Annotated in this window: 28 protein-coding genes (1 of these 28 running past the window's edge); 16 read left to right on the plus strand and 12 right to left on the minus strand. The window is 73.6% G+C overall.

The genetic code is table 11. The annotated features are described in order from the left end of the window. The 4 genes from ACFY9E_RS39595 to ACFY9E_RS39610 all read left to right on the plus strand — a co-directional run. On the plus strand, positions 1-975 hold a 975-nt coding region (locus ACFY9E_RS39595; RefSeq protein ID WP_390993412.1), incomplete at its 5' end, for a vitamin B12 dependent-methionine synthase activation domain-containing protein. Beyond that, on the plus strand, positions 972-1895 hold the full coding sequence (gene metF / locus ACFY9E_RS39600; RefSeq protein WP_390993414.1) for a methylenetetrahydrofolate reductase [NAD(P)H]: 924 nt from the start codon (positions 972-974) through the stop codon (positions 1893-1895). The genes ACFY9E_RS39595 and metF, both read left to right, overlap by 4 nt. Continuing rightward, complete coding sequence (ahcY, locus tag ACFY9E_RS39605) at positions 1873-3288, plus strand: adenosylhomocysteinase (RefSeq protein WP_390993416.1); 1416 nt, start codon at positions 1873-1875, stop codon at positions 3286-3288. Before metF ends, ahcY begins: the two co-directional genes overlap by 23 nt. Positions 3289-3702: 414 nt before the next feature. Continuing rightward, entirely contained in the window at positions 3703-5358 is a 1656-nt protein-coding gene (locus ACFY9E_RS39610; protein ID WP_390993418.1) for an ATP-binding cassette domain-containing protein, read from the plus strand. 409 nt (positions 5359-5767) lie between these two features. On the opposite strand, the gene abc-f is transcribed toward ACFY9E_RS39610, so the two are convergent. Then, on the minus strand, positions 5768-7387 hold the full coding sequence (abc-f, locus tag ACFY9E_RS39615; protein ID WP_390993419.1) for a ribosomal protection-like ABC-F family protein: 1620 nt from the start codon (positions 7385-7387) through the stop codon (positions 5768-5770). Positions 7388-7588: 201 nt separating this feature from the next. On the opposite strand from abc-f, the gene ACFY9E_RS39620 reads away from it, so the two are divergent. Further along, complete coding sequence (locus ACFY9E_RS39620; protein ID WP_390993421.1) at positions 7589-8185, plus strand: TetR/AcrR family transcriptional regulator C-terminal ligand-binding domain-containing protein; 597 nt, start codon at positions 7589-7591, stop codon at positions 8183-8185. Here ACFY9E_RS39620 and mca read toward each other — a convergent pair. Next, positions 8169-9083: a mycothiol conjugate amidase Mca gene (mca, locus tag ACFY9E_RS39625; RefSeq protein ID WP_390993479.1), complete on the minus strand. Its 915-nt coding sequence runs from the start codon at positions 9081-9083 to the stop codon at positions 8169-8171. The genes ACFY9E_RS39620 and mca overlap by 17 nt on opposite strands. A 257-nt stretch (positions 9084-9340) precedes the next feature. Between mca and ACFY9E_RS39630 the strand changes: the two genes are divergently transcribed. Next, positions 9341-10090, plus strand: coding sequence for an alpha/beta fold hydrolase (locus tag ACFY9E_RS39630; protein WP_390993423.1), 750 nt, complete (start codon positions 9341-9343; stop codon positions 10088-10090). Positions 10091-10120: 30 nt separating this feature from the next. After that, the gene (locus ACFY9E_RS39635) at positions 10121-10726 is read left to right on the plus strand and encodes a DUF1697 domain-containing protein (RefSeq protein WP_390993425.1); all 606 of its coding nucleotides are present in this window, start codon (positions 10121-10123) and stop codon (positions 10724-10726) included. A gap of 11 nt (positions 10727-10737) precedes the next feature. On the opposite strand, the gene ACFY9E_RS39640 is transcribed toward ACFY9E_RS39635, so the two are convergent. Beyond that, positions 10738-11142: a DUF3224 domain-containing protein gene (locus ACFY9E_RS39640; protein WP_362050566.1), complete on the minus strand. Its 405-nt coding sequence runs from the start codon at positions 11140-11142 to the stop codon at positions 10738-10740. Between the two features lie 117 nt (positions 11143-11259). Here ACFY9E_RS39640 and ACFY9E_RS39645 point away from each other — a divergent pair, with 117 nt between their 5' ends. From ACFY9E_RS39645 to ACFY9E_RS39685, 9 genes are all read left to right on the plus strand, one after another. Beyond that, the gene (locus ACFY9E_RS39645; RefSeq protein WP_390993427.1) at positions 11260-12462 is read left to right on the plus strand and encodes a cytochrome P450; all 1203 of its coding nucleotides are present in this window, start codon (positions 11260-11262) and stop codon (positions 12460-12462) included. A gap of 196 nt (positions 12463-12658) precedes the next feature. Then, a complete protein-coding gene (locus ACFY9E_RS39650; RefSeq protein ID WP_390993429.1) occupies positions 12659-14092 on the plus strand; it encodes an MFS transporter in 1434 nt (477 codons plus the stop codon). A gap of 39 nt (positions 14093-14131) precedes the next feature. Continuing rightward, positions 14132-14863, plus strand: a complete 732-nt coding sequence (locus tag ACFY9E_RS39655) for a PIG-L family deacetylase (protein ID WP_390993431.1) — start codon at positions 14132-14134, stop codon at positions 14861-14863. 7 nt (positions 14864-14870) lie between these two features. Next, complete coding sequence (locus ACFY9E_RS39660; RefSeq protein WP_390993433.1) at positions 14871-16415, plus strand: AMP-binding protein; 1545 nt, start codon at positions 14871-14873, stop codon at positions 16413-16415. Continuing rightward, positions 16412-16774, plus strand: coding sequence for a nuclear transport factor 2 family protein (locus ACFY9E_RS39665; RefSeq protein WP_390993435.1), 363 nt, complete (start codon positions 16412-16414; stop codon positions 16772-16774). Before ACFY9E_RS39660 ends, ACFY9E_RS39665 begins: the two co-directional genes overlap by 4 nt. Before the next feature lie 141 nt (positions 16775-16915). After that, positions 16916-18448 (plus strand): ABC transporter substrate-binding protein, encoded by a 1533-nt coding sequence (locus tag ACFY9E_RS39670; protein ID WP_390993437.1) that lies wholly within the window; start codon positions 16916-16918, stop codon positions 18446-18448. Continuing rightward, positions 18445-19410, plus strand: a complete 966-nt coding sequence (locus tag ACFY9E_RS39675; RefSeq protein ID WP_390993439.1) for an ABC transporter permease subunit — start codon at positions 18445-18447, stop codon at positions 19408-19410. The genes ACFY9E_RS39670 and ACFY9E_RS39675 overlap by 4 nt, the downstream gene beginning before the upstream one ends. Continuing rightward, on the plus strand, positions 19407-20279 hold the full coding sequence (locus ACFY9E_RS39680; RefSeq protein ID WP_390993441.1) for an ABC transporter permease subunit: 873 nt from the start codon (positions 19407-19409) through the stop codon (positions 20277-20279). Before ACFY9E_RS39675 ends, ACFY9E_RS39680 begins: the two co-directional genes overlap by 4 nt. After that, the gene (locus ACFY9E_RS39685; RefSeq protein ID WP_390993443.1) at positions 20276-22006 is read left to right on the plus strand and encodes an ATP-binding cassette domain-containing protein; all 1731 of its coding nucleotides are present in this window, start codon (positions 20276-20278) and stop codon (positions 22004-22006) included. The genes ACFY9E_RS39680 and ACFY9E_RS39685 overlap by 4 nt, the downstream gene beginning before the upstream one ends. A 52-nt stretch (positions 22007-22058) precedes the next feature. Here ACFY9E_RS39685 and ACFY9E_RS39690 read toward each other — a convergent pair whose 3' ends face one another. From ACFY9E_RS39690 to ACFY9E_RS39730, 9 genes are all read right to left on the minus strand, one after another. Further along, a complete protein-coding gene (locus tag ACFY9E_RS39690) occupies positions 22059-23609 on the minus strand; it encodes an amino acid adenylation domain-containing protein (RefSeq protein WP_390993445.1) in 1551 nt (516 codons plus the stop codon). Then, the gene (locus ACFY9E_RS39695; protein ID WP_390993447.1) at positions 23606-23866 is read right to left on the minus strand and encodes a phosphopantetheine-binding protein; all 261 of its coding nucleotides are present in this window, start codon (positions 23864-23866) and stop codon (positions 23606-23608) included. Before ACFY9E_RS39695 ends, ACFY9E_RS39690 begins: the two co-directional genes overlap by 4 nt. 41 nt (positions 23867-23907) lie before the next feature. After that, a complete protein-coding gene (locus ACFY9E_RS39700; RefSeq protein ID WP_390993449.1) occupies positions 23908-24627 on the minus strand; it encodes a cyclic nucleotide-binding domain-containing protein in 720 nt (239 codons plus the stop codon). After that, on the minus strand, positions 24624-25433 hold the full coding sequence (locus ACFY9E_RS39705; protein WP_390993451.1) for an alpha/beta fold hydrolase: 810 nt from the start codon (positions 25431-25433) through the stop codon (positions 24624-24626). Before ACFY9E_RS39705 ends, ACFY9E_RS39700 begins: the two co-directional genes overlap by 4 nt. Before the next feature lie 147 nt (positions 25434-25580). Then, the gene (locus ACFY9E_RS39710) at positions 25581-26831 is read right to left on the minus strand and encodes a hydroxymethylglutaryl-CoA synthase (protein WP_390993453.1); all 1251 of its coding nucleotides are present in this window, start codon (positions 26829-26831) and stop codon (positions 25581-25583) included. Further along, positions 26828-27088, minus strand: coding sequence for a phosphopantetheine-binding protein (locus ACFY9E_RS39715; protein ID WP_390993455.1), 261 nt, complete (start codon positions 27086-27088; stop codon positions 26828-26830). The genes ACFY9E_RS39710 and ACFY9E_RS39715 overlap by 4 nt, the downstream gene beginning before the upstream one ends. Continuing rightward, positions 27085-28044, minus strand: a complete 960-nt coding sequence (locus ACFY9E_RS39720; RefSeq protein WP_390993457.1) for an LnmK family bifunctional acyltransferase/decarboxylase — start codon at positions 28042-28044, stop codon at positions 27085-27087. Before ACFY9E_RS39720 ends, ACFY9E_RS39715 begins: the two co-directional genes overlap by 4 nt. Further along, positions 28041-50318 (minus strand): SDR family NAD(P)-dependent oxidoreductase, encoded by a 22278-nt coding sequence (locus ACFY9E_RS39725; protein ID WP_390993459.1) that lies wholly within the window; start codon positions 50316-50318, stop codon positions 28041-28043. The genes ACFY9E_RS39720 and ACFY9E_RS39725 overlap by 4 nt, the downstream gene beginning before the upstream one ends. Continuing rightward, a protein-coding gene (locus ACFY9E_RS39730) for an amino acid adenylation domain-containing protein (RefSeq protein WP_390993461.1) crosses the window boundary here: on the minus strand, positions 50315-57671 show its 3' portion. 5951 nt of this gene lie beyond the right edge of the window; the window shows 7357 of its 13308 coding nt (coding positions 5952-13308); its start codon lies beyond the right edge, outside the window — the gene reads right to left on this strand; the stop codon is at positions 50315-50317. Before ACFY9E_RS39730 ends, ACFY9E_RS39725 begins: the two co-directional genes overlap by 4 nt.

The following is a 57671-nucleotide window of genomic DNA, read 5'->3' on the forward strand; positions in this document are numbered from 1 at the left end:
TACGAGGGCGAGGTCCGCTACGCCCGTGACGCCTTCGAGGGCCTGCGCCTGATGGACGCCCTCATCGGCGTCAAGCGGGGCGTGCCCGGCGCGAAACTGCCCGAGCTGAAGCAGCGCCGGGTACGTGCGAGGGCCGCCGCCGCGGTGGAGGAACACCCGGAGGAAGGCCACGTCCGCTCCGACGTCGCCACCGACAACCCCGTCCCCACGCCGCCGTTCTGGGGGACCCGCGTCGTCAAGGGCATCCAGCTCAACGAGTACGCCTCCTGGCTCGACGAGAACGCCCTGTTCAAGGGCCAGTGGGGGCTCAAGGGCGACACCATCACGAGCGAGGGGCGGCCGCGGCTGCGGATGTGGCTGGACCGGCTGCGCACGGAGAACCTGCTGGAGGCCGCCGTCGTCCACGGGTACTTCCGGTGCGTGTCCAAGGGCGACGACCTGATCATCCTGGACGAGCTGGGCGGCGAGCGCACCCGCTTCACCTTCCCGCGTCAGCGCCGGGGCCGGCGGCTGTGCCTGGCCGACTTCTTCCGGTCCGAGGAGTCCGGCGAGACGGACGTGGTCGGGCTCCAGGTCGTCACCGTCGGCTCGAGGATCGGCGAGGAGACCGCGCGGCTCTTCGAGGCCAACGCCTATCGGGACTACCTCGAACTGCACGGGCTGTCCGTGCAGCTGGCCGAGGCGCTCGCCGAGTACTGGCACGCCCGGGTCCGGGCCGAGCTGGGCATCTCGGGCGCCGACCCGGCCTCGCTCGACGGCATGCTGCGCACCGAGTACCGAGGCTGCCGCTACTCGCTCGGCTACCCCGCCTGCCCGGACCTCGCCGACCGGGCCAAGATCGCCGGATTGCTGGAGCCGGAGCGTATCGGCGTCGTGCTGTCCGAGGAGTTCCAGCTCCACCCCGAGCAGTCCACCGACGCGATCGTCGTCCACCATCCCGAAGCGAGCTACTTCAACGCCGGAGGCCGTACGTGAGCACGCTGCGCGAGGTCCTGGCGAGCGGCAGCCCCAGCTTCTCCTTCGAGTTCTTCCCGCCCCGGACGGAAGCGGGCAGCCGCACGCTGTGGCAGGCGATCCGCCGGATCGAGGCGCTCTCGCCGACGTTCGTCTCCGTCACCTACGGGGCCGGCGGCTCCTCCCGCGACCGTACCGTGGAGGTCACCAGGCGCATCGCCACCGAGACGACCCTGCGTCCGGTCGCCCACCTGACCGCAGTGGGGCACTCGGTGGCCGAGCTGCGCCACATCATCGGCCAGTACGCGGACGCGGGCGTGCGCGATGTGCTCGTCCTGCGGGGTGACCCTCCGGGCAATCCCGGTGCGGTCTGGACACCGCACCCCCAAGGCTTCACGTACGCGCACGAACTGGTCGGGCTCGTACGGGAGTCGGGGGACTTCAGCGTCGGTGTCGCGGCCTTCCCCGAACGGCACCCGCGCTCGCCCGACTGGAGTAGCGACATCCGCCACTTCGTCGCCAAGTGCCGGGCCGGCGCGGACTACGCCGTCACGCAGATGTTCTTCGACGTGGAGGACTATCTGCGGCTGCGCGACCGGGTCGTGGCCGCGGGCTGCGACACCCCGATCATTCCCGAGATCATGCCGGCCACCGACGCGCGGCAGATCCGCCGGTTCGCCGAGTTGTCCGACGCCCGCTTCCCCGCTGCGCTGGCCGCCCGTCTCGAAGCCGCCGACGGCGATCCCGCCGAGGGCCACCGGATCGGCGTCGAGTACGCCACCGTCATGGCCGAGCGGCTGCTCGCCGAGGGGGCGCCCGGGCTGCACTACATCACCCTCAACCGGTCCACCGCGACGCTCGAGATCCACCGGAACATCCAGAGCACCCGTCGCGGCATCCGCATCCCAAGGAGCACCCATGCCCTCGCAGCCGCCGGCTGACTTCACGGACTTCAAGGTCGCCGACCTCTCCCTGGCCGAGTTCGGCCGCAAGGAGATCACCCTCGCCGAGCACGAGATGCCCGGCCTGATGGCGATCCGCGAGGAGTACGCGCGGGCACAGCCGCTGAAGGGCGCACGGATCACCGGTTCCCTGCACATGACGGTGCAGACGGCCGTGCTCATCGAGACGCTGACCGCACTGGGCGCCGAGGTCCGCTGGGTCTCGTGCAACATCTTCTCCACTCAGGACCACGCGGCCGCCGCGATCGCCGCCGCCGGCATCCCCGTCTTCGCGTGGAAGGGCGAGACGCTTCAGGAGTACTGGTGGTGCACGGAGCAGGCCCTGACGTGGCCCGGCTCGCCGACCGGCGGCCCGAACATGATCCTGGACGACGGCGGTGACGCCACCCTCCTCGTCCACAAGGGCGTCGAGTACCAGAAGACGGGCGCCCTGCCCGACGCCGACAACGAGGAACTCGCCGTCGTCCGCGGTCTGCTGGAGAACAGCGCACTCGACTGGACGGCCATCGCCTCCGGGATCCGTGGTGTCACGGAGGAGACCACGACAGGTGTGCACCGCCTGTACGAGATGCAGCGTGAGGGCTCCCTTCTGTTCCCCGCGATCAATGTGAACGACGCGGTGACGAAGTCGAAGTTCGACAACAAGTACGGCTGCCGGCACTCGCTGGTGGACGGCATCAACCGGGCCACGGATGTGCTGATCGGTGGCAAGACGGCGGTCGTGTGCGGTTACGGCGATGTGGGCAAGGGCTGCGCGGAGTCGCTCCGGGGTCAGGGTGCGCGCGTGATCATCACGGAGATCGACCCGATCTGCGCGTTGCAGGCGGCGATGGACGGGTTCCAGGTCACGACGCTGGACGAAGTGGTCGACACCGCGGACATCTTCGTCACGACGACCGGGAACAAGGACGTCATCATGGCGGGCGACATGGCCAGGATGAAGCACCAGGCGATCGTCGGGAACATCGGCCACTTCGACAACGAGATCGACATGGCGGGCCTGGCGAGGATCGACGGGATAGTGAAGGACGAGGTGAAGCCGCAGGTCCACACCTGGACGTTCCCGGACGGCAAGGTCGTCATCGTGCTGTCCGAGGGGCGTCTGCTGAACCTGGGCAACGCGACGGGGCATCCGTCGTTCGTGATGTCGAACTCGTTCGCGGACCAGACGCTGGCACAGATCGAGCTGTTCACGAAGCAGTCCGAGTACCCCACGGGTGTGCACGTGCTCCCCAAGCACCTGGACGAGAAGGTGGCGCGGCTGCACCTGGACTCGCTGGGTGTGAAGCTGACGCAGCTGCGTCCGGAGCAGGCGGCGTACATCGGTGTCGAGATCGAGGGCCCGTACAAGCCGGACCACTACCGCTACTGAGCACCCGGCACGAAGCCCCCGCGGACCCGCTCGCCCGGGCGGGCCACGGGGGCTTTCGCCCGAGCACTGCAAAGGCGCCGCAGAGGCTGTTCAGGGCAGAAACAGCAAGGAGGGCCCGTGGGCCACACCATCCGGCACGAGTCGTTGACAGTCCGTACGCATCGCTATACGCTGTATAGCGGTTCTGCTGCCGTCGATTGGAGAAGGACGTTGCTCGTCTGAGGTCCTGAGACACCGCGCATGTCACGCAGTGCACACGTCATCCGTGCACGTCGCCGCGTACATGTCGTCGTGTGAGACCTCGGTATCCCGAGCCGTCCTCCCCGCCGGTACAGGTTTTTGTCGCCCGTGGCCCGCGGTGTCTCGAACGCGTTGCACCCCCCACCGTTCGCACCGAGCAACCGCGAGGCCTGTATGTCAACCCACCCGAATTTCGCCGCCCCGGCCTCCATCACCTGCGCCGGCCTCACCTACACCTGGCCCGACGGCACACCCGTCTTCGACGGTCTCCAGGTCGCCTTCGGCCCGGGCCGCACCGGTCTGATCGGCCTCAACGGATCAGGGAAGTCAACCCTGTTGAAGTTGATGGCCGGCGAGCTGACACCGACCGCGGGCACCGTACGGGTTGCCGGAGAGGTCGGCTATCTGCCGCAGAACGTCACACTCGACACGGCCCTGCGGGTCGACCAGGCGCTGGGCATCGCCGACACCCGCGTCGCGCTGCACGCCATCGAGGCGGGAGACGTGCGCGAGGAGCACTTCACCGCCGTCGGCGACGACTGGGACGTGGAGGAACGCGCGATCGCCCTGCTCGGCGGTCTGGGCCTCGGCCACATCGGCCTGGACCGCACCATCGGCGAGGTCTCCGGCGGCGAGTCGGTACTGCTGCGGCTCGCCGCGCTGCTGCTGCGCCGGCCCGACGTGCTGCTCCTGGACGAGCCCACGAACAACCTCGACCTGCACGCTCGGCGCCGCCTGTACGCCACGGTCGAGGCCTGGTCCAAGGTCATGGTCGTGGTCAGCCACGACCGTGAACTGCTGGAGCGTGTCGAGCAGATCGCGGACCTGCGGGGCGGTGAGGTCGCCTGGTACGGCGGGAACCTGTCCGCCTACGAGGAGGCCCTCGCCGCCGAACAGGAGGCCGCCGAACGCATGGTGCGCGTCGCCGAGTCCGACCTGAAGAAACAGAAGCGCGAACTGGCGGACGCCCAGATCAAGCTGGCCCGGCGCAAGCGCTACGGGCAGAAGATGTGGGACACCAAACGCGAACCCAAGGTCGTCATGGGGGAGCGTAAACGGCAGGCACAGGTCGCCGCGGGCAAGCACCGCATCATGCACGAGGAGAAACTCGCCGAGGCGAAGGAACGCCTGGACGAGGCCGTGGAGGCGGTCCGCGACGACGACGAGATCCATGTCGACCTCCCCTGCACCGCCGTCCCGCCGGGCCGCACCGTGCTCACCCTGCGCGAACTCGAGCTGGCCTACGGGGCCCGGGTCCAAGGCCTGTTCGAACTGCGCGGACCTGAACGGATCGCGCTGGTGGGACGCAACGGCGCGGGCAAGACCACGCTGCTGCGCACCATCACCGGCGAGCTGGCCCCCGTGGCCGGTGAGGCACGCGCACACGTCCCGCTGCGTTTCCTGCCCCAGCGGCTCGACGTGCTGGACGAGGAGCTGAGCGTCGCGCAGAACGTGGCCCGGTTCGCCCCGCACGCGACCAACAACCGGATCCGCTCCCGCCTGGCCCGCTTCCTGTTCAAGGGGGCACGTGCCGACCAGCCGGCGGCGACCCTGTCGGGCGGTGAACGTTTCCGTGCGGCCCTGGCCGCGCTGATGCTCGCCGAACCGGCTCCCCAGCTCCTCATGCTGGACGAGCCGACCAACAACCTCGACATGGCCAGCGTCCGCCAGCTCACCACGGCCCTCGCCTCCTACCAGGGCGCCCTGATCGTGGCCAGCCACGACATCCCGTTCCTGGAGTCCATCGGCATCACGCGCTGGATCATGCTCGACGGGGAACTGCGCGACACCACACCGCAGGAGGTGCGCGGTGACGATGTGATCTCGTGAACCTGCCGCACGCGCACGACCGGCCGCGCATGAACCCGGCTCCCACTCATCAGCCCCCTGGAACCGATCACCCAGGCCGACGCCACGACGGACGAGCGGGAGCGGGTGCGGCCGTCGGGGCGGTCCCGAAAGATGTCCGGCGACCCGGTGGGCCGGCCGGGCACGGCTGGGAGGCCGACAGCCACACCCTGCGCGAGTGCGCTGCCGCCTACGGCCGCCCGGTCGGCATCCCGCCGCGGCAGGAGGAGCGGGGCCCGGTGGACCGATGCCGGCGGCCCCCCCGGTGAAGTGCCTCCCGGCTCCCTGGAGCTGCGCCGTCGCCGAACCGGCGGTCGCGCAGCCCGCCCACGACCCGGCCGGACGCCGCGACGAGCGCGTGGCCCGCCAACCGGACCTGGGAAGCAGTCACTCAGACCCGGACCGCCTGGGAGGCGGTCGTCGACAAGGACAGGTGCGCCCCCTGCCAGCGCTGCCGGAGCCTGCGATCGTGACTGACGACGACCAGCGCGCCGTCGTAACCGCCCAGGGCCGCCTCGAGTTCCTCCACGAGCGCGGGGGAGAGGTGGTTGGTCGGCTCGTCGAGGAGCAGCACGTCCGCCGGCCGCGTCACCAGCCGGGCCAGGGCGAGCCGCTGGCGCTGCCCCGTGGACAGGTCCCGCACCGGTACCGACAGGTGCTCGGCGCCGAACAGGCCCAGGGACAGCAGAAGTTCGCGGTGCTCGTCGGCGTGGCCCGCCCGGTCCCGTGCGAACGCGGCGAGCAGCGTCTCCCCGGGCCGGCCGGGCGGCGGCTCCTGCGGCAGCCAGCCGACCCGGCCCCGGCGTGTCACCGAGCCGGTGTCCGGCGTCAGCTCCCCGGCCAGGACCTGCAGCAGGGTGCTCTTGCCCGCGCCGTTCGGTCCCGTGACCAGCAGCCGTTCACCGGCCGCCATCGTCAGATCCGTGCGGCCGAGCCGGCCGGTGACACCGATGCCGACCGCGTCGAGCACGCAGCCCCGCACCCGTGCCGACCGCAGCGCCGGAGCGAAGTGCAAGGGCTCCGGCGGGGGCGGCACCGGATCCTCCAGGAGCCGGCGCAGCCGCTCCTCCGCTTGGCGCACCCGGCCGGCCAGGGACTGCTGCACCCGTCCCGCCGCCCGGTCGTACGCCATCTTGTTGCCGTCCTTCATCGCCCGCCCCGGGGCCACCCGCCGGGCGGTCGTCGCGGCGGCCTCGCGCAGGCCCTCCACCTCGGCCTGCCAGCGGGTGTGCGCCTGGGCCCAGTGCTCGCGCGCCGCCGCCTTCTGGGCGAGGTATCCGGCGTAGCCGTTGCCGTACCGCACGACGGTGCGGCGGTCGGCGTCCACCTCCAGCAGGCTCGTCGTGACGCGTTCGAGGAACATCCGGTCGTGGGAGACGGCCACCGTGGTGCCGCGCCGCGTGCGCAGGTGCTCCTCCAGCCAGTGCAGGGCGTCCGCGTCGAGGTGGTTGGTCGGCTCGTCTAGCAGCAGTACCTCGGGGCCGGCCGCGAGGACCGCCGCCAGCCGCAGGCGTACCTGCTCCCCGCCGGACAGGCCGGCCACGCTTCGGCCGCGGTCCAGCAGACCTAGGCCCAGGCCGTGCAGGGCGCGCTCCACCCGGGCATCGGCCTCATAGCCGCCGCGCAGTTCGAAGACCGTCATCAGGTCCCCGTACTCGTCCAGGGCGCCCTGGCCGCCGTCGGCCATCGACGCCTCCAGGTGGCGCAGGCGCTCCTCGATGGCGCGCAGATCACCCAGCGCCCGGTCGATCACATCCTGCACGGTGGCGTGCGGCGGGAGCTGTTCGTCCTGGGCGAGCCGGCCGACGCCGCCGTCGGCGTGGACGACGACCTCGCCCTGGTCGGGGCGTTCGTCCCCGGCGAGCAGGCGCAGCAGGGTGCTCTTTCCCGAGCCGTTCTCCCCGACGATCCCGGCGCGCTCACCCGCGCGGATCGAGCAGGTGACGGAGTCGAGAACGGTCCGCCCGTCGAAGGACTTGGTGACGGACCGGAGGGTGATCTGCGTGGGCATTCGAGGGCTCCGAAGCATGCGGGGAAGGGGCGGCCGACAGGGGCCGCAGGGCCGGTCGAACACTTCGGAGGAGCATCGACGACCTCACTAGTGCGACATCAGTTGCATTAGGATGCTGTCATGTCGCCACCGCCACGAGCAAGCGGACCACCGGATACCGGCCATCCCGGTCCCCGTGCCGCCGCCCAGCCCCCTTCCACCGTGCCGGCCCCGGTTCAGCGGCCCGGAGGCCGCACCGCCCGCAACCGCGCCCAGGTTCTGGACGCGGTCCGCGCCGAACTCGTCGAGCACGGTTACGACGCACTCACCGTCCACACCGTCGCGGACCGCGCGGGCGTCCACCGCACCACGGTGTACCGGCGCTGGCGCGATGTCGGCGGGCTGCTCGCCGATGTCCTCGACGCCGGGACGGGCGACGCCTGGCAGCCCCCCGACACCGGCACCCTGTACGGCGATCTGGCGGCGCTGAACCACGAGATCCAGGCGGCGCTCACCGAACGGCCGTCGGTCACCGCGGCACTGATCGCCGCCTCCTTCCGCTCCGAACAGGCGGCGAACGCCCTGCGGCAGTTCTGGGAGGACCGCTACGCGCGCTGCGAGGTCACCGTGGAGCGGGCCGAGGAGCGCGGGGACGTCCCGCCGCACACCGCCGCGCGAGCGGTGCTCGTCGCCGCCACCGGGCCGCTCTATCACCAACTGGTCCTGCTGCGGGCCGCGCCCGACCCGCTCCTGCCCGACCGGGCGGCCCGCGCCGCCGCGTCCGCAGCGGCGGACGGCGTCTTCACCCCGGGCCCCTAGCCGCCGGCTCCCCGGACGCCACGGACCCCACGGACACGCGGGGCCGGACGTCCGGACGGACGCTCCCGGCCCCCCTGACGATCCCGGCGAACAGATCGTTCTCCGGCAGCTCCGTCTCCACCAGCGACCGCGCGAGCGTGTAGTCCTCGGTGGGCCACACCTCCTGCTGCACCGGAGTGGGCACGGCGAACCAGATGCCCTGCGGGTCCACTTGTGAGGCATGGGCGAGCAGAGCCCGGTCGCGCAGCGGGAAGTACTCGGCGCAGGGCACCCGTGTGGTGATGTGCGGCTGCCGGACCGGCTCGTTGGGCAACGGCGCGTACGGCGCGGTGCTGCCGCGTTCGCGCAGCGTCCGGTGCAGCGCCGCGCTGCGCGCCGGATGCGAGCCGTGGTTGTAGTACAGCTTCAGCGGCTGCCACGGCCGCCCAGCCCGCGGGTGCGCCGCGCCGTCGCCGGCCGCGTCGAACGCCGCCACCGTGATGCGGTGTGTCATCACATGGTCCGGGTGGGGATAACCGCCGTCCTCGTCGTACGTCGTGATGACGTCCGGCCGGAACCGGCGGATCAGCCGCACCAGCCGGGCCGTGGCCGCCCGCGGGTCGGTCCGTGCGAAGCAGGATCCAGGGAGCGGCTCGCCGCCCTGTGGCAGCCCTGAGTCCCGGTATCCGAGCCAGCACTGCCGGACCCCGAGGATCTGCCGCGCCCTGGCCATCTCGCGGGCGCGCAACGCGGACATGTCCACCGGCCCGGGCGGTCGCGGGTAGCGCGGATTGAGCAGCGAGCCCCGTTCACCTCCGGTGCAGGTGACGACCAGGACCTCGGCGCCCTCGGCGGCGTACTTCGCCATGGTCGCCGCGCCCTTGCTGGACTCGTCGTCGGGGTGGGCGTGGACCGCCATCAAACGGGGCCGCGTCCGGACTGCGCCGTGCACGAGAGCGCCGGTCATGCGTTCTCCTCTCCCGGGTCCTGGTCGTCCCCGACAGGACGCTATGGACCGCGCCTGGAGAGCCGCTCGAGAGCGCCACGAGCTCGTGGTGCACGACCGCTCGGGCCCCACCGCAGAGCCCCTGAAGAAAACGGGCGCCGCCGCGATCCGTCCGTAGGGTCCGGTGGCAGGAACGGCCCCCGAGCGGGCCCGTGGACCAGGGGGGAAACATGAGTGGTACGCCCGTCCGTCTGTTCTGTCTTCCGTACCTCGGCGCTTCGGCGGGCGTCTACCGGCCGTGGGGCCACCTTCTCCAGCCGCACATCACCGTCACACCGCTGGAACTCCCGGGGCACGGCAGCCGCAGGGGCGAGGAACCGAGCCGCCACGTGGAGCCGCTGCTGCGCGACCTCATGCCGACCGTGGCCCGCCTGTGCGACCGGCCCTTCGCGCTGTACGGGCACGGCTTCGGCGCCCTGCTGGCCTACGAGATCGCGGCCCGCCTGGAGTGGGACCACGAGCTGGTCGCCGAACGGCTCTACGTCTCCGGCTGCCCGGCCCCGCATCTGCCGGCGCGCGGGGAGCCCCTGGGGCACCTGCCGGACGAGGAGTTCCTGCTCCGGGCCCGCCGCCACCCCGCCGTACACCCCGACGTCCTCGGCGAGGCGAACCTCGCCCGACTCCAACTCCCCTTGCTGCGAGCCGGCTTCACTCTGGCGGAGACGTACGAGGAAGGACTCGACACCACCGTGCACGCGCCCGTCACGGCGATGGCCGGACGTGAGGACCCGACGGTGCGCGGTGCGGACCTCAACGGCTGGCGCGGCTACACGCGCGGTTCCTTCCGGGTCCGCCGCTTCCCCGGCGGGCACTTCCACTGGCAGCGCGACGACCGGCTCCTGCTCGGCGGGTTCGTCGACGACCTGGCCCGCAGGAACGCGGCGAGCCACCGCTTCCCGGTGGCGGAGCGGACCTTCTGAGGCGCGGCGCGAACGGCCCCCCATGAGACCATGGCGCCCCTGGTCCGCCGGGAGCGGCGCGGCGGCAACGACGAGGACGAGGACCCGATGACGAGCGGTCAGACCCACATCGCCTTCCTGCGCGCCGTCAACGTCGGGCAGCGCAAGGTCGAGATGGCCCGCCTGCGCGAGGTCCTCACCCAGCTGGGCTTCGGTGCGGCGCGCACCTACATCGCCAGCGGTAACGCCTTCTTCACCAGCGCGGACAGCGACCGGGAGGCCATCGTCGAGCGTATCGAGGGTGGCCTCGCCGAGGCCTTCGGATTCGAGATCCCGACGATCGTGCGCACGATCGCGGAACTGCGCGCGGAGCTGGCGGCCTCCCCCTTCGCCGGGCAGCAGCCCGCCGCGGACGAGCGTCACTCGATGATCTACACATCGGGCGCGCTGACGGGCCGCGCGTTCCCGCTGCGTTCCCCCAAGGGGGAGTGGGAGGTGCTGGGCGCCTGCCAGGGCACGGCGTTCGTGCGCTGGCGTCTGCGCAACGGCCGCCCGGTCAACCCGGCCCCCGTGGTGGAGAAGGCGTTCGGGGTACGGGCCACGGGGCGCTTCTTCCACACCTCCGTGAAGATCCTGGCGGCCGCCGAGAAGGGCTGAAAGGGCCCGGCCTACGCGGCGCCGTCCTCGGGGAACGCGATCCGCAGGTCGAGGGTGCCGTGGCCCAGCGTGCCCTCGCCGCTGACACCGGCCAGTTCGCCGGTGCCGGAACCGGGCACGATGCCCGCCCAGGTCACCGGGTCGCTGCCCGGTACCTGCGTCGCCCGGTGCTCAAGGACGAACGTGCCGGTGCGGCCGCCCATGGTGCCCGTGACGCGCTCCTGCGCCGCGTAGGCGGCACCACCGGGGCCCTGGGTCGTCACCATGTGCCCGGTGGCCGTGCCCTTCACGTCGCCTTCCGTGTAGGTCTTGGTCAGTTCGACGCGACCGGTGACCGGCCCGCCGTCGACCTGCTCGTCGTCGGTGCCGTCCCAGACGTCGACGACGAAGGTGGCCTGAATCCGTATCTGAGTCATGGGCGGAGTATCCCGCCCGCCACTTCCTCCGGATGCTCCCGATTGAGCAGGCGGCCGCGGCTTCAGCCGTTAGCGTGACGCCGCGTCACGGCGGCATTTCCGAGGAGGCAGTCGACAGTGAGCACCGAAGTGGAAACCGAGAAGCCGGCACCGGTCGCGTACCCCTTCACCGGGAGCGAGGGACTCGAACTCTCAAAGTCGTACGCGAAGCTGTTCGAGGACGGCGACCCGATCCGCGTCCAGCTGCCGTTCGGTGAGCCCGCCTGGCTGGTCACCCGGTACGACGACGCGCGGCTCGTCCTGACCGACCGGCGGTTCTCCCGCAACATGGCCACCCAGCGGGACGAGCCGCGCATGACGCCGCGACCCGTGCCCGAGAGCATCCTGACGATGGACCCCCCGGACCACACCCGGCTGCGCACGCTCGTCTCCAAGGCCTTCACCCCGCGCCGCATCGAGGCCAAGCGGGCCTGGATCGGCGAGCTGGCCGCCGGGCTCGTCGCCGACATGAAGGCCGGAGGCGCGCCCGCCGAGCTGGTCGGCTCCTACGCGCTGGCCATCCCGGTCACCGTGATCTGCGAGCTGCTCGGCGTGCCGGAGGAGGACCGGGCGCAGCTGCGCGGCTGGTGCGACGCGGCGCTGTCCACGGGTGAACTGACCGACGAGGAGTGCGTGCAGAGCTTCATGGATCTGCAGAAGTACTTCGAGGACCTGGTGCAGCAGCGCCGTGCCGAGCCCCGGGACGACCTCACCAGCGCACTCATCGAGGCACGCGACGCCCACGACCGGCTGGCCGAGCCGGAACTCATCGGCCTGTGCATCTCGATCCTCATCGGCGGGTTCGAGACGACGGCCAGCGAGATCTCCAGCTTCGTCCACGTCCTCCAGCAGCGGCGCGAACTGTGGACGCGGCTGTGCGCCGACCCCGAGGCGATCCCCGCCGCCGTCGAGGAACTGCTGCGCTTCGTCCCGTTCGCCGCCAACGGCATCTCCCCGCGCTACGCGCTGGAGGACCTGACCGTCGGCGGCGTCCTGGTGCGCGCGGGCGAGCCGGTCATCGTCGACACGAGCGCGGTCAACCGCGACGGACGCGTCTTCGAGAACGCCGACGAGGTCGTCATCGACCGCGCCGACAACCGCCACATGGTCTTCGGCCACGGAGCCCACCACTGCCTCGGCGCGCACCTCGCCCGGGTCGAGCTGCAGGAAGCCCTCAAGGCCCTCGTCGTGGGCATGCCGGGTCTGCGCCTGAGCGGCGAGGTCGAATGGAAGGCGGACATGATCATTCGCGCCCCGCGCACGATGCACGTCGAGTGGTGAACCCGCCGGGCCGGCCGCTGAGGCCGGGGCGTGCGCGTGGGCCGGCCCCCGCGCCGTGTCCGGCCCGCGGGACACCGCTTCGGCCCGTCACCGGCGATGCGCTGTATTGAGCAGTCCGCCCGCCACCCCGCCCCTAACGTGGCCTCGACCAAGCCTGCCCGAGCGGCGGGTGTGGCACGGAGATTTCAGGAGAGCCATGACCGTCAGGACCGCCGACGGCCGGTCAGCCGCCGAGAAGAGCCCCGACACAGGCCCCCGCGCCCTGGTCGTCCGGCTGATCCTCGTCACGCTGCTGATGGCCGAACTGCTCATCCAGGTCGACCAGACCATCGTCAACGTCGCGCTGCCCTTCATCCAGCGCGATCTCGGCTTCACCGAGTCCGGCCTGCCGTGGGTCGTCAACGCCTACGGCTTGCTGTACGGAGGACTGCTGCCGCTCGGCGGCCGCATCGGTGACCTCTTCGGCAGGCGCCGGGTGCTGATCACCGGCGTCACCGTGTTCACGCTGGCATCCGTCGTCTGCGGATTCAGTACCGACCCGACGGTCATGGTGATCGCGCGGGCCGCGCAGGGCATGGGCGGCGCACTGACCGCCCCGGTCGTCCTGTCGCTGATCATCACCTCCTTCGACGAGGGACCGGCGCGGCAGCGGGCGTTCGCCCTGTGGGGCAGCACGCAGGCCGCTGGTGCGCTGTTCGGCCTGATCATCGGCGGACTGCTGACGTCGGGCCCCGGCTGGGAGTTCAGCTTCTTCGTCGCCGTCCCGATCGGCGCCGCGATCGTGGCGCTCGCCGCCACCACCATCAAGGAGAGCCGCGCCGACGAGCGGCCCTCGATCGACGTGGCGGGCGCCGCGACGTTCACCGCCGCCCTGCTGATGACCGTCTTCGCGTTCCTCGACACCCAGCGCTCGTGGGCCTCTCCGCTGCGCGGCGGCCTTCTGGTGGTCGCCGCCGTGCTGTTCGCCGTGTTCCTCGCCGTCGAACGCCGCCAGGCCCACCCGTTCCTCCCGCTCCAGGTCTTCCGGCTGCGCAACACCAGCGGTGCACTCGCCATCATGATGATCTTCGGCGCGACGCAGATGAGCTACTTCTTCTTCGTGACCCTCTACCTGCAGGAGATCCTCGGGTTCTCCGCACTGCAGACCGGTCTCGCGTATCTGCCGCTGATCGCCACCCTGCTGGTGTTCGCCCAGATCTGCATGAAGACGGTGGCCCGCGTCGGACTGACCCGGATGCTGATCGCGGGCCTCGCGTGTCTGGGAGCCGGCATGGGCTGGCTCGGCCTCGCCGCGTCGTCGGGCAGCTTCGTCGGCACCGTCCTCGGCCCGACGATCATCTCCGGCATCGGCCTCGGCCTGACGATGATGCCGGCGGGCACGCTCGCCACCACGGGCGTCGACCCCGCCGACGCCGGTGCGGTGTCCGGGCTGTTCAACACCGCGATCCTGGTCGGCGGTTCCCTCGGCCTCGCGGTGCTGACCACGGTCACACAGGCCGTCGGCGGCCTCGACGGCACGCACGGCTACACGGTCGCGTTCCTGTCCAGCGCGGGCCTGGCCGCGGCCGCGATCCTGATCGCCGCCCTGGTCATCAAGGTCCCCGCGCCAACCGACGCCGACGCCGCCTGACCGCCCCCGCCTCCTTCGTCCACCGGGAAGGAAACCCCCATGGCCGACACCCTGCTCGAACTGCCCGACGACTTCAGCCGCGTGCTCGCGATCGTCGCCCACCCCGACGACATCGAGTTCGGCGCCGGGCCCGCCGTGGCCCAGTGGACCGCCCAGGGCCGTGAGGTGGCCTACCTCCTCGTCACGCGCGGCGAAGCCGGCATCGGTGACCTCGACCCGGCCCGCTGCGGGCCGGTGCGCGAGGCCGAACAGCGCAAGGCCGCCGCCGAACTCGGTGTGCACGAGGTCGACTTCCTCGACGGCCACTGCGACGGGACGATCGAGTACGGCCCCGGCCTGCGCCGCGACCTGGCCCGCGCCATCCGCCGGCACCGCCCGCAGCTCATCGTCACCTTCAACCACCACGACCGGTGGGCGTCCGGCGCGTGGAACACCCCCGACCACCGCGCCGTGGGCCTCGCGGCCCTGGATGCCGTCGCCGACGCGGCCAACCGCTGGATCTTCCCCGAACTGCTCGACGAAGGGCTGGAGCCCTGGCGGGCGGCCCGGGTGGCGATCGCCGGCTCCCCGCAGGCCACGCACGCCGTGGCCGTCGATGACGACGCCCGCGAGCGCGCGGTGCGTTCACTCGCCGCGCACGACCGCTATCTCGGTTCCCTCAGCGACGACCCGCCCGCCGAGCGCGCCCGGTTCATCCTCGACCACCTGCTCGCGGCCACCGCTCCCCGCTTCGGGGGCCGCAGCGGTGTCGCGTTCCAGATAGTGGGGTGAACACGCCATGACGGAGGGGACGTTCTCCTACCTCACCCACCAGCTCCGCTCCCACGCCGCGCTCCACCCCGACCGCACGGCGCTCGTCATCGACGGCCACCCCGACCTGGTCTACGGCGAGTGGGACCGGCGGTCGGAGGCACTGGCCCGCGGGCTGCTCGCGGCCGGCACCCCGCGGGGCACCCGGATCGGGATCTTCTTCGGTGACATGGACTGGGCCGACTACGCGGTCGCCTACCTCGGCGTGCTCAAGGCCGGTGCCACCGTCCTCCATCTGCCGGTCGGGCTGCCGGCCGGGGAACTCGGGCGGCGCGCCCTGCAGTGCGGGATGGCCGGCATCGTGCACGGCCGGACAGCCCCGCCCAAGACTTCCGCTGTCACCTGGACCGGGACGCTCGACGAACTGTCCCAGCCGGGCGAGGCACCCGTGGACCTCGCCCACCGGCCCGACGACGCCGCCGAGATCGTGTACTCCTCGGGCACCACGGGACCGGCCCGCGGCGTGATCGTCTCCCACCAGAACCTGGCGACGGCGGGCGGCCCGCCCTCCGTGATGGCGCACGACGAACCCACCCCCATGGTGGCGTCCGTGCACCTCGGCATCACCGCGAGCGCCACGACCGTCTCCATGGTCCTCAACGCCACCCCGACGACCCTCGTCCTCGCGCCGCCCGGCGACGCCGACCGGCTGTGCGCGCTCATCGAACGCCACGCGGCGAGCACGGTCATGATGACCCCCCACCTCGCCGTCCAGATGACCCGCGACGGCGCGCTCGGCCGGTACGACCTGACGTCCGTCACCACCGTGGCGACCGCGTCGGCGTTCCTGCACCCCCCGCTCGCCCGCGCCCTGCTGACGGCGATGCCCCGGGCCTCGGTGATCGGCGCCTACTCGGCCAGCCAGGCCAAACCCGCGGTGACCATCGGTACCTTCGACCCGGCGCGCCCCATGTCGGTCGGCCGTCCCGCCCGCGGCACCCACGTCCTCATCACCGACGAGCACGGTGCGGCGCTGCCCACGGGGCAGACCGGCCGGATCTGGCTGCGGGCCGACGGCGCGCCGCCGCGCGACCGGCTGGACGCCGGTCCCGAAGCGGACGGCGCTCCGGACGGGGGCTGGTGCGACACCGGGGACCTCGGGCACGTCGACACCGAGGGCGAGCTGTATCTCTTCGACCGCGAGACCGACGCCGTGCACACCCCGGCCGGACTGGTGTCGTCCCTCCGGGTCGAGGCGGTCCTGCTGGAGCACGAGGCGGTCGCCGACGTGGCCGTCGTCGGCACCGGGACGGCCGGCGTGGCCGCCGCGGTCGTGCCCGCGGCAGGCGCCACCCGCGACCCGGAACTGCTGAGGGCCACCCTCGCCGCCCACGCGAAGGACAGCGGCCTCGCCGCCCACGAGATCCCCGAACGGATCCTCACGGTCGACGAACTGCCGCGCAACGACCTGGGCAAGGTCGTCAAACGACTCATCCGGGACCGCTTCACGGAGCCGGCCGCACCCGTGAGCCCCGCCCCGGCACCCCTCGACGTGACAGGAGCCCCGTCATGAGCACGGACACCGACATCGCCCTCCACCCGCTGTTCGCCGAGATGATCCGCTGCACCGCCGAGCGGGACCTCGACGGGCTTGTCGACCTCTACCACCCCGAGGCCGAGTGGGTCCGCTTCACCGGCACCGTGCGCGGGCGCGCCGACATCCGCGCACTGCTGGAGCGGTACTGGGAACTCGACCTCGAGCACGTGGAGATGAACGAGTTCATCCAGACCGACGACACCGTCATGATGCGCGGCACCATGAAATGCCGCGGCGAGACGGTCGTCACCTTCGGTGTCTACGTGCTGCGCGACGGCAAGATCTGGCGCCAGTGCGGCGCCGACGAGGGCGGCACCCGGGACTGGTGGGCCTGACGGCCCGCCGCGCACAAGCCGAGCGGACGGACCTGGCCCGGGGGCGCAGTCCCGCACGTCCCGCCGCTCCCCCCAGCGGTCACGCGCGTGCGCACGGCAGGTGCCGCCGTACGCCTCCATGAGTCTGAGGAGCCTTCTGCCATGAAACAGGCCAACGGCGTCGAGCGGCGCCGCTTCCTGCAGTGGAGCGCCGCCGCCACGGCCGCCGCGGGCGCCACCGCCCTGTCCGCCTGCGCCACCGAGAGCAGCGGGACCACGTCGGCCGCAGCCGGGGACCTGTTGCGGGTCGGGGCGTCGGACGCCACCGGCAGCATCGGCCTCGACCCCCGGCACGCCGGGTTCGGCGCCAGCTACATCGCCATGTACCACCTGTACGACCAGCTGATGTACCTCAGGGGCAGCCGCTACGAACCGGGACTGGCCGAGTCCGTCGAGCCCAACCGGGACGCCACCGAGTGGACCGTCCGCATCCGCCGGCGCGCGGTGTTCCACGACGGCTCACCGGTGCGGGCCGCGGACGTCGCCTACTCGCTGCGCACCTTGGCCAGCCCGCCGTCCACCCGCGCCAACAACTTCGCCGACCTGGACCTGGACCGGCTCAAGGCCGTCGACTCGCACACCCTGAAGGTGGGACTCAAACGCCCCCGCGGCGACTTCAGGGAAGGCATCCTCGCGGTGTTCTCCCCGGTGTTCCCCGAGGGCACCGGGGAGAAGGACTTCGCCAAGGGCGTCGGCTCCGGCCCCTACCGGCTCGAGGAGCACGACGGGAAAAATCTGCGACTGGCCGTCAACGACAGGTACTGGGACGGCGCCTCGCACTTCCATCGGATCGAACTCGCCCTCATCGCCGACCCCGCCGCCCGCCTCGCCGCCCTCAGAAGCGGCCAGATCGACTACGCCTCAGGGATCTCCGCCACGGGCGCCAAGGCCGAGCGGGCCAACCGGGCGATTCGGCTGCGGCGCGGCGACACGGCCAACTCCAACGCCCTGTCCTTCGCCATGAACCAGCACCTCGCCCCCTTCGACAACCCCGACGTGCGGCGCGCGGTGCGGCTGGCCGCGGACCGTACCGCGCTGGTGCGGAAGGTGCTGCTCGGTCTCGGCAGCACCGGCGAGGACCTGATCGGCAAGGGCCTGCCCGGCTACGCGGGCGGAACCCGAGAGCGCGATGTCGCCGAGGCGAAGCGGCTGTTCGCCCGCGCCAAGGTCGACTCCCTGACGCTGCGTGCCGCGGACACCGTGCCCGGCTTCGTCGCCGCGGCCAAGCTGCTCGGCCAGCAGCTCAAGGAGGCCGGTGTGGACCTGGACGTGCAGCAGGTGCCCGCCGACACGTACTACGCCGACCTCAAGGGCCTGTCCCGCATCCCGTTCCAGACCTTCTACTACGCCAACCGGCCCGCCGCCGTGCACCTGTCCGCCACCACCACCGAAGGCGCGTTCTTCAACGTCACCGGCCTCGGCAAGCGGCACTGGAAGCGGCTGGGCGCCGCCCAGGCCACGGTCGACGACAGCAGGCGCGAGGCCGCGTTCGCCGCCATCCAGCGCGACCTGTTCGCCTCCGGCGGCGACCTGCTGTGGGGATTCCAGGAGCAGTTGGACGCCTCCGTACCCGGACTGTCGGGGGTGTGGTCCAGCCAGTCCACCCCGGTCTTCACCCGGGCCAGGATCGCGTGACGTCCCTCGCGCGGCTCGCGGTCCCCGTCACCCGGCGGCTCTGCGGCGCCCTGGCCACCTTGCTGGCCGGCTCGTTCGTGCTGTTCGCCGCCGCCGAGGTGCTGCCCGGCGACGCCGCCGCGGCCGCCCTCGGCGGCTCCGCCTCAGCGGCCGACATCGCCCGTCTGCACGGCGAACTCGGCCTGGACCGGCCTTTGCTGGTGCGCTACGGCGACTGGATCGGGGCGGCGGTCTCCGGCGACCTGGGACACAGCCTGGTGGACCGCCGTCCGGTCGCCGAGATCATCGCGGGGCCGCTGGCCGACACGCTGCTGCTCGCCGGGGTGTGCGCCCTGCTCACGGTCGTCCTGGCGCTCGCGATCGGGCTCGCGGCGGGGCTGCGGCCGGGCGGACTGCTGGACCGGCTGCTCTCCGGCTGTGCAGTGGCCCTGGTCTCGGTGCCCCAGTTCGTCACGGCGGGCATCCTGACGCTGGTCTTCTCCTCCTGGCTCGGTGTGCTCCCCGCCGTCTCCCTGGTGCCGTTCGGCGAACCGCTGATCGCCCACCCGGAGGCGCTGGCGCTCCCGGTGGCCGCGCTGACGCTGTTCTCCGCGGCTTGGGCCAGCCGCATGGTCCGCGCCGCCGTCGTGGACGCGGCGGCCGCCCCGCACGTCGAAGCGGCCCGCCTCGCCGGACTGCCCCCGGCGCGCGTGGTGCTGCGGCATCTGCTGCCGACCGCGGCGGGTCCGTGCGCACAGGTCTTCGGCTGGCTTGCCGGAACCCTCGTCGGCGGTACGGCCGTGGTCGAACAGGTCTACAACTACCCGGGCCTGTCACGGGAACTGGTGGGCGCCGTGCAGCACCACGACGCGGCCGTCCTGGAAGGCATCGGACTGCTCATGGCCGCCGCGGTGGTCGGCGGCCTGCTCCTGGCCGACCTGCTGGCGATGGCGGCCGACCCACGCCGAAGGACGGTGACATGACCGCCCGGACCCCGGCGACGACATCGCCGTCGACACCACCGGCGGACGGCGCCCGGGCCCGGGACCACGACGCCGCGACCCCCCGGCCAAGCCCTCGCACGGCGCTGCCGTGGCTGCTGCCCGTCGCCGTCGTCGTCCTGTTCGCCCTGGTCGGGCCGTGGCTCGCCCCGCACGACCCGGCCCGCATCACCGCCACGCCCTACGACCCCGGCGCCGGCCTGCCGCTCGGCTCGGACGGCGACGGCCGTGACGTGTGGTCCCGCTTCCTCGCCGGAGGCCGCCCGCTGGTTCTCGTCCCCCTCCTCGCCACGGCCGTCACCACCCTCCTGGGCACCGCGACCGGAGTGCTCGCCGGCTATCTCGGCGGGCGCGTCGACGCACTGCTCTCCCGCCTCGACACCCTGCTGCTCGCGCTGCCGCCGGTCCTCGTCCTGCTGGTACTGATGCACGGCTGGGGCTACCGCACGCTCACGCTGGTCACCGCGGTCGCCGTCACCGGCGTGCCCTTCGTCTCCCGCGTCGCCCGGGCCGCGACGGCGCAGGTCGTGCACGCCGGATACGTCGACCAGGCCGTCGCGCTCGGCGACGGGCCGGTGGCCGTGATGGCCCGCGAGATCCTGCCCAACATCGTGCGGCCCGTCCTCGCCGACGCCGGCACCCGCCTCGCCATCGCCATCTCGCTCACCGCCGCCGCGGGCTTCCTCGGCTTCGGCCCGGACAGCCCCAACTGGGGCGCCATGATCAGCGAGAACATGGAAGGCGTGACGCTGGCGCCCTGGGGCGTGGCGGCACCGGCCCTGGGGCTCGCCGTGCTCACCGTCTCCGTCAACCTCGCCCTGGACCGGGCGATCGCGAGGTTCGTGCCATGAGCGCACTCTTCGACGCCCACGGGGGCCCGGCCGCCCCCGCGCCCCCGCTGTCCCGCCCCGGGCGGGCATCCGGCGCGCCGCCCACCGCACCGGAGCTGATCTCCGTCACCGGCCTGACCGTGGCCGACCCCCACGGGCGGCCCGTCCTGGACGACCTGCACCTGACCGTGCGGGCCGGCCAGCACGTCGGTGTCGTGGGTGAGTCCGGATCGGGCAAGACCACCCTCGCGCTCGCCCTGCTCGGCGCGCTGCGCCCCGGACTTCGGGCCGCGGCCGGCGCGATACGCGTGGCCGGCCGGGACCCGCTCGCCCTGCGCGGCCGGGAACTGCGCCGGCTGCGACGGGACACCGTGGGGTACCTGCCGCAGGACCCCGCCGCCGCGCTGACCCCCACCATGCGGGTCGGCGCCCTGGTCTCGGAACTCGCCGCGGCCCGTACCCCCCGGCACATCGCCCGCACCCTGCGCAGCGTGGGACTGCCCGACGACCCCGGCTTCCTGCGTCGTTTCCCGCACGAGCTGTCCGGCGGACAGCAACAGCGCCTCGCCCTCGGCCGGGTGCTCGCCGCCGAACCGGACGTCCTGGTCCTCGACGAGCCGACGACCGGCCTCGACGTGGTCACCCAGCGCCTCGTCCTGGACGAGGTGGCCCGGCTGGCCGCCGAACGCGATCTGACCCTGCTGTTCATCACCCACGACCTGCCCGCGGCGGCCCGCCTGACCGACCGCCTCGCGGTCCTGCGGGCCGGCCGCGTGGTGGAGGAAGGGCCGGTGGCCTCGGTGCTGGGCCGCCCCCGCGCCGCGTACACCCGTGAACTGCTGCGCGCGGTACCGGACATCGGCGAGGCGACGGACCGCCCGGTGGCGACGGCCGACGGTGTCGCCGAGACCGTGCCCGTGCTGAAGGTGAGCGGGCTGCGCGCCGGACACGGGCGGGGCAGCCGACGGGTGGTGACCTCCCAGGACGTGTCGTTCCACATCGATCCGGGCGAGTGCGTGGCGCTGCTCGGCGGTTCCGGGACAGGCAAGACGACCCTGGCGCGCTGCGTCACGGGCCACCATGCTCCCGACGCCGGTGTGATCGAACTCGCGGGTGCCGCGGTGCCCGGGCCGCTGCGTGTCCGCACCCTCGACCAGCGCCGCCTCGTGCAGCTCGTGGCGCAGGACGCGAACGGGTCGCTCAATCCGCGGCGCACGGTGGGGGCGACGGTCGCCAGGCCCCTGCGCGTCCTGCGCGGGCTCGACCGCCGGGCCGCGGCCGAGGAGACCGAGCGGCTGCTCGACCTGGTGGGGCTCGATCCGCAGTGGGCGGGCCGGCTGCCGCGCACCCTGTCGGGCGGCCAGCGCCAGCGGGTGGCCCTGGCACGGGCACTGGCCGCCGAGCCGCGGCTGCTGCTGTGCGACGAGGTCACCTCGAGCCTCGATGTCCGGATCCAGGCCGATATCCTCGCCCTGCTCGACGGGCTCAGAACACGGCTGGGCCTGGGGCTCCTGCTGATCAGCCATGACCTGGGCGTGATCGCCCGGATGGCGGACAGGGTCCTCGTCCTCGACGAGGGCAGGGTGTGCGAGGAGGGGCCCGTCGCCGAGGTGTTCACCGCGCCGCGGCACCGGCGGACCCGGGCGCTGCTGGACGCCGTCCCCTCGGTGCAGGGCGAGCTGGCGGGCCGCGCGCACCGGGCGCCGGCGTCGGGCCGGCCGGCCGTGGCGGGGGTGGAGGGGACATGAGATCGCCCGGCGGTGGGAACACCGCCGGGCGAACACCCCGGGGCGACGTGCGTCAGGACGTCCCGGCGAGATCGCCGGCCAGACGGCGTTCCGCCTCCTCGCGCAGCCGCAGCCGGTCCGTCTTGCCGTTGGCGTTCAGCGGCGGATCCGACAGCGCCCACAGGTGGGCGGGCAGCATGTACGGCGGCAGCCGACGGGCCAGGTCCTGAGCCGTCCGGGTGGTCAGGCCGTCGGTGTCGTCCCCGATGAGGAAGGCGGCGAGGACGGGCCCGGCCGCTTCGGGCACCGTGAGCACCACGGCCTCGGCGCCCGGAGCACACGCGCGCAGGGCCTCCTCCACCTCGGACAGCTCCACCCGGTAGCCGTGGATCTTGACCTGTCCGTCGCCACGCCCGAGGTGCACCAGTGTGCCGTCGGCGGTCCGGCGTACCCGGTCGCCCGTGCGGTACCAGCGCAGACCCTCGTGCGTGAGGAAGCGGTCCGCGTCGTTCGCGGGGTCGAGATAGCCGTCGAACATCTGCGGCCCGGTGACGCACAGTTCACCGGCGTCGGAGCCGACCAGGCCGTCCTCGACCAGGACATGGCGCAGACCGGCGTTCAGCTCCCCGATGGGCACGGTGCCCGAACCGGCGGCCGCCGACCAGCGGTACGCGGTGCAGGCGATGGTCAGCTCGGTGGGGCCGTAGAGGTTGTCGATGGCGGTGCCGGGCGCCGCCGCGCTCCAGTACGCGGCGCTCTCCTCGGGCAGCGGCTCACCGCAGAAGACGGTGTGGCGCACCGAGGGCAGGCTGCCCCCGGCGAGCAGGCCGCGGGTGCGCAGCGCGGCCACCAGGCTGGGCGTCGAGGTCCACACCGTGATGCCGTGATCGCGGATGTAGCGGGCCGGGTTGAGCGCCTGCAGCCGGTTGAGGACGGTCAGACAGGCCCCGCTCGCCCAGGCGCACCACATCTCGAACATCGACAGGTCGAAGGTGAGTTCGTACACCTGCCCGAAGACGTCCTCGGGCCCGAAGTCGTAGCGCGGCAGGGACGCCGACAGGAAGGCGGACACGTTGCCGTGCCGGATCGGCACGCCCTTGGGGCGGCCCGTGGAGCCCGAGGTGAACAGGATGTACGCCAGCGAGTCGGAGCCCTGCGCGGGCGGCCGGTCCCCGGCCGGGTCCGGGACCACCACGGCGGTGTCCGGCGGCGTCCCGGTCCACTCCGCGCGCCGCGGCGCCAGCGTGACCACCGGCGGCGCGGCGGCGGCCACGGCGTCGAGCTGGGCGGCGCCCGCGCGGTCCACGATCAGGGCGTCGAGCCGGGCGGCCGCCGCGATGTCGCGGTTGCGCTCGAGCGGGTACTCCGGGTTGAGCGGCACGACCGTGCAGCCCGCGTACAGCGCGGCCAGGAAGCCGAGCAGACTCTCCTCGCTCTTCGCCGCGAGCACCCCGACCCGGCGCGGCGCACGCGGCCCGCCGTGCAGTGCGGCGGCCCAGGAGCGCGCGGTGCGGTCGGCTTCCGCGTAGGTCCACCGGCGGTCGTTGATGCGCAGCGCGGTGCCCTCGGGGTTGCGGGCCAGTCCGTCGAGGAACCAGTGGTGCAGCAGCTTCGTGCTGCTCATCGGCCGGTGCCCGGGGTGCTCGGTGCGAGCGAGCTGACGAGCTTCCAGACCGTGCCGGGAGTGGTGAAGTGGGCGGGTTGCACGGCGTCGTCGGGAAGCTGGGTGCCGTAGCTCTCCTCGATGGCCACGATCAGACCGACCGTCGCCATCGAGTCGAGGCCGAAGGCCGCGAGCGGCAGGTCCTCGGTGAGCGGGGCGCCGGCGTCGAGGCCGGGCAGCCGGTCCCTGAGCAGAGTCTCGAACTTCTGGTCCCACATGGGGGCGTCACCTCGTGAGGGTCGTCGGACGGAGAGGCGGGTCAGACGCAGCGGCTCTCCAGATAGGCGCTGAGCCGGAGCTGGTCGATGATCAGGTGGGACCCGGGGGTGACGTCGACCAGACCCCGGTCGCGGAAGCCCTTGAGGAAGTACCCGACGCGCGAGCGGGTGGTGCCGACCATGCCGGCCAGTTCCTCGTGGGTGATGCGCCCCACGATGTGCGGCCGCCGCCCGTCGCCCCGGCCGAGTTTGCGGGCCAGGTCGAGCAGGATCTCGCCGAGGCGCTGCTCGCTGTCGACGGTCACCAGATGGGTGATCGACTGCTGCTGTTCGGCCAGGCGGCGGGAGAGGTGGTTGATGAAGTCGTCGACGAACCCGGCCGCGGTGATCGAGGACAGGAAGTGCTCGTAGGACATGCGGTGCACGACGCTGTCGCGCATGGCGATGGCCGACTCCTCGCGGATGCCGCCGAGGGAGCACAGCTCGCCGAAGATCTCTCCGGGCGTGTGGATGCGCAGCAGGCACTCCTTGCCGGAACGGGAGAACATGACGGTCTTGATCTGGCCGCTCTCCAGGAAGTACACGTTGCGGTCCTGGCCACCGCAGCTGTACGCGCTCTCGTTCCGTCTGACCGTCGCCGTGGTGGTGTGCTGCGACTGGTCACGCAGGAAGTCACGCAGCCGTACGTGGAATCCGGACGGTGCGGTGACATCCAGCAGGTTCATCTGGTCTCCCCGGCTCAGTCGGAACGTGACAATCACGTGGCGACTGTATGAACCGGGCGTCGAAGAACACTTGAGGCCTGCTGCACGGCCGCCAGCGCCTCCCGGAGCGCGGCCATCACATCCTCCGGCGCCCCCTTGAGATAGAAGTGGTCGCCGGGGAAAACACGCAGCCGGAAGTCCCCGCTGGTCACCTCGCGCCAGCCGGCCACCGCGTGCGGGTCGGCCAGGGGGTCGGCGGCACCGGTGAAAGCGAAGACCGGGCAGGTCAGGGCCGGCCCCGGCAGCGGATCGGGCCGGTACGTCTCGTTGATCTCGTGGTCGGCGCGCAGCGGCGGCAGGAAGTGCCGCAACAGTTCCCGCTTGCTCAGCAGTTCGGGCGGGGTGCCGCCGAGGCGGGACATCTCGGCGAGGAAGTCGTCCTCGGGCAGGTTGTGCACGGGCCGCCGGTGGTCGGCGACGAAGGGGCCGCGCCGTCCGGACACGAGCAGCGCCGAAGGCGCCCTCGAGCCCCGTTCGAGCAGGGCCCGAGCGGTCTCGTAGGCGACGATGGAGCCGAGGCTGTGCCCGAACAGCACGTAGGGAACCGAGAGTTGGGGGGCCAGTTCCGCGACGAGGCCGTCGACCAGCGGGCCCATCCGGGTGTGGGGGGTTTCCCGGGCCCGGCGCTCGCGGCCGGGCAGCACGATGGAGCGCACCTCGACGCCCGGCCCCAGCGCTCGACGCCACGGGTGGAAGAAGGCGCTTCCGCCGCCCGCGTGGGCGAAGCAGAACAGGCGCAGGCCCGCCGTGGCTCCGCCCTCGTCCCCGCCGGCGGTCCTGACAGTCGTCCAAGAGCCGGACACATCGTCTCCTTGTCACTCGTGCGGCAGCGGTCCCGGCCGTGCCGGGGCCTTGCTGCCTCCACCTCGATCACCTGCAGCTCGGCGAGCTGAAGGAAGCCGGCCACTGGCCGGGCCGACCTGTCCCGGCCGGGGAGATGACGCGGGCTCTCAACGCCACGCGTACTGCCGGTGGTAGTCCTTGACGCCGGTGAAGGTGAGGATCTCCGGGCGGTCGCCGACCCGCGCCAGCAGCGGCTCCCAGGGAGCCGGGTCCACCGTGCGGTTCTCGACCGGCACCAGGCACTCGAGGTTGTGCTCCAGGACCGCCAGGTACTCCTCGAAGCTGATCCGGGCCCGGGCCTCCAGACGCTTGCCGATGCCCTGCTCGGCGACGGCCGCGGCGGAGCTCTCGTCGACGATCCCGCTGAAGAACTCCGAGGAGCAGCCGGAGCCGTACGAGAACAGGCCCACCCGGCGCGGTGTGGTCACGACACCCGAGTCGAGGAGGCTGGCCAGTGCCAGGTACACCGAACCAGAGCACAGGTTGCCGACCGCTCCGGGATAGATCAGGGACGGCGCCACCCGGCGGGCGAAGTCCTCGTCGGCCAGTGCCCCTCCCACCCCCTGCTCGCGCATCATCTTGCGGTGCCCGGCCTTGACCAGGCCGGCGAACGGGGTGTGCATGACGAGATGGTCGAAGTCACGGGTGAAGTCCACGTCCGCGACGCGCGTCGTGTAGTCGGCATAGGCGTTCTTCAGGCAATCGAGGTACGCGAACAGCGAGCGGTCGACGTCGGCGATGTCGAAGCGGGGCGAGGGCCGGGCCGAGTCCAGCGTCTCGTAGCTGTAGTTGCCGAACGCGCCGAGGTCCACGGTCAGAACGCGGGGCCGGTCGCTCAGCAGCATCGCCGCCGCGCCGTGCCCCGCCGCGGGCTCGGAATACTCGGCCTTCTCGTCCACGACCGCCACATCGGTGGCGATCACCAGGGCCTTCGCCCCGGGCGAGATGCCCGAGGCGAGATAGCCGAGCGCGGTCTGCACGGCCGCGGTGGCCCCGAAGCAGGCCTGCTTGACCTCGATGAGGCGGCAGTGGCGGTTCAGGCCCAGGTACTTGTGGACGTACGAGGTGAGGGACTTGCTGTAGTCGACGCCCGACTCGGTGGACGTCACCACCAGCTCGATCCGGTCGCGCTCCTCGGGGGCCAGGGCTTCGACGAGCGGGCGCGCCGCGTTGACGGCGTTGGTGACCGGGTCCTCGATGGGCAGGCCGATGGAGCGCTCCGACATCATCAGGTTGTCGATGCGCTGGGGATCGAGCCCGCGGCCGGCGAAGAGGTCGGCGGCGGAGAGGCGGGCCAGACCGCACCACACGTTCAACGCCTCGATGCCGTACGCCCGTCCGGCGTCGGTCGTGGTCATCGCAGGGCTCCGCTCAGGAAGTCGATGAGGCTGTCGATATGGGGCAGGTCGCTGAAATCGGACATCGGGCGGTCCACGCCGGTCCGGTCGAGCAGCGCCGCGATGATCTCCACCCGGTCCACGGAGTCCGCACCCAGGTCTTTCAAGTGCCGTGTGCCGCCGATGAGCTCGGGGTCCACACCGGGCAGGATCTCGGTGACGACCTCACGGACGAGCCGGGCCGTCTCCGCCCGCACGTCCATCGGTGCCTGGGTCATGCTTCCCCCTCGGGGTCGTGAGCGTCGTGCAGGGTGTGCAGCGTGCTGACGGCGATGACGCGCCCGCTGTCGCGGTCGCGGATGACGACGTCGACGAGTTCCTCGCCGGGCTCCGCCGTGCCGGCCCTCACGCGGGCGCTGAGGATCAGCACCGAGTCCAGGTCGGCGTTGCCGAGGTAGCACATCTGCTGGTCGACCACGATCCGGCGCAGGAACGCCCGGTCGGAACGGCCCAGCCGGTGCCACAGCGCGAGCGCGGCCTTGTCGACCATGGAGAAGTACGAGGCGAAATAGAGCAGCCCGACCCCGTTGACGTCGCGCACGATGTCCACCGGGTGCTCGACCTCGACGGTCTCCTCCAGCAGCCGGAAACCGGGCTCGGCCAGGTCGCGGAAGGTGTGCGCGGTGCGTGCCTCGCGGTACACGGCGCGCGGCGAGTACGCGGCGGGCAACCGCGGCAGCCCGTCGTTGCGGAACCCGGGCGGTGAGGACTTCACCAGGCCCTCGTTGCTGCCCGGTGCCGAGCGCGTCACCCAGCGGTTGAAGTTCTCCACGTACAGGGAACCGTCCCGCGGCTGCTCGTAGAACTCGTGCAGATCCAGCGGCCGCTCGGCTTCCGGGGCGCCGGCCCGGTCGATCCGGTGCAGCGTGAGCACCGACTCGGTGCCCTGGTCGTAGCAGCCGGAGGTCACCGTGAGACGGTCGCCGAAGGTGAGGGCGCCCGGGTGCAGCGCCCGGCCGCCGCGCACCCGGAAGTAGTAGAACGCCAGGTAGGTGGGGTTGCCGTCGGCGTCACGGGCCGCGAACACGTCGGTGTCGCACTGGGCGCTGACGGTCTCCCAGGTCCAGTCGCCGAGCTGGCCGACGAACAGGGAGCCGGGGCCGCACATGCCGGGCCGCACCGTGACGGACCGGGTGGAGCCGGGCCTGAGGCCGGGCTTCGAGGTGATGGTCATGCCGGGAACTCCTCGAGGAAGGCGGTCAGGACGGCGTTGAACTCGTCGGAGCTCGACAGGCTCGGGAAGTGCCCGGCGTCGGGAACCTCGTGGTAGCGGGCGTCGGGGATGGCACCGTGCAGCAGGTGGGCCGTCTTCTGCGGGATGACGGTGTCGTGCCGGCCCTGCACGATCAGCGTGGGTACGGCGATGTCACCGAGCCGCCCGAGCAGGTCGGGGGCGGCGGCGAACACGTCCAGGTAGCGCAGCCCGGTCTGCGGATCCATGCTTTCGCAGCGCAGCAGCAACCGCTCGTAGCGGGCGCGTTCACGCTCGAGTCGAGAGGAACCGCTGTGCGCCTGCACCCGGTCGAAGTCCTCCCGCGCCACCACGGCGAGCCGGTTGACCTCCCCGGCCCGGTTGCCGAGCTTGTACGAACTGCCGATGAGGGTCAGCGTCGCGGTGGCCTCCGGGTGGCGCAGCGCGAACGTCTGGGCGGTGATCCCGCCGAACGACGCCCCGGCCACGTGCACCGGGCCGTCGACGCCGAGCCGTTTCAGCGTCCGCCGGCACAGATCCGCGATGCCCTCGTAACTCAGCTCCTCGCAAGCGGTGGTGTCGCCGACGCCCGGGTGGTGGACGACGATCACCCGGTAGCGCTCGCTGAGGGCCGCGAACTGGGGCCCGAACAGTCCGGCGCCGATGTTGAACGGCAGCATCAGGAGCAGCACGGGACCGGTGCCCGCGGTGAACACCTCGACGTCGCCGCCGCCCTCGCCCTGCGGCAGCCGCAGCAGCAGCCGCTCGACACCGGGGTGGTGCTCGCGCAGCACCGCCCAGTTGTCGTTCTCGGCGGTGTGGCCCTCGGCCATCGCTTCCCGGATGTCGTCGGGCACCTGCTCCGCCGGGTGGTACGTGGCCAGCGGGGCGGGGCCGTCGGCGCCGGCTGCGAGCAGCAGCTCCGGTATCCGCTGCGGGGCCGCGAACAGCGCCGTGAGCCGGCGGGTGAGCTCGTCGGTCTCCTCCTGCCCGAGGCCGACCGGCAGCGCCAGCCGGACCAGGGCCGAGGTGCCGGGGCCGCCGTCCAGATGCGCGGCGGCGCGGACGCCGGTGTGCAGATAGAGCCACGCGAGGAAGGCCGGCACGGGGTGCTCGTGGCCGCGCAGCGCACTCAGGCGTGCCGTGTCCAGGAGCACGCAGTGCGTGCCCGCGCCTTCGACGACCGGGGCACCGGCCTCGGCCAGGGCCCGCCGCAGGTCCGCCACGCGCCGGACCCGTTCACCGGTCGCGGTGGCGGCCCAGTCGAGGTCGTCGAGTGCGGCGGCGGCCAGCGCGCGGGCGCCGCGCCCCGCCTCCGGGCCGCGCAGTGCGATCCGCTCCCGCAGATGGTGGGCGACGGTCGGGTCGTCGGTGGCGACGATCCCCCCGCTGTCCACCCCGAAGTCCTTGGAGAGGCTGATGGTGACGCTGTCGGCGAGGGACAGCAGTTCACGCGCCACGTCCAGCGGGTCGCGGCCGGTCTGGCCCGGCTCGTGCGCGGCGATCAGCGCGGCGTTGTCCAGGACCCGGGTGGCGTCCAGGACGAGTTGCAGGCCGTGCCGGTCGGCGGCCTCCCGGATGCCGGTGAGGTTGTGCAGGCTGAGCGCGGCCCCGCCCTGGGCGTTGTTGCTGACCTCCACGCACAGGAACGCGATCCGGCCGGTGTGCTCGGCGAGCAGGCTCTGCAGATGGCCGAGGTCGAGGTCACCGCGGAAGACACCGTCGTCCGCGCTCGCCGCGCGGCGGGCCGCGACGGGGGTGAACCCGTGGTCGAGGTGGCTGAAGTACCAGGTCGGGAAGAGCGAGTTGTGCACCACGACGCCCTGCTGCGGCCAGGCCCGGCACAGCGCCGCCTCCGCGGCCCGCCCGGACGTGGTGGCCACGACACAGGAGAACGGCAGCAGGTCGAGCCCTTCGAGCGTCTGTCCCACGGCCCGAGTGGCGGCCGCGGCGCGCAGCCGCTCGGTCCGCGCGTGCACGAAGGGACGGTCGAGTTCGGCCCAGGAGTCGGTGATCAGATCGAACTCGACCTCGGCGGAGGCCAGGTGGAGCGGATTCCAGCCGCGGTCCGACAGCTGCCGCTCCCGGCGGCGGGCGTCGGCGGGAACCGACTCGGCGACCGGAGCAGCGGTGGCGGCCGGCCGGGCCTGCGCCGGTGACACCGGGGCCGGACGGGCCGCGGGCAGGGCGTCGGCGGGCACGGACTCGGCCGCCGGGACGGCCGATGGCGCCTCGGCCGTGGCGCGGGGCGCCGGGGCCGCCGACGTGCGGTCACCGCCCACGTCGGGGTCGGCGATCATGAGGATCAGCCGGGAGACGTCGGTGCGCTCCGCGTCCGCGGGCTGACACAGGTACAACGGCAGGTTCCGCGTGCGGAACTTGTTCTTGAAACGCAGGTTGCCGTCACCGGTGAAGATGCCGCGCGAGCGCAGCTCGGTGAGGGCCGCCTCGGCCTCCGGTGCGGCGTTGGGCGACTCGCAGACCTTGGCGCCGAAGCTGCCGCCGAAGCTGAAGACGGTGCAGCCCTCCTGCGCGGTCTGCCGGATGATCCGCACCACCGTGTAGTCGAGACTGCCGAGCGGGGCGTCCTCCGGGTAGAACTCGAGGTCGAGCAGGTACCCGTCCTCGGACGGGATCTTGGTGACGATGACGGCGCTGACCATGCGTTCGTCGAGGTAGGTCAGGAACATCCGGTGCCGTTCGGCGAGGATGCCGCGCCCGATCTCGTCCCGGACGGTGGAGACGTACGGGTTCACCATCTCCTTGGCCGCGGACCAGCGGTCGATCAGCGTGGTGATCTCCTGGTCAACGCCCGGGTCCGAGCCGACCCTGTACTCCTCGGTACGGCACGCGCCCGCCTTCTCGAACTTGCGGACCGCGTAGCGCAGCCGCTGCATCGGGCCGCCCTCGAGGCTGAAGTCCGTGATGTCCTCCAGGCGTTGCAGTGCGCCGAAGGGGGTGGCGGTGAACCGGACGCCGTCCGCCTCCTCCAGGCGGATCAGCGAGACGATGTTCGCGGCCAGGCCGTGTGCCTGCCCGTAGCGCACGAACTCCGCGGCCAGGGCGGGCATCTCCTCGGTCGGACCGACGTAGCTCCAGGTGAGCATGGCGTCGTCGCGGATGGAGAAGTTGAAGTACGCCGTGCGGCTCGCCCCCAGGAAGATCAGGGGGGCGATGTCGCGGCCCGGCAGACCGCCCTCGCGGCCGTACTCGGCCTCCAGTCCGGCCACCGTGCCCGCGATGTCCGGCTGTCCGGCCAGGGCCGTCTTCTCCACGACCAGCGCCCCGCCGGTGTACGGTTCGCGCGCCAGGGCGGGCCGGGGCGCGTCCTGGGAGGCCGCCGCCGGCTGCCGTGCGGCGTCCGGCCCGTGCGTCTCGGCGAGATGAGCGGCGAGCGCCCCGACCGTGGGGTGGTCGAAGAGCAGCGTCTTGCGCAGGGCGCCGAAGACCCGCTCCAGGGCGGCGACGACCCGCAGCATGTCGAAGGAGCCGAAGCCGTTGTCGACGAAGGTCAGGGCGGGGTCGGCCGGGCGCCCGAGTTCGCGCTCGATGACCTCCTGGACCAGATCTTCCAGCGGCGCGGCGGAGGACGACGTCGCCTTGGCGGCGACGGGCTCGGCCGCGCCGCACAGGGGCGAGACGAAGGCGGTGAGCTTGTCGACCGTGTCGTAGCTGTAGAGCTCCGCGGCCTTCAGCTCCAGGCCGAAGGTCTCGTTGAGCGTGCGGACGAGGTCCATGCGGTAGATGGAGTCGAGCCCCAACTCCCCGAAGGGGGTGTCGTTGTCGACCTCCTCGGGCGGCATGCCCAGGATCGTGGACAGCTCACCGCGCAGCAGGTCGACGATGGTGGCCGTGGCCGTGGCCGTGGTCGTGGCGGTGGCCGTCGTCGCGGTGGTGGTGGCGGGGACGGTGGCTGGTGCCCCGGGCCGGGGCGCGGGCGGCGTGTCGGCGCGTACCGGGTCCGGTGCCGGAGCCGGCGCCGCCGGAGCCGGCGGGGCGCTCGCGACGGCGCCCACCGGCGACACGAGGCGGATTCTCGGGCCGCTGCGCGTCGGCGGCGTGGAACTGCGGGCTGTCATGACGGCCTCCTTGCCGGCCCCTGAACGGGAGACGGAGTGGTTGGGGCGGACGGAGCTCGGCACCGGCTCGTCGCGGACGGGTGCGGCCACGGGTACGGGTGCGGCCACGGGTACGGGTGCGGCCACGGGGGCCGCCACCGGCGCCGACCCGGGGGCGGCGGACCCTCCGGTGACCGGCGCGGCGGGCTCGCCGGACACCGGCGCCGCTTCCGCGTCCGGGGCACGGAACCAGTGGCGGGTGCGGGCGAACGGGGCCGTGGGCAGCGGGATCCGGCCGGGGGGCGACGGCCACGAAGCGCCCCACGGCACCTCGGCGCCCTCGCACCACAGCTTCTGCAGCAGCGCGGGATCCTCGTCGCCGCGAGCCCCGGGCGCGTCCCGGCGGGCGGTACCGGTCACCGCGTGGGCCGGCAGGTCCCCGCGGGCGTACGACTCCAGGGCGCCGATCAGTTCGTCGCGATCCCGCACCCGCACGGCGAAGCGGCACCGGTGCCCGGTCCGGCCCGTCTGCAAGGTGTACGCGACCCGCGCCAGATCGGCCTCCGGCGTACGGGCCAGGTGCCGGGCGATCCGTGCCGCGTAGGCGCGCAGGTCGTCCGGGTCGCCCGCGGACAGCGGCACGGTGTGCGGGGTGAAGTCCTGAACAGCGGGCGCGGTCCGCGCCGGGTACGCCTCGAGCACGACATGGGCGTTCGAGCCACCGAAGCCGAACGAGCTGACCCCGGCGCGCAGCACGGGCCGGCCCTCGGCCGTGATCGCGGGCTGCCACGGGTGGTGGCGGTCGTTGACCCGGAACGGTGTGCCGTCGAGCCGCAGATACGGGCTGAGCCGCGTCAGATGCAGGCTCGCGGGCAACTCCCGGTGACGCATGGCCTGCACCACCTTGAGGACGCCCGCGATCCCGGCGGCCGTCTCCAGGTGCCCGATGTTGGTCTTCACCGCCCCGAGTGCGATCCGGCCGGTGCGCGGCACGCTCTCGCCGCGCTCCTCGTGCAGCGTGGTGAACGCCTTCTTCAGACCCTCGATCTCGATCGGGTCCCCGAGCCGGGTACCGGTCCCGTGCGCCTCGACGTAGGTGATCGTGTCGGGTGCGACGCGTGCCTCGCGCACGGCGGCGGCCACGACCCGGGCCTGTGCCTCGGGGTTGGGCGCGGTCAGCGAGTTGCTGCGGCCGCCGTGATTGACGGCGGTGCCCTTGACCACCGCGTAGATGTGGTCGCCGTCGGCCTCGGCCCGGGCCAGCGGCTTCAGGAGCACCGCGCCGACGCCCTCGCCCCGGACATAGCCGTCGGCGTCGGCGTCGAAGGTCTTGCAGCGGCCGTCCGGGCTGAGCATGCCCGACTGGCGGAACGACTCCAGCAGGCCGGGCGTCAGGATGACGTTGACCCCGCCCGCGACGGCCAGTTCGCACTCGCCGTCCTGCATGGCCCGCAGGGCGCGGTGGATGGCGACCAGGGAGCTGGAACACGCCGTGTCCACAGCCTCGCTGGGGCCGTGCAGGTCGAGCAGGTACGAGACCCGGTTGGCGAGCACGGAGTGGGCGATGCCGGTGGCGGTGTGGGCCTGGACCGCGATGCCGCTCTCCTTGAGCAGGTCGTCGTAGTCATGGGTGGCGACGCCGACGAAGAGCCCGCACGGGGTGCCCGCGAGGTCGGCCGGCCGGTAGCCCGCGTCCTCGAAGACGCGCCAGGCCGTCTGGAGGAAGAGCCGCTGCTGCGGATCCATCAGGGCGGCCTCGTTCGGCGAGATGCCGAAGAGGCGGGCGTCGAAGGTGTCGACGCGGTCCAGGAACCCGCCGAGCAGATCACGGGTGGCCGGGTTGGCGCGGATCGCGGTGCGGTCCTCGGGCACCGGCCGCACCAGGTCGGTGCCGGCGGCGAGATGGTCCCAGAACTCGTCGACGTCCGCAGAACCGGGGAACGTGCCGGCGATCCCGATCACGGCGATCTCCGCCCGCTCGACCGCCCGCGCCGCGGCGGCCGCGACGGGTACGGGGGCGCGGGCCGGGCCTTCCGCGATCACCGGTACGGCCGGCGTGGGGACGGTGGCCGGCGCGGTGACGGTGGCCGGCTCCGGGGCCGGGGCCGGTTCGGGAGCCGGCGCGGTGCCGGGTGCGCTCGCGGACGCGATCCGCGCCTCGGGCGGGTCCGCACGATGCTCCTGGTTCCCGCCCCGCGGCGCGTAGTGCCCCGCCAGCTCGGCGGCGTGGTGCCGCGTCAGGTAGTCGGCGAACGAGGCCAGGTCCGGACACTCGAACAGGACGGTGGGCAGGAGGTCGAGGCCGAAGCGCTCGTTGACCTTGTTGACCAGCTCGGTGAGCGTGATCGAGTCGAAGCCCAGCTCGAGCAGCTCCGCCGAGACATCGACCTCCGAGGGGTCCACGAGCAGGAACCCGGAGGCGAGCACCCGCGCCTCGTGCTCCACGAGCCCGCGCAGCGCCGCCTCGTCCACGACCGCCTGTTCCCGGGGCGCGGGGGCCGTGCGGGGCTCCGTGGCCGGCGCCGGCTCCTCCCGCCGCCCCAGCGACTCCACCACGCACAGGGAGGGCAGGTCGGTGGCGAGCCCGCGCACGAACGCCTGAAGACCCGCACGCGTGCTCAGCGGCACCATGTCGTAGGCACGGGCGAAGAGTTCACGGGTGGCGTCGTCCACCGTCATCCCGCCGTCCGCCCACAGCGGCCAGCCGATCGACAGGCTGCGCCCGGACCGCAGCCCGGTCGCGCGCAGGCCCTCGCGGCGGGCGGCGAAGGCGTTGAGGAACGCGTTGGCGTACGCGTAGTCGGCCTGCCCCAGGTTGCCCGACTCGCCGGACATCGAGGAGAACAGCACGAAGAAGTCCAGCGGCTGGTCCGCGGTCGCCTCGTCCAGGTGCACCGTGCCGGAGACCTTCGGTGCGAGGACCTCGTCGAGTTCCCGCGCCGTCTTCTTCACGGCGCGGGCGTCGCGGGTCACGCCCGCCGAGTGCAGCACACCGCGCAGCGGCCCGAACTCCTCGACGACCGAGGCCACCAGGCGCTCCAGGGACTCCGCGTCCCGCAGGTCGGCGGGCCGGTGCAGCACCCGGACCCCGCCGCCGTTCAGTTCGGCGATGCGGTGGGCGGCCTCGTCGCTCGGCCGCGAGCGGCCGACCAGCACGATCGTGGCGTCCGTGGCCCGCTCGGCCAGGTACGCCGCGAAGTGCAGCCCGAGCGCCCCCGTGCCGCCGGTGATCAGGTACGTGCCGCCCGCGCGGAGCGTGACGTCGCACAGGCCACCGGCCGGCGGCTCGAACGGTTCCAGGCTCTTCTCGCTGCGGGTGCCGTCGGCGGCATAGGAGACCTCGGCGGCGCCCGGGCGTGCGGCGTGCAGCTCGGCCACGACCGCGTCCGCGCCGGCACCGTCCGCGGGCAGCTCGACGCGTACGCCGGTGAACGCGCTGTGCTCCAGGCTCAGCGTCCGCAGGGTGGCCCCCACGGCGGTGTGCAGGGGCGCGGCGCCGCGGGGGCCCGCACGATGGGCGAACACGACCCGCAGGCCGGGGCGTTCGGGGCGGGCCAGCACGGCCACCGCCGACCACAGGACGAACGGCAGCGCCGACGCCCCGTCGCCGAGTGCCTGTTCGGGCGTGCCGCCGGCGGACGGTTCGTCGGCCAGATGCACGACGGCGTCCGGCAGCAGTCCGCGTCCGGCGAGATCCTCGATCAGGCGCGTGTGTTCCGCCGGGTCGGCGGCGGGCAGGGAGTACGCGGGCCGGTGGCCGGTGTCGTCGCGGTCGAAGCGCGGGCCGTCGGCCGCGCACACCACGGTGCTGCCGGTGGCCGCCAGCCGTTCGGCCAGTTCCAGGCGCCGGGGTGTGTCGGCGCCGCACACAAGCACCGTCGCCGGTGCCCGCGTTTCCTCGGGCAGCGGCGCGGGCCTCCACACGGGCGCCAGGTAACGGGTGCGGGTCGGGGCAGCGGCGCCGCCCGGCCGCGGCGCGATCTCCAGCCCGTCCACGGCTTGCAGGACATGCCCGGAGCCGTCGGTGATGCGGATGTCGAACCGGCGCCGCCCGCCCGTCCCGCCGCCGTCGGCCGTGACCTCCCTGATGTAGGCCCAGCTGTCCGCCGGCACCGGGCCGTGCGCCCGTACCTCCTGGATGCCGACGGGCAGATACGACTCGTCCGCCGCGCACAGGCTCGACACCGCCTGAAGCGCGCCGTCGAGCAGAGCGGGGTGCAGAGCGTGGGCGGGGCCCGAGCGGCGCATCAGGCGGCTCAGGCTCAGCCGGGCCAGGCACTCGCCGGCGCCGGTCCACAGTTCCGCGACGGTGCGCAGGGGGCGGCCGTACTCCAGGCCCGCGCCCGCGAACGCGTCGTAGAACTCGCAGACCGTGGGCCGCCCGGTACAGCGGTCGCGAGTCGCGGCCAGGTCCACGTCGGCGTCCGCGGCGCCGGGGCCCTCGGTGAGGCTTCCCCGGGCGACGGCGGCGCCGGTGGGGCCGCCCGCGGTGATCCGGAACGCCGTCCCGCCGTCGCCCTTGGTGAAGCCGAGCGTCACGCGGTCGGTACCGCCGTCCAGGTCGACCGGCGTCAGCCACCGCACGGACCCCAGCCGGAAGGGGAACCCGACGCCGGTGGCGTCCCCGGCACCGGGACACGCCTCCCGCGCCAGTTCCAGGAGCGCCACCCCGGGCACCCAGCGGGCGCCGGAGATCCGGTGGTGCGCCGCGAGGGCGAGCGCGGGATGAGTGGCGGCCCGCTCCACGGTGACGTCGGCTGCCGCCGTGTCCTCCTCCTCGTCCCCCTCACCCGCCGGCACGCCGACGGCTTGCGCGCCCGGGAGGTGTGCGGTGCGGGCGGGCGCGGGGGCCTGCGTGACGGTGACGGGCTCGGGGCCGGGGATCTCCGCGGCGACCGGTAGCGGCGCCCGGGCCGCCGACGCCGCGAAGTCGGCCTGCGGTCCTGCGCTGCCGGCGGTGACCGGATCCGGCGCCCCGACGACGGGCTCGGAGGGGACGGGCACGGCGATGGCACCCTCGGGGGCAGGGGACGTCGGCGCGGGGTGCCCGGCGGCCGCGGTACGGGGCAGTTCCGGGGCCAGGTGGTGCGGGTCGGACGTGATCCAGTGGCGGCTGCGGCGGAAGGGGTACGTCGGGAACGCGACCCTGCGGACCCGGCGCCCGGCGTCCGCAGGCCGCCAGTCGAGCCGGCCGCCGGACGTCCAGTGCTCCGCCGTGGCCGCCCAGTCGCGGGCGGCCAGGGCGGCGGCGAGTTCGTCGGCACCGAGCCCGGCACCGGGGTTGCCTTTGCGGGCCGTGCCGACGACGACGCCCTCGCCCGCCTCCGCGCCGTCGGCGAATTCCCGCAGGCGCGAGGCGAGCTGGCTGTGCGAGGTGGCGGTCACGGCGAGCCGCTCGGGCAGCTCGCGCCGCCCGACCCTGCTGGTGTGCGCCAGGTCGGCGAGCGGGACGCGTGCCCCGTCGGGCCCGGCCACGAAGTCGGCGACGCGCCCGGCGTAGTCGGCGAGCGTGCCCCGGTCGAGCGCCGACAGCACGAACAGCTCCGGCTCCTCGGTACCTGCGGCGCCCTCCTGGCCCCGCGATTCCGGCCGTTCGGGGCCGGTGTACTCCTCGAGCACCATGTGTACGTTCGCTCCTCCCGCTCCGAACGAGCTGATACCGGCGCGCCGTGGCCAGCTGCGCTCCGCGCCGTCCACCGCGGCGACCGGGCGGTCCCAGGGCTCGGCGGTGCGCTGCGGACGGAACGGCGAATGCGCGAAATCGATCTTCGGGTTGAGGGCGTCCAGATGGATGGTGGGCGCCAGGGTGCGGTGCTTGAGCTGGAGCAGCACCTTGGTCACGGCGGCGATGCCGGCCGCGCCCTCCAGATGGCCGATGTTGGACTTCACCGACCCGACCGCGCAGTAGCCGTCGTCGGTGGCGCCCGCGGCACGGAACGCCTTGGTCAGACCGCCCAGTTCGATGGGGTCGCCGAGGGCGGTGCCGGTGCCGTGGGTCTCCACGTAGGACACCGTGCGCGGATGCACACCGGCCCGCTCCAGCGCCTGCCGCACCAGCCGGGCCTGGGCGTTGGGGTTGGGCACGGTGTAACCGCTGACCTTGCCGCCCGCGTTGCTGAACGCGCCCTTGACGACCCCCCAGATGGTGTCGCCGTCGGCCTCGGCCTGCGCGAGCGGCTTGAGCAGCACCGCGCCCGCGCCCTCGCCGGGCACGAAGCCGTCGGCACCCGCGTCGAAGACCCGGCAGGCGTCCGCGGCGGAGAGCATGTTGCGGGCGCACAGGGCCGCGAAGTGCGCCGGGTGCAGGATCAGGTTCGTACCGCCCGCGATCGCCATCCGGCACTCGCCGCGCCGCAGGCTCTCGCAGGCCAGCTGGATGGCGCTGAGCGCGGACGAGCAGGCGGAGTCGACGGCGAGGCTCGGGCCCTGCAGGTCGAAGGTGTAGGAGACGCGGTTGGCCATCGACCAGTAGGCGGAGTGTCCCGTGGCATACCGTCCCTCGGGCCAGTCGGTGGCCGCCGCGAGGAGACCGTACTCGCCGTACATCAGCCCGGCGAAGACGCCGGTCTGCGGTTCGTGCGTGTGCGTGCCGAGGTAGCCGGCCGTCTCCAGGAGTTCCCAGCAGCTCTCCAGGAAGAGCCGCTCCTGCGGATCGATGTCGGCCGCGTCGCGCGGCAGGATGCCGAAGAGGGGGGCGTCGAACATCTCGATGTCCTGCAGGAAGCCGCCCCAGCGGCTGTAGCTGCGGTGCTTGCTGTTCTTGTCCGGGTCGAAGTTGCGGCGCCAGTCCCAGCGTTCGGAAGGGATCTCGGTGACACAGCTGCGGCCCTCGGACAGGTTGCGCCAGAAGGTCTCCAGGTCGGGGGAGCCGGGGTAGCGGCCCACGACCCCGATGACGGCGATGTCCAGGGGCGTCGTCGCCCCACCGTCCCCGCCCGGCCCGCCGGCCGTCGCGCTGGCCGGCGCGGGCTCGGCGCCCCGCGCGGGCTCGGCGGCTTCAGCGGGCTGCGCCGGCCGGGCCGGGCTGAGTTCCTCTTCGGATCGTGCGCCCTCGACCGGTTCGGTGGACCGCGGCGCCGTGCCGGGATCGGGCTCGGCGCGGACCGGGCGGGCCGCTGCGGCGGCCGGGGCCGCCTCCGGGGCCGGCTCCGGTTCCCCGCTCGCCACCGAGGCGAGCTTCGGTCCGTGTTCGGCGATCAGGTACCCGGCGAGGCGCTCGATGCTCGTGTACTCGAAGAGCAGCGTCTGCGGCAGATCGCCCAGGTCCTGTTCGAGGCGGTCGACGATGTTGAGGCTCACCAACGAGTCGACCCCGAAGTTCTCGAAGGTCGCCGCCGGATCGAGTTCCTCGGCCCGGTACTTGAGGACCTCCGCGAACACGCCCGTCACATAGGACCGCACGGACTCGGCCGACGGCTCGCCGGCCGCCCGGTCCGGCACCCGCGCGGGGGAGTGCTCGGCGGGCCGCTCCGCCACGACCAGGGACTGCTCCAGCCGGTCGGCGGGCACACCCGGCAACCCGCGGGTGCGCACGGTGCGCAGCCCCGCCGTCGCCGCGATCTGCCGCCACTGCGCCGGTGCGAGCAGCGGCGAGTGCGGCAGCCGGCGCTCCGCGTCCTGGTACATCCACCAGCCGGTCGTCAGCCCGAAGGTGAGCGTGAGGAACTCGGAGAAGCGGGTGATCTCGTTGACCAGCACCAGACCGCCCGGCCGCAGCAGGGTGTGGATGTTGCGCAGGGTGCGCTCCATGTCCGGCGTGGCGTGCAGTACATGGGTGCCGAGCACCACGTCGTACGAGCCGGGCTCGATGCCCTGCTCCACCGGGTCGTCGGAGATGTCGAGGGTGTGGAAGACCAGTCGCGGATATGTCGGGCCGAACTCCCGCTCGCCGTGGCGCAGGAAGGCCGGGGAGATGTCGGTGTAGCAGTAGTGGGCCTCGGCGTCCGCGGCGGCCAGGGCCGGCAGCACGCTCCGGGAGCTGGCGCCGGTGCCCGCCCCGATCTCCAGTATCCGGGCCGGCCGGCCCTCGCTCGCCCGTACCCGGCGGGCGGCGGCGGCCACTTCCTCGGCGAGCAGCCGGTTGTAGTGGTCGGCGATGGGCTGACCCTTGTAGATGGGCTCGACCAGGGCCACCGAGCCCTTCGGGAAGAGGACGTCCATCGGGTTCCGGCGGCCCGCCAGCACCTCGCCGAGTGCGCCGAGGGTGCGCTCCAGGAGCCTGACGTGACCGCTCATCTCCGGGTAGCGCGCGGCGACGCGTTCACCGTCCGGGGGGACGGCCGCCGGGGAGTCGGTGAACGTGACGGTGCCTGCGTCGCCGGTCACCGCGCCGCAGGACCGCAGGATGCTCAGGGCGGCGTCGAAGAGACGGCGGTGCCGGCCGACCACGCCGAGCCGTTCCGCGAGCGCGTCGGCCGTGACGGTCTCGCCGGGCCGCGGCACGCCGTCCAGGAGCGGGAAGCTGCTGCGCAGCAAGTCGCGGCTGAACGCCTCGACCTCGGCGAACGCCTCCTGCGCCCTGCTGAACACCGCGAGGTCGTCGTCCCCGACGGTGCCCGGCGGGTCCTGAGGGCCCCCGGCCGCCGGGGCGCCGGCGGGTGACGGGCTCGCCGGGTCCTGCTCCTGGTTGTGCTCCTGCGCCGGGGTGAGGACCCGGGCGAGCCGTTCCCCGTGCTCCCGCCGGAAGTACTCCGCGACCTGCTCGATGGTCATGTACTCGAAGAGCAGGGTCTGCGGCAGGTCTCCCAGGTCCTGCTCGAAGCGATCGACGATGTTGAGGCTCACGAGGGAGTCGACGCCGAAGTTCTCGAACGTCGCCTCCGGGTCGAGGGCCGCCGTCTCGTACTTGAGGACCTCGGCGAACACCCCGGCGACGTAGGACCGCACGGCGTCGGCCGACGGCCCGGCCCCGCCGGCCGACGGGGCCGGGGACTGCGTGCCCGCGGGCCGTGCGGAGGCGGCCGCCGGGCGCACCGGCGCCGGATTCTCGCTCCCGGACGTCCCCGCGACCCGGATGCCCATGGCGGGCAGGGCCGCGCGGTCCGCCTTCATCGCGAGGGTCTGCGGCAGCCGCCCGGTGATGATCCGGCGGATCACCGCCATGCCCTCGGCGGGCTCGACGGAACCGACGCCGAGGCGGGCGAACGCCGTCCGCATCCGGTCGTTGGCCACCGCGCCGACGCTTCCCCAGAAGCCCCAGTTCACGACGGACACCGGGTAGTCGTGGCGCCGGTCGAGCCATTGGACGTACGCGTCCTCGAAGGTGCTCGCGGCCGCGTAGTTGGCCTGACCGCCGGCCTCCACGAAGGAGACCGCGGAGGAGAAGACGAGCATGAAGTCCAGCGGCTCGTCCCCGAAGACCCGCGCGAACGCGGTGACGCCGGCGACCTTGGGCGCGAGCCCGGCGAGGAAGTCCTCCTCGTCCATGAGCGCGATGGTGCGGTCGCGCAGGTCGAGCGCCGCGTGCACCACGCCGTGGACCCGGCCGAACCGGGCGTGCACAGCGTCGAGCCCGCGGCGCAGCGCCGCCTCGTCGGCGACGTCCGCCTGCACGTACAGGACCTGGCCGCCGAGCGCGGCGATCTCCTCGGCCTTGGCCCGGTGTCCGGGGCCCTCGGGGCTGCGGCCGATCCACACGAGGCGGGCCCGGGCGATCCGGGCGAGCAGCCGGCTCAGCGCGAAACCGATGCCGCCGGCGCCGCCGACGACCACGTACACGCCGCCCTCGCGGAAGGGTTCCATGCCCTGCGGCGCGGCGACCCGCAGCGGTTCGAACGTCCGCTCCAGGCGTGTGTCGCCGCGCAGCAGCACCAGCGGTTCGGTGCCCGGCTCGGCCACGATCCGCTCGGCCGCCCGCTCCGCAGCGCCGGCGCTGCCGCCGTCGGCGCCGACGTCGACACAGGCGACGCTCCAGCGCGGGCACTCCGACTCGATCGCCCGGGCCAGTCCGAGCACCCCCGCGGCGTGCGGGCGCACCGGCTCGTCCGCGTCGGCCGGGACGGCACCCGCCAGGACGATACGCAGCGCGATGCGGTCGCGGGCACGGCCCGCGGCGAGCAGCCGCTTGACCAGGCGGAACAGGTCCAGGGCGGTGCGGTCCGCCTCGGCGGGCCCCTCGGCGTCGCCGGTGCGGGCCACGAAGTAGACCGTGTCCAGGGGCTCTTCGAGCGCCGCGTACGAGCCCGTCACCGCCGGTTCCGTGCCGGGCAGCGCCACCACGTCGGCGCCGGTGCGGGCCGCCAGGGCGGTGGCCAGCGCGGCCGAATCGGCGGTGTGCACCACCACCGAACGGCCTCCGGCGGGCACCTGCCCGGCCTGCGGAAGGGCGGCGGGACGCCACACCGGCCGGTACATCATGGAGTCGACCGGGTTGTTCTGCTCCCGCAGGGCGAGGCCCTGGTAGCGGACGCAGACCCGCCCGGACCGGTCGGCCAGGCGCACGGCGTAACGGTGTGCGCCCTCCCGGACGACATGCGCGAAGGCGGGGACGGCCGACGCGTCGAGGACCTCCACCGTCTCGACGGAGAACGGCACCAGGGTGGCGTCGTTGCCCGCTTCCAGGGCGGCGATGGTCTGCTGGGCGCCGTCGAGCAGCGCCGGGTGCAGAGCGAACCCGGCGGTGTCCGGGGCGGCACGCAGGGTGCCGAGCACCTCGTCGTCACCGAAGGTGATCTTTTCCAGGACCCGGAAGGACGAGCCGTACGCTATCCCGCCGGAGCGGAAGTCGTCGTAGAACCGGTCCGCCGGCACCTCGTAGGGACATCGGGCGGTGATCCCGGCGACATCGAGCGTCTCGGGAGCGTCGTCGACGGCATCCCGGTCCGCCGTGAGCGATCCCCTGGAGCAGACGGCGCCGTCGTCGCCCGCGGTGAGGGCGAACCGGTAGCCGTCACCGTCACCGGTCAGGGTCAGCCGCAGGGTGCCGGCGGCCTCGGCGTCGATCAGCCGCAGCCACCGCACACCGTGCAGCCGCACGGTGCCGCGCAGGCCGCAGCGCCGGGCGGCGGCCACCGCGAGGTCGAGGCCGGCGGCGCCGGGCAGGACGGGCCGGTCGCCGATCCGGTGGTGGTCGAGCACCCAGTGCGCGGCCGGTACGGGGACCGCGAAGCGCGCGCCGTCGGGGTCGCCGGGCGTGCCGACGGGGGTGCCGAGCAGCGGATGTGCCGCAGGCTCAGCGGACGCCGGGGGGAGGCCGGCGGCCGGCGCGGCAGGCGCCGGCGCGGGCGTGGCCGGGGGAGTGATCCAGTGCCGGTCCCCCGCGAAGGGGTACGTGGGCAGCGGAACCCGGCGCGGCCGGTCCCCGTACGGCAGCGCCGCCCAGTCGAGGTCCTGACCCGCGGCGAAGGCGCCGGCCAGTCGTTCCAGGGCGGCGACGCGCTCGGCCGACGATCCGGAACCCGCGAGGCCGGCGAGTTCCGCGCGGGTCCGGCTGTCCAGCTCGTCCGGCCGGCCGGCACCGCCCCGCACCGTACGGAAGCAGCCGGGACCCTGCGTACCGGACGCCAACAGCCGCAGCTTCCGCCGCAGTTCGGGCACCGTGCGGGCGATCACGGCCGCCCGCACGGGCAGCTGGGCACGGCCCACGCCGAGGGTGAAGGCCAGATCGGCCGGAGCGACCCCGTCGAGGTCGGCGTCGGCGAGCCGGCGCAGCTGCCGGTCCAGCGCCGCGTCGTCCCGGGCCGACACCGGGAACAGCCGCTCCTGCTCCGGCAGGCCGGGACGGTCCTCGGGTGCGGGCGCCTGGGCGACGACGGCGTGCGCGTTGGTCCCGCTGAAGCCGAAGCTGCTGACCGTGGCGATCCGCTGCCCACCGGGGCCCGGCTCCCACTCCTGGCGCTCGCGGACCACGAAGAACGGACTGGTCTCCAGCTCCGTCTTCGGGTTCGGCGCCCCGAAGGAGGGCATGGGCGGCAGCTCGTGGTGGCGCAGCGCGAGCAGCGCCTTGAGCAGGCCCGCGATCCCCGCCGCCATGGTCGTGTGTCCGATGTTCGCCTTCACGGTCCCGATGCCGCAGTAGCCCCTGCGCTCGGTCGAGCGGCGGAAGACCTCGGTCAGCGCCCGTACCTCGATCGGGTCGCCGAGCGCGGTACCGGTGCCGTGGGCCTCCACGTACCCGATGTCCTCGGCCGTCACCCCGGCCCTGCGGTGCACGTCCGCGATCAGCCCGGCCTGGGACACGGCACTCGGCGCGGTGATTCCGTTGGTGCGGCCGTCACCGTTGACCCCGGTCGCCTTGATGACGCCGTGGATGTGGTCGCCGTCGGCGATGGCCCGGTCCAGGCGCTTCAGTACCACGGCGCCCACACCCTCACCGAGCACGGTGCCGTCGGCCGAGGCGTCGAACGGCACACAGGTGCCGCGTGGTGACAGCATCCCCACCTTGCTGGCCCTGACGTGCAGCTGCGGAGTGACCATCAGGGCCACGCCGCCCGCGAGGGCCATGGCGCACTCGCCGCGCCGGATGCTGTCGACGGCCAGGTGCACGGCCACGAGCGAGGACGAGCAGGCCGTGTCGACGGCCATGGTGGGGCCGTCCAGATTCAGGAAGTAGCCGATCCGGGCGGGCAGCAGGGAACTGGTGGTGCCCAGGAAGGCATGACCGGTGTCGGCCCGGCCCGCCGCGGTGAGCAGCGTCGAGTAGTCGCCGGGCGCGCAGCCCACGAACACCCCGCAGGAGGTGCGCTCGTCGGCGCCCACCGCGTACCCGGCGTGCTCCAGGGCCGCCCAGGACTGCTCCAGGAACAGCCGTTGCTGCGGGTCCATCACCTCGGCTTCCAGCGGCGAGTGGTTGAAGAACGCCGCGTCGAAGCGGTCCACCTCGGGCAGCATGGCCGCCCACTTGCTGTACGTCTTGTCGGGGGCCAGCCGGTCGGCGTCGAAGACGGCGCCGACGTCCCAGCGCGCCGCGGGCACCTCCGTGAAGCTGTCCCGCCCGGCCGCGATGTTCTCCCAGAACGCGTCCAGGTCCTCGGCCCCGGGGAAGCGCCCCGACATGCCGATGACGGCGATGTCCTCGCAGACGTCCGCAGCCGCCCCGGCCCCGGTCGCGCTCGCGGGTACGGGTGCCGGCGGGGCGGCGGCGGCATCGGCCGGATCCGCGGCCGCGGCGGCCTCCGGCTCCGGTGCCGGGCTCTGCCGCCACAGCTCCATCACGTGCTCGGCGAGCCGGGACACCGTGGGGTGGTCGAAGAGCGCCACCGGGTCCATCTCCAGGGCGAACCGCGCCCCGAGCCGCTCCACGATCTCCACGGCGCCGACCGAGTCCACGCCCATCTCGTTGAACGAGAGCCGGTGGCTGACCTCGTCCCGTTCCAGGTAGAGCCGGGCCCGGACCGCGTCCACCACGGCCGCCAGCACGTCCTCCCGGTCGAGCGCTGACCGCGACGCGACCGGCGACGGGTCGTTCTCCGCGGTCTCGAGCGGGGAGTCCGGGGCCTCGGCAGGGGCAGTCGCGGCGCCGGCCGGCTCGGCGTCCGCCCGCTGCGCGGTCTTCCAGCCGCCGATCCAGTACGACCGCTCGTCCAACGGATGGGCGGGCAGCGGTATGCGACGCGGCGGTGTGCCGCCGTCGGCCCGGCACTCCTCCCATGCCACCACGGCGCCGTCCACCCAGGCGCGGGCCAGTTCGGCCAGGCGGCCCAGGCGGAACAGCTCGGCGGCCCCCTCGAGGCGCGCCGGCTGTGCCTCCTCGCTCACGCTGCCCGTGAAGACGCCCTCACCGGGCTCCTCGCCGTCCAGGAACCGCGCCAACCGGCTCCGCAGCGCCTGCGGCTCGTCGCAGACCACGGCGAGCCGGACCGCCGACTGGGCGCGCCCCACACGCAACGTGTGCGCGATGTCCGCGAGCGGCACCGCCTCCGACCGGGCGGCCCGCGCCGCGGCCGAGGCCAGTTCGGTGATCGACGCCTGCCCGGAGAGCGGCGCCCCGCCGGGCGTCAGGCCCTCCACGCGACGGCCCAGCTCGGCGAGGCCCAGCCGGTCGACTCCGAGGTCGGCAAGGCTCTCCCGTACGTCCACGGCGTCGGCCGGCACCTCGAGCAGCCCGGCCACCTCACGGGTGAGCAGGGCCGTCACCTCGTCCGCCGAGCCGGCGGCACGCCCCAGCTCCTCCAGGTGACGCAGCTGGCGGCGGACCACCTCGTGCAGGGTCACCTCGTCCTTGGCCGAGAACACGAACAACTGCGGGCCCACCGAGGGGGTGGGTGCCGCGGGCGGCGCGCTCTCCAGCAGCACATGGGCGTTGGAACCGCCCGCGCCGAACGCGCTCACCCCCGCGCGCAGCACCGTGCTGCCCGGCGGCGGTGTCCAAGGGGCCCGGGTCCGCTGCACGGCGAAGGGCGAGGAAGCGAAGTCGATGTGCGGGTTGAGCGGTTCACTGTGCAGCGACGGCACCAGCTCGCGGTGGCGCATCTGGAGCAGCACCTTGGTGACGGCGGCGATCCCGGCCGCGCTCTCCAGATGCCCGATCCCGGACTTCACCGAGCCGACGGCGCAGCTGCCCGGGGCGAGCCCCGAGTCCGCGAACGCCTGGCGAAGCCCCTCGACCTCGATCGGGTCGCCGAGCGCGGTGCCGGTCCCGTGCGCCTCGATGTAGCCGACGCTGTCCGCGCTGACCCCGGAGCGGTCCAGGGCGTCGGCGATCAACGCGGCCTGCGCCGTGGGGCTCGGCACGGTGAACCCGCTGGTGCGCCCCGAGTGGTTGAGGAAGGAGCCCTTGATCACGGCGTGCACGTGGTCGCCGTCCGAGAGCGCGGCGGCCAGCGGCTTGAGCAGCACCGCCCCGACGCCCTCACCCGGAACGTAGCCGTCGCCGTTCGCCCCGAAGGCACGGCAGCGCCCGTCCGTGGACAGGAACCGCCCCTCGGCGAGCTGCAGATACTTCTGCGGATGCGCCGCGACGTTGACGCCGCCCGCGATGGCGAGCTCGCACTCGCCGCGCCGGATGCTCTCCGCGGCCAGGTGCAGTGAGGTCAGCGAGGACGAGCAGGCGGTGTCCACCGCCATGCTGGGCCCGGACAGATCCAGGCAGTACGACAGCCGGTTGGCGACGGAGCAGTGCAGGGCGGTCGGGGCGACCGAACCTGCGGTGCCGTCCGTACACAGCTGATAGTGGTTCCACATGACACCGGCGAAGACCCCGACCCGGGTGCGGGACAGTTCCTCGGGGCGGTAGCCGGCGTTCTCCACGGCCTGCCTGCCGACGGTGAGGAACAGCCGCTCCTGGGGGTCCATCAGCTCGGCCTCGCGCCGCGAGATACCGAACGAGGCCGCGTCGAAGCGGTCGACGCCGTCCAGGAACCCACCCCAGCGCCCGTACGTACGGCCGGTCTTCCCGCGCTCCGGGTCGTAGTACGCCGCGTGTTCCCAGCGGTCCTCGGGAACTTCGGTGACACAGTCGCGGCCCTCGGCGAGATTGCGCCAGAACGCGTCGAGGTCCTCTGCCCCGGGGTAGCGGCCGGCGACCCCGATGATCGCGATGTCGTCGCCGTGCGGCTCCTGCGCCGGCCCGGTCGCGTCGGCCGACGGCACGGGCGCGGGCAGCAGCCCGGCGATCCGCTCCTGGTCGCCGTACGTGACGACGGCGCGCGGCGTGGTCCCCGACAGCAGCCCGAACAGCGCGTCCAGGCCCGCCTCGGTGGGCAGGGCGTGCAGCCCGGTGCTGTCCGCCGAGCGGCGCAGCACCTCGTCGGAGACCCGCATGCCGCCCTCGGCCCACAGCGGCCAGCCGACCGCGAGCGAGACACCGGGGCGGTCCGCGCGGGCGGCCCGCTGCTCGGCGAAGTGCTCCATGAACGCGTTGCCGTAGGCGTAGTCGGCCTGGCCCGGGTTGGCGACGGAGGCGGATACCGACGAGAACAGTGCGAAGAACGCCAGATCGTCGTCCGCGGTGGCCTCGTCCAGGTTCCGGGTACCGGCCACCTTGGCGGCCAGCACCGCCGCGGAACGCTCCGGTTCCTTGCGGAAGAACAACCCGTCGTCGACGTTGCCCGCGCAGTGGAAGACGCCGTCGAGCCGGCCGTAGGTCTCGCGGGCGCAGGCCACGGCGGCCACCATGTCGTCGGCGTGGGCGACGTCGCCGCGCACGTACGTGACGTCCGCGCCGCGGCTGCGCCAGCCCTCGATCCGCTCGGCGAGCGCGGGGCCGGGCTCGCTGCGGCCGGTCAGCACGAGCCGTACGGGGCCACGCGCGACCAGACGCTCCACCAGCAGCGCGGCGAGACCGCCGCCCCCGCCGGTGACGAGGTACACGCCGTCCGCGGGCGGCCCGGCGGCTCCGGCGGGCACCGGCAGCGGTTCGTGCCGCACCACCAGCCGGGTGCCGCCCGCGTGACGTACCTCGCTCTCCTGGGACAGGTCGGCGCTCTCGGCGGCGATGACAGCGGCCAGCTCCGCCGCCGTGGCCGTCTCGTATCCGACGGCGCGGCAACGCAGCAGGGGGGCCTCGGCGGTGACGGTGCGGGCGAGCGCGCCCAGCGCGTCCTCCTGGGGCCGGGGCGCGGCAGCGTCGCGCGGGTGCAGGAACAGCACCGCGACCGGCCGCGCCGGCCGGGTTTCGGCTACGGCCACGGCCAGCGCCCAGCTCTCCCGGTAGGCGTCCGGCAGCGTGCCGGGAGAGCCGTCCGTGCGGCCGGCGCGGGCGCAGCGCACGTACGCCGTGGCGGATACGCCGTCCGCCGCCAGCGCGGTGGACAGCTCGCCGAGCTGGGCCGGGTCCGCCGGGTCGAGCCGGTAGTGGTCGGCGGCCATCCGCTGAAACGCCGAAGCACGTTCGGCGCGCACCACGCGGGCCACTCCGGCCTCGCGCAGGGCGGCCGCGGTCGCGGCGTCGGCGCCGACGAGGACGACCGTCCGCGCGTCGCCCGCCTGCTCGGCGGCGGCCTGGGCGGGCAGCGGCGCCCACACGGGCCGGTGGCAGCCGAGCGCCGGCGCGACCGCGGGCGCGGAGGCCGGCGGTGGCGCGGCGGCGGCGTGGTCGGGGGCGCTGCCCGCCGGCGTCCCGTACTCGGCGTACAGGTGCGCGGCGAGCGAGTCGATGTCGGAGAACTCGAACAGCAGCGTCGGGTACAGCGGCGCGCAGACGTACTCCTCCAGGCGGCGGCTGATGTCCAGCATGTGCCCGGAGTCCAGTCCGAGGTCGTAGAAGCCCGCGTCGGTACGGATGCCCTCGGGTGCCCTGCCCAGCAGACCGCCGACCAGTTCGCGCAGGTGCGCACGCACCGCGTCGGCACCGGACCCGTCGGCACCGGACCCGTCGGCCTCGGAGGCGGCCGGGGCGGCGACGGGGGTGGGCACCACGGGGCCGGGCGCGGCGCCGCGCGCCCCGGGGGCGTCGAGGAGCCGGGTGATCAGCTCGGGGTTGCGGATGCGCTTGCAGGTCAGCTTGGTGAACCCGGCGAGGAAGCGGCCGTCCCCGTCGTACAGCGCGCAGTCGTTGTGCATGATGTCGCCGGACTGGGCGTACGTCTCGGGGCGCGGCATGTAGGCGTAGGCGACACCGGTGAGCGGGCGCGGGGCGCGGAAGGATTCGATGAACACCGGTATGAACGGGTCCTGGTCCGGCGGTGGCAGCTGCGCGAACGCGGCGATGGTGGTGCAGTCCATCTTCGCCGGATGCAGGTGGAAGTGACCGTCGAGCGCGGCCGACTCCTCGTCCAGGCCCAGCTCGGCGAGGAGTTCGCCCTCTCCGTAGTAGAGGCGGCCGAAGCAGCGCATCGCCGACCCGTGCCGGATCTCCTCGGCGCGGGCACGCGCGTACATCTCGTCGAGGTCGGCCACGCGCCGGGCCGTGGTGCGCAGCCGGTCGAGGTCGAGCGGCTCGGGTTCGGGCACGTCGTGCAGGACCAGTTCGCCGCGGAAGTTCTCCCGGTATTCCGAGGCGGGCTTCCCGCCCTCGCGGGCGCGGCTCTCCGCCGTGATCCAGCGGCTGCCGTCGAGGGACGTGGACACCGTGATGCGGATGTCGCGGTCCCGGCCCTCGGCGGTGGCGATCGCCTCGTGGAAGAGGACGTTGCGCAGCTCGGCCCGGGTGGTGTCGAAGCCCCGGTCGCGCAGGATCCGGAAGACGATGTCCAGGAAGGTCACCCCTGGCATGACGGACACCCCGTGCACCCGGTGGTTCTGCATGATGAAGTCGCCGTGCTCCAGCACGAGGTGGCACACCAGCTCGTGCTCGGGCTGCGGTGCGGAGGGCACGTTCACCACTTCCGTCCTTCCTGCGGCGCTGCCGTGGAGCCTGCGCCGGTCGGGGTGAGGGGGGTGTAACCGGAGTCGGAGAGGGGGGAGGGTTCCTCGAAGGACAGACCGAGGATGGACGCGCCCAGCGGCGGGCGGTCGGCGGCCGGTGTGATGGCCGGTGCCGGGGCCGGCGCCGTGACGGTTGCCGTGGCCGGTGGTTCGGTGGGGCGGGGAGCCTCGAGCCACAACCTGCGGCGCTGGAAGACCGGGGCGGGCAGCGCGGGCCGGGGCCGGTGCGCCGCCGCCAGTGCCGGGTCCAGCTGGCTGACCACGGCGTGGGCGTTGGTGCCGCCCAGTCCGAAGGCGCTCACCCCGGCGACCCGCACCCGGCCCGGTTCGGGCACCCAGTCCCGGGCCGCGCGGCTCGGGTAGAACGGCGAGGCGGCGAAGTCGAAGCGTGGATTCGGCCGCTCGCAGAACAGCGTCGGCGCGATGTGCCCGTCCCGCACCGCGAGCACCGCCTTGATCAGCCCGGCCATGCCGGCGGCGCTCAGCAGGTGCCCGACGTTGGTCTTGACGCTGCCGATCGCGCAGAAGCCGGTGCGCTGCGTCTCCTCGCGGAACACGTCGGTCAGGGCGCGCAGTTCGATCGGGTCGCCGATCATCGTGCCGGTGCCGTGGGCCTCGATCAGGCCGAGCTCGTCGGCCCCCCGGCCCGCCGCGGCGAGGGCCCTGCGCACCACCTTGGCCTGGGCCGCCGGATTGGGGGTGGTCAGGCCCATGGTGCGGCCGTCGTTGTTGACGGCGACCGCGTCGAGCACGGCGTGCACCCGGTTCCCGTCCCTCAGCGCCGACTCCAGCGGCTTGAGCAGGACGATTCCGCAGCCCTCGCCCGGCACGAACCCGTCGGCGCCCTCGTCGAAGGTCGCGCACCGGCCGTTTCGGGACAGTGCCTTGGCCGCGCTGAAGTCGAGATACGGCTCTTCGTCCAGGAGCACGTCGACGCCGCCGGCCAGCGCCAGCTCCGACTCGCCGTCCAGCAGACTGCGGCAGGCCAGCTGCAGCGCCACGAGCGAGGACGAACAGGCGCTGTCCACCACGAGGTTGGGGCCGTGCAGATCGAAGTGATGGGCGACGCGGGCGGCGATGAAGTTCTGGTCGGAGCCCATGCCGACGAGGCCGCGCCGGTCGCCGACCCGCTTGTTGTAGTGGGACAGCCGGGCACCGGCGAACACTCCCACGTCCCGGCCCGCGAGCTCCTGCGGGGCGTATCCGGCGTCCGCCAGACAGCCCGCGGCGCCCTCCAGGAAGAGGCGTACGGCCGGGTCGAGGCAACGGGCCTCGTCCTCGTTCATGCCGAACCACTCGGGGTCGAAGTCCTCGATCCCGTCCAGGAAGCCGCCCCACTTGCTGATACTGCGACCCGGTTCCGGCTCGGGCCGGTAGAGCTCCCCGACGTCCCAGCGCGCGGCGGGAACCTCGGTCACCGAGCACACCCCGGCCAGCAGATTGCGCTGGAAGGCGGCGGCGTCGGCAGCACCGGGGAAGCGGCAGGACAGCCCGACGACGGCGATCTTCCGCGACAGGTCAGGGCCCGTGGACGAGGCTGCCGGCGCGGTCACCGCCACGGCGGCGGGCTGGGCGCCCGCGCTGACGGAGGCCGGGACGGCCGCGTGAGCCGCGGGCGCGGGGTGCCCGTCAAAAGCGGCGGGCACCCCGAGTTCCAGCAGGTGCCGGCCCAGCAGTTCGAGCGTGGGGTGGTCGAGGAGCGTGGCCGGGTCCAGCGTCAGGCCCGTCATGTCCTCGAGCCGCAGCAGGATCTCGCCCAGGAGTACGGACTCCACTCCCAGGTCGCCCAGGGGGGCCGTCGGGTCGAGATCCTCCTCGGGGATCGCGAGGAGTTCGCTGAACACCGAGGCCAGCCAGGGCGGTCCGGTGACCGGGGTGTGCGCCACGCTGTGCTCCTCTTCAGTGGGCAGGGGCCGGGCATCCCCGGTCGGGAACGCATGGGCTGCGGAGCCGGCCGGGGCGGACAGCTCGGCGGTGACGTCGGCCGCGGACGCGGCCGCGGGCTCCTCGGCGTCCGTGGCGCCGGGGCCGTGCGGATGGCCGAGCAGCTTTTCGGGGTCGGGGGGCACACCGTCGAGCGGCGGGCATGCCACGACGCGCGCCTGCTCGGCGGGCAGGGCGAGCACGCGCTCCAGCGTGCGCAGCCCCGCCTCGTCGCCGAGCGGCCCCACGCCCACGGGCGCACAGCTGTCCGGCCGCTCCGCGCCCATGCCCGACTCGCTCCAGGTGGGCCAGGCGATCGAGCGGAACCAGGGGCGGCCCGAGCGCACTCGGTGCTCCGCGTAGCAGTCGAGGAAGGCGTTGGCCGCCGCGTAGTCCAGGACGCCGGCGGCCAGGCCGGGCGCGACGGCGGACAGGGAGGAGAACAGCACGAAGAATTCCGGCCGGTCACCGGCGCACAGCTCGTCCAGCACCTCCAGGCCCGTGGTCTTCGGTTCCAGGACGGGGTCGAAGTCGGCCATGTCCTTGCCGATGAACGACGGCCGGCCGGCCGGCCCGCGGCCCGCGCAGTGCACGACGCCGCCGATCGGCCCGAGTTCGTCACGCACCCGGCGCAGGAACCGGTCGGTACGGTCCCGCTCGCTCAGCGGTCCCGCATGCACCAGGACCCGTGCGCCCAGATCCTCCAACTCCCCCACCAGCGCCGCCGTCCGCGCCTCGGGCGAGCCCGGTTCGAGCAGCGGCCAGTGCGTGCGCGCCGGGAGCGGCCGGACCCCGGTCAGTGCGATCCGCCGCGCACCGCGGCTCACCAGGAACCGGGCGACACGGGCCCCGATACCGCGGGTTCCGCCGGTGACGAGGTAGGCGCGGTCCGCGTCGAGGCGCAGCGGCCGGTGCCCGGTGTCGGGCAGCGCCACCAGGTCGGCGCGGTGGCGCACCCCGCCGCGCACGGACACCTCGCTCGGGCCGTGCCGTTCGGCGTACTCGGCCAGGATCCGACGTGCGGCCGTGTCGGGGCCGGTGGCCGAGACGTCCAGGTCGAGGACGGTGCCCGCCACCCGCCCGTACTCCGCCGTGAGCATCCGCACGAACCCGGCCAGGCGCGCCCCGGCGAGCGAGCCGGCGCCCGTCGGCCCGTACAGGCCCTCGGTCACGTGCAGCACCCGGCCGCCGTGTCCGCGCAGGGCACGGACGAGGCGGCGCAGCACAACCAGCCGGGTCGTGAAGGCGCCGGGGCCCTCCCGCTCGGAGCGGCCGAGGTCGGCGAGGTCGATCAGACCGCCGACGGCCCCCGGCCCCTCGGCCGACAGCCCCCGCGCGAACGCGTCCGCCGCCGCCTCGTCCGCGAGTCCCGGCACGCCGTCCCCGGCGTCGGCACCCGCACGGACGAGCAGCACCCGCTCCGGTCCGAGCAGCCGGGCGACGGCACGCGCCACCGGTTCACTGCGCGCGCCGAACACACACACGACACGCCCCGGGGGAAGGGGGTTGTCGCCGAGGTCCGTCAGCGCCCGCCAGGTACGGCCGTACAACACGGGAGGGAACTCACCGGCGGTCCCGGTCGCCGGTGCCGGCTCTGCCGCGGGGGCCGCGGCGGACAGGGGGGCCTTCCCCCCGGTCGTGGGCGCGGGCTCCGGCAGCCAGTGGCGGTTTCCGGCGAACGGGTACGAGGGCAGCGCCACCAGGCGGCGGCGCGCCGTGTGCAGGCTTGCCCAGTCGACCGTTCCGCCTCCCGTCCAGTGCCGGGCCAGGCGCAGCAGTTCCGCGTCCCGGTCGGCCGCCGGGTCGAGCACGGCGAGGGGGCCGTCGGGCAGATGACCGCCCGGGGTACGGCCGTGCACACCGGCCCCGGTGTCGCCGGACGCGAACCGGTCCAGCGCACGGCACAGGCCCGGCACGTCGTGGGCCACCACCGCGAACCGTTCCCGCAGCGGTTCCCGGCCGCTCTGCAAGGTGTGCGCCACGTCGGCCAGGGCCGGGGCGGGCCGGTCGGCTCGGCCGAGCCGGTCCCGCAGCCGCCCGGCGAGGGCCTGCAACCGGTCGAGGTCGTGCGCCGACACCACGATCAACTGTGCTTCCGGCTCACTGGGTCCGGCGGACAAGGCGGCCGGCTCGGGAGCGGCGTACTCCTCCACCACGACGTGCGCATTGGCTCCTCCGGCGCCGAAGGCGCTGATGCCCGCGCGGCGCGGCAGCGCGGCACCGTCCGGGCCGGTGAGCGCGGCCCAGGGCCGTTCCTCGCGCACCAGCTCGAACGGGGAACCCGCCCAGTCCACCGCGGGATTGAGCTCGTCGGCGTGCAGGGACGGCACGAGGCGGCGGTGGCGCAGCTGGAGGATCACCTTCGTCAGGCCCGCGATGCCGGCCGCCGCCTCCGCGTGGCCGATGTTGGACTTCACCGAGCCGATGGCCCGGCTGGCGGGGCCCACTGAGGCGTCGGCGAAGGCCCGGTTCAGGCCGTTGATCTCCACCGGGTCACCGAGCTGGGTGCCGGTGCCGTGCGCCTCCAGATAGCCGATGGTGGCCGGCTCGGCGCCTGCGCGCCGCAGCGCCGCACGGACCAGCTCGCCCTGGGCCACCGGGTTGGGCACCATGTAGCCGTTGGTCCGGCCACCGTGGTTGACGGCCGTGCCCCGGATGACGGCGTGGATGCGGTCACCGTCGGCCTCGGCGGCGGACAGCGGCTTGAGCAGCACCGCCCCGACGCCCTCGGCCGGCACGAAACCGTCCCCGCCCGCGCCGAAACTGCGGCACCGGTGGTCGCTGGAGGCCATCTTCAGCCGGTCCTGCTGGCGGAACTTGTGCGGATGCAGCGAGAGGTTGACCCCGCCCGCCAGGGCCGCGGCGCACTCGCCGCGCCGCAGGCTCTCCACCGCGAGGTGCAGCGCGGTCAGCGACGACGAGCACATGGTGTCCACGGCCAGGCTCGGGCCGTGCAGATCCAGGAAGTAGGAGACCCGGTTGGCGATGCCCGCGACGGCGGAGCCGGTGTCGCAGGGCTCCCCGGCCTGGGAACGCTCCACCCCGAAGAACGGGTACTCGTTGTACATCGTGCCGACGAACACGCCGACATCGGAGCCCAGTTGCTCCTTGATACGGGACCGGGTGCAGCCCGCGTCCTCCAGGGTCTCCCAGGCCACCTCGAGGAACTGCCGCTCCTGCGGGTCCATCAGCTGAGCGTCGCGCGGGGTGATCTGGAAGAACAGCGCGTCGAAGCGGTCCACACCGTCGAGGAATCCACCCCACATCCGCTCGGTGGGCCAGCCCTCACGGGCGCGTTCGGCGGGCAGCGGGCCGACACTGTCGACGCCCCCGACGAGATTGCTCCAGAAGGCGTCCAGGTCCCTGGCCCCCGGGTAGCGGCCCGCGATGCCGATGACGGCGATCGGTTCCGGCGCGTCGTCCGGTTTCTTCACCACCGGTGCCGGTGCCGGTGCCGGTGCCGCGGCCACCGCGGGCGCGGCCGGGAGGACCGACCAGGGGCCCTCGTGGTGCGCCGCCAGATGGGCGGCGACCCCCGCCAGGTCCGCGTACTCGAACAGGATCGTGCTGGACACTCCGTGGACGTCCTGCCGCAGCCGCTCGTTGAACCGCGCGACCAGATGCGAGTTCAGGCCGTAGTGCTCCAGCGGGACCCGCGGGTGCAACCGGTCGGCCCCGATGCCGCTCACGTCGGCGAAGCAGCCGGTGACGTATTCCTGCGCGCCGTCGGCGCCGGACCGGGCGGACGCCGTCGGTGCCGCCGGCCGCGGGTCCGCCGGCGCGGGCACCGGGAGCGGCGCCTCGTCGGTGCGCCGGGGTGCGGGTGCGGCGAGCCAGTGCCGCACCGGTGCGAAGACATGGACCGGCAGCGGGATGCGGCGGGCCGGCTCGGACCACAGCCGGGCGAAGTCCACCGCGTGTCCGCGCAGCCAGTCGGCGGCGGCCCGCGCCATGTCACGCGCGTCCGTGGGCACGTCGGCGAGCGCCGGATCGGCGGCGGCGGACGCGAGGCCCGGATAGGGGCGCCCGTCGAGGTACGCGGTCAGCCCCGCCCGGACGCCGTCCAGGCCGTCGGCCGTCAGCGTCAGCCGGTGCCGGAGCGCCGCCCGTCCGGTCTGCAGCGTCCAGGCCAGGTCGTCGAGGCTCGGCGCGCCGCCCGCGGCGAGGTGGTCGCGCAGCCGCCCGGCCGCAACCGACAGGGCCTCGGGTGTGGCGGCCGACAGGACGACGGTGCGCGCACCGCCCGCCGACGGCGACGCGGTACGGGCGGGCTCGTCCTGGGCGGCCGGGCCGGCACCGTGCGGGTACGGGGCGCGCAGCACCACATGGCCGTACGAACCGGTCGCGCCCACCGCGTTGACGAGCACCGTGGCCCGGCCGTCGGCGGCGCGCGCCAGGAGGGGGCGGGGCGTGTCGGCCAGTTCGACGGGCAGCCCGTCGAAGTCCACGAGCGGACTGCGTTCGCCCGCCACCCGGGTGGGTGCGATACGCCCGTGGCGTATCTGGAGCAAGGCCTTGATGAGCTGCGAAAGCCCCGAAGCGGCCTCCAGATGCCCGATGTTGGGCTTCAGCGTGCCGACCGGGACCGGCGCGGAGCCGGCGCAGCGGGCGAGGACCGAGCCGAGCGCCTCCAGTTCGGCGGCGTCGGCGATGCCCGCGCCCGCCGCCGCACACTCCACGTAGTCGACCTCGTCGGGGATCACCGACGCGTCGGCCAGGGCCCGGGCGATCGAGTCGGCAAGGGCCTCGGTCCGCGGAGCTCCGTAGCGCGGGGCGCGGCCGGCGTGCCCCAGCCGGGTCCCCTCGACGAGCCCGTGCACGGTGTCCTGGGCGCGACGCGCCGCGCCGGCCGGGCGCAGCAGCACCACGCCGACACCCTCGCCGGGGTGCCAGCCGCTGCTTTCCGCGGCGTACGCGGCGGGAGGGGCGTCGGCCGCGAGCAGTTCGAGTCCGTCGAGCAGGGCCCAGTGGTAGGGGTGGGCGAGCAGGTTGACCGCGCCGACGACGGCCGCCCCGCACTCGCCGCGGCGCAGGCTCTCCACCGCGAGGTGCAGAGCGGCGAACGAGGACGAGCAGGAGGTGTCGACGGTCAGGCTGGGGCCGCGGAAGTCGAAGAAGTGCGAGATCCGGTTGGCGATGTCGGACGCGGCGGCCGGGACCCGGGCGGTGTCGCCCTCGTGCCAGCGATCGGCGCCCTGCTGCCGGTAGTCGTGCCACATCGAGCCGATGAACACCCCGACGCGCCCCGCCGACGTGCGCAGCGAGTCGGCGGTGTGGCCGGCGTCGTCCAGGCACTGCCAGACCGTCTCCAGCATCAGCCGGGCCTGCGGGTCGATGCTCGGCGCCTCCTGCGGCGACACATGGAAGTGCAGGCTGTCGAAACGG

The sequence above is a fragment of the Streptomyces sp. NPDC012466 genome (assembly GCF_042955215.1).
Lineage (GTDB): Bacteria > Actinomycetota > Actinomycetes > Streptomycetales > Streptomycetaceae > Streptomyces.

Bases quoted from the DNA above. Each gene is read 5' to 3' on its own strand.
- ACFY9E_RS39715 (WP_390993455.1), bottom strand. From the start codon at position 27,088: ATGACCCAGGCACCGATGGACGTGCGGGCGGAGACGGCCCGGCTCGTC.
- ACFY9E_RS39665 (WP_390993435.1), top strand. From the start codon at position 16,412: ATGAGCACGGACACCGACATCGCCCTCCACCCGCTGTTCGCCGAGATG.
- ACFY9E_RS39650 (WP_390993429.1), top strand. From the start codon at position 12,659: ATGACCGTCAGGACCGCCGACGGCCGGTCAGCCGCCGAGAAGAGCCCC.
- ahcY (WP_390993416.1), top strand. From the start codon at position 1,873: ATGCCCTCGCAGCCGCCGGCTGACTTCACGGACTTCAAGGTCGCCGAC.
- ACFY9E_RS39655 (WP_390993431.1), top strand. From the start codon at position 14,132: ATGGCCGACACCCTGCTCGAACTGCCCGACGACTTCAGCCGCGTGCTC.
- ACFY9E_RS39685 (WP_390993443.1), top strand. From the start codon at position 20,276: ATGAGCGCACTCTTCGACGCCCACGGGGGCCCGGCCGCCCCCGCGCCC.
- ACFY9E_RS39710 (WP_390993453.1), bottom strand. From the start codon at position 26,831: ATGACCACGACCGACGCCGGACGGGCGTACGGCATCGAGGCGTTGAAC.
- ACFY9E_RS39610 (WP_390993418.1), top strand. From the start codon at position 3,703: ATGTCAACCCACCCGAATTTCGCCGCCCCGGCCTCCATCACCTGCGCC.
- ACFY9E_RS39630 (WP_390993423.1), top strand. From the start codon at position 9,341: ATGAGTGGTACGCCCGTCCGTCTGTTCTGTCTTCCGTACCTCGGCGCT.
- ACFY9E_RS39720 (WP_390993457.1), bottom strand. From the start codon at position 28,044: ATGACCATCACCTCGAAGCCCGGCCTCAGGCCCGGCTCCACCCGGTCC.
- ACFY9E_RS39640 (WP_362050566.1), bottom strand. From the start codon at position 11,142: ATGACTCAGATACGGATTCAGGCCACCTTCGTCGTCGACGTCTGGGAC.
- mca (WP_390993479.1), bottom strand. From the start codon at position 9,083: ATGGCGGTCCACGCCCACCCCGACGACGAGTCCAGCAAGGGCGCGGCG.
- abc-f (WP_390993419.1), bottom strand. From the start codon at position 7,387: ATGCCCACGCAGATCACCCTCCGGTCCGTCACCAAGTCCTTCGACGGG.
- ACFY9E_RS39690 (WP_390993445.1), bottom strand. From the start codon at position 23,609: ATGAGCAGCACGAAGCTGCTGCACCACTGGTTCCTCGACGGACTGGCC.
- ACFY9E_RS39660 (WP_390993433.1), top strand. From the start codon at position 14,871: ATGACGGAGGGGACGTTCTCCTACCTCACCCACCAGCTCCGCTCCCAC.
- ACFY9E_RS39670 (WP_390993437.1), top strand. From the start codon at position 16,916: ATGAAACAGGCCAACGGCGTCGAGCGGCGCCGCTTCCTGCAGTGGAGC.
- ACFY9E_RS39635 (WP_390993425.1), top strand. From the start codon at position 10,121: ATGGCGCCCCTGGTCCGCCGGGAGCGGCGCGGCGGCAACGACGAGGAC.
- ACFY9E_RS39680 (WP_390993441.1), top strand. From the start codon at position 19,407: ATGACCGCCCGGACCCCGGCGACGACATCGCCGTCGACACCACCGGCG.
- ACFY9E_RS39695 (WP_390993447.1), bottom strand. From the start codon at position 23,866: ATGTGGGACCAGAAGTTCGAGACTCTGCTCAGGGACCGGCTGCCCGGC.